This window comes from Gibbsiella dentisursi (assembly GCF_039539505.1).
Taxonomy (GTDB): Bacteria; Pseudomonadota; Gammaproteobacteria; order Enterobacterales; family Enterobacteriaceae; genus Gibbsiella; species Gibbsiella quercinecans.
This window is the reverse complement of the sequence record NZ_BAABDG010000002.1, coordinates 1,436,344-1,492,435: the sequence shown is the minus strand read 5'-3', so window position 1 is coordinate 1,492,435 and position 56,092 is coordinate 1,436,344. Positions and strand designations below refer to the sequence as shown.

Annotated in this window: 56 protein-coding genes, 2 tRNA genes, 2 other RNA genes and 3 pseudogenes (2 of these 63 running past the window's edge); 35 read left to right on the top strand and 28 right to left on the bottom strand. The window is 53.1% G+C overall.

The features are described from left to right. The 7 genes from ABFX35_RS07280 to ABFX35_RS07250 form a co-directional block, all read left to right on the top strand. A tRNA-Tyr gene (locus ABFX35_RS07280) sits at positions 1 to 19 on the top strand; it begins 66 nt to the left of the window's first position. A 43-nt stretch (positions 20 to 62) separates the two neighbouring features. Beyond that, a non-coding RNA gene (locus ABFX35_RS07275) (RtT sRNA) lies at positions 63 to 187 on the top strand. Between the two features lie 91 nt (positions 188 to 278). Continuing rightward, positions 279 to 363: transfer RNA gene (locus ABFX35_RS07270), tRNA-Tyr, on the top strand. 42 nt (positions 364 to 405) lie between these two features. Next, a non-coding RNA gene (locus tag ABFX35_RS07265) (RtT sRNA) lies at positions 406 to 530 on the top strand. A gap of 196 nt (positions 531 to 726) precedes the next feature. Beyond that, a complete protein-coding gene (locus ABFX35_RS07260) occupies positions 727 to 1,299 on the top strand; it encodes an LOG family protein (protein WP_279023141.1) in 573 nt (190 codons plus the stop codon). Between the two features lie 98 nt (positions 1,300 to 1,397). Then, entirely contained in the window at positions 1,398 to 2,204 is an 807-nt protein-coding gene (gene xthA, locus ABFX35_RS07255) for an exodeoxyribonuclease III (protein WP_279023139.1), read from the top strand. Between the two features lie 45 nt (positions 2,205 to 2,249). Further along, on the top strand, positions 2,250 to 2,645 hold the full coding sequence (locus ABFX35_RS07250) for a pyrimidine (deoxy)nucleoside triphosphate diphosphatase (protein ID WP_279023138.1): 396 nt from the start codon (positions 2,250 to 2,252) through the stop codon (positions 2,643 to 2,645). 95 nt (positions 2,646 to 2,740) lie between these two features. On the opposite strand, the gene ABFX35_RS07245 is transcribed toward ABFX35_RS07250, so the two are convergent. Then, entirely contained in the window at positions 2,741 to 4,666 is a 1,926-nt protein-coding gene (locus tag ABFX35_RS07245; RefSeq protein ID WP_279023136.1) for a DNA topoisomerase III, read from the bottom strand. A gap of 289 nt (positions 4,667 to 4,955) precedes the next feature. Continuing rightward, entirely contained in the window at positions 4,956 to 5,507 is a 552-nt protein-coding gene (locus ABFX35_RS07240) for an NAD(P)H nitroreductase (RefSeq protein WP_279023134.1), read from the bottom strand. 162 nt (positions 5,508 to 5,669) lie between these two features. Between ABFX35_RS07240 and sppA the strand changes: the two genes are divergently transcribed. The 3 genes from sppA (at position 5,670) to pncA (ending at position 9,399) form a co-directional block, all read left to right on the top strand. After that, on the top strand, positions 5,670 to 7,523 hold the full coding sequence (sppA, locus tag ABFX35_RS07235; RefSeq protein ID WP_346080070.1) for a signal peptide peptidase SppA: 1,854 nt from the start codon (positions 5,670 to 5,672) through the stop codon (positions 7,521 to 7,523). A 200-nt stretch (positions 7,524 to 7,723) separates the two neighbouring features. Further along, positions 7,724 to 8,740 carry an asparaginase gene (gene ansA, locus ABFX35_RS07230; RefSeq protein ID WP_346080068.1) on the top strand — a complete coding sequence of 339 codons (1,017 nt, stop codon included), beginning with the start codon at positions 7,724 to 7,726 and terminating at the stop codon, positions 8,738 to 8,740. A 26-nt stretch (positions 8,741 to 8,766) separates the two neighbouring features. Then, complete coding sequence (pncA, locus tag ABFX35_RS07225) at positions 8,767 to 9,399, top strand: bifunctional nicotinamidase/pyrazinamidase (protein WP_279023129.1); 633 nt, start codon at positions 8,767 to 8,769, stop codon at positions 9,397 to 9,399. 64 nt (positions 9,400 to 9,463) lie between these two features. On the opposite strand, the gene ABFX35_RS07220 is transcribed toward pncA, so the two are convergent. Both ABFX35_RS07220 and msrB read right to left on the bottom strand, forming a co-directional pair. After that, entirely contained in the window at positions 9,464 to 9,736 is a 273-nt protein-coding gene (locus ABFX35_RS07220; protein ID WP_095844478.1) for a YeaC family protein, read from the bottom strand. Between the two features lie 62 nt (positions 9,737 to 9,798). Then, complete coding sequence (msrB, locus tag ABFX35_RS07215; protein WP_279023127.1) at positions 9,799 to 10,212, bottom strand: peptide-methionine (R)-S-oxide reductase MsrB; 414 nt, start codon at positions 10,210 to 10,212, stop codon at positions 9,799 to 9,801. 347 nt (positions 10,213 to 10,559) lie between these two features. On the opposite strand from msrB, the gene gapA reads away from it, so the two are divergent. Further along, a complete protein-coding gene (gene gapA / locus ABFX35_RS07210) occupies positions 10,560 to 11,555 on the top strand; it encodes a glyceraldehyde-3-phosphate dehydrogenase (RefSeq protein ID WP_095844481.1) in 996 nt (331 codons plus the stop codon). 85 nt (positions 11,556 to 11,640) lie between these two features. Next, positions 11,641 to 12,516, top strand: coding sequence for a D-hexose-6-phosphate mutarotase (locus ABFX35_RS07205; RefSeq protein ID WP_279023125.1), 876 nt, complete (start codon positions 11,641 to 11,643; stop codon positions 12,514 to 12,516). Positions 12,517 to 12,710: 194 nt separating this feature from the next. Here the strand turns inward: ABFX35_RS07205 and ABFX35_RS07200 are convergent, their stop codons facing one another. Then, the gene (locus ABFX35_RS07200) at positions 12,711 to 13,475 is read right to left on the bottom strand and encodes a MipA/OmpV family protein (RefSeq protein WP_279023124.1); all 765 of its coding nucleotides are present in this window, start codon (positions 13,473 to 13,475) and stop codon (positions 12,711 to 12,713) included. A 434-nt stretch (positions 13,476 to 13,909) separates the two neighbouring features. On the opposite strand from ABFX35_RS07200, the gene yeaG reads away from it, so the two are divergent. Together yeaG and ABFX35_RS07190 are read left to right on the top strand one after the other, a co-directional pair. Then, positions 13,910 to 15,844: a protein kinase YeaG gene (gene yeaG / locus ABFX35_RS07195; protein WP_279023122.1), complete on the top strand. Its 1,935-nt coding sequence runs from the start codon at positions 13,910 to 13,912 to the stop codon at positions 15,842 to 15,844. Positions 15,845 to 15,910: 66 nt separating this feature from the next. Continuing rightward, positions 15,911 to 17,179 carry a YeaH/YhbH family protein gene (locus tag ABFX35_RS07190; protein ID WP_346080064.1) on the top strand — a complete coding sequence of 423 codons (1,269 nt, stop codon included), beginning with the start codon at positions 15,911 to 15,913 and terminating at the stop codon, positions 17,177 to 17,179. Positions 17,180 to 17,523: 344 nt separating this feature from the next. On the opposite strand, the gene ABFX35_RS07185 is transcribed toward ABFX35_RS07190, so the two are convergent. Both ABFX35_RS07185 and tolA read right to left on the bottom strand, forming a co-directional pair. Continuing rightward, positions 17,524 to 18,150, bottom strand: a complete 627-nt coding sequence (locus tag ABFX35_RS07185; protein WP_346080062.1) for a YagU family protein — start codon at positions 18,148 to 18,150, stop codon at positions 17,524 to 17,526. 258 nt (positions 18,151 to 18,408) lie between these two features. Then, positions 18,409 to 18,813 carry a cell envelope integrity protein TolA gene (gene tolA, locus ABFX35_RS07180; protein WP_346080060.1) on the bottom strand — a complete coding sequence of 135 codons (405 nt, stop codon included), beginning with the start codon at positions 18,811 to 18,813 and terminating at the stop codon, positions 18,409 to 18,411. Between the two features lie 170 nt (positions 18,814 to 18,983). Here tolA and ABFX35_RS07175 point away from each other — a divergent pair, with 170 nt between their 5' ends. Then, positions 18,984 to 19,712 carry a GntR family transcriptional regulator gene (locus ABFX35_RS07175; RefSeq protein WP_346080058.1) on the top strand — a complete coding sequence of 243 codons (729 nt, stop codon included), beginning with the start codon at positions 18,984 to 18,986 and terminating at the stop codon, positions 19,710 to 19,712. Positions 19,713 to 19,751: 39 nt separating this feature from the next. Here the strand turns inward: ABFX35_RS07175 and ABFX35_RS07170 are convergent, their stop codons facing one another. The 7 genes from ABFX35_RS07170 to ABFX35_RS07140 form a co-directional block, all read right to left on the bottom strand. Further along, positions 19,752 to 20,513, bottom strand: coding sequence for an SDR family NAD(P)-dependent oxidoreductase (locus ABFX35_RS07170; RefSeq protein WP_346080056.1), 762 nt, complete (start codon positions 20,511 to 20,513; stop codon positions 19,752 to 19,754). A 40-nt stretch (positions 20,514 to 20,553) separates the two neighbouring features. Then, positions 20,554 to 21,294: an amino acid ABC transporter ATP-binding protein gene (locus ABFX35_RS07165; protein ID WP_121525929.1), complete on the bottom strand. Its 741-nt coding sequence runs from the start codon at positions 21,292 to 21,294 to the stop codon at positions 20,554 to 20,556. Further along, positions 21,291 to 21,947, bottom strand: coding sequence for an amino acid ABC transporter permease (locus ABFX35_RS07160; RefSeq protein ID WP_279027093.1), 657 nt, complete (start codon positions 21,945 to 21,947; stop codon positions 21,291 to 21,293). Before ABFX35_RS07160 ends, ABFX35_RS07165 begins: the two co-directional genes overlap by 4 nt. A gap of 3 nt (positions 21,948 to 21,950) precedes the next feature. Next, positions 21,951 to 22,613: an amino acid ABC transporter permease gene (locus ABFX35_RS07155; RefSeq protein WP_346080053.1), complete on the bottom strand. Its 663-nt coding sequence runs from the start codon at positions 22,611 to 22,613 to the stop codon at positions 21,951 to 21,953. A 39-nt stretch (positions 22,614 to 22,652) separates the two neighbouring features. Continuing rightward, positions 22,653 to 23,480, bottom strand: coding sequence for a transporter substrate-binding domain-containing protein (locus ABFX35_RS07150; RefSeq protein WP_095844497.1), 828 nt, complete (start codon positions 23,478 to 23,480; stop codon positions 22,653 to 22,655). A 108-nt stretch (positions 23,481 to 23,588) separates the two neighbouring features. Next, a complete protein-coding gene (locus tag ABFX35_RS07145) occupies positions 23,589 to 24,656 on the bottom strand; it encodes an LLM class flavin-dependent oxidoreductase (protein WP_346080051.1) in 1,068 nt (355 codons plus the stop codon). Positions 24,657 to 24,698: 42 nt separating this feature from the next. After that, positions 24,699 to 25,202 carry a flavin reductase family protein gene (locus ABFX35_RS07140; protein WP_095844499.1) on the bottom strand — a complete coding sequence of 168 codons (504 nt, stop codon included), beginning with the start codon at positions 25,200 to 25,202 and terminating at the stop codon, positions 24,699 to 24,701. Positions 25,203 to 25,628: 426 nt separating this feature from the next. On the opposite strand from ABFX35_RS07140, the gene nqrE reads away from it, so the two are divergent. Next, positions 25,629 to 26,225 (top strand): NADH:ubiquinone reductase (Na(+)-transporting) subunit E, encoded by a 597-nt coding sequence (nqrE, locus tag ABFX35_RS07135; RefSeq protein ID WP_095844500.1) that lies wholly within the window; start codon positions 25,629 to 25,631, stop codon positions 26,223 to 26,225. A gap of 87 nt (positions 26,226 to 26,312) precedes the next feature. Here nqrE and ABFX35_RS07130 read toward each other — a convergent pair whose 3' ends face one another. Beyond that, on the bottom strand, positions 26,313 to 26,474 hold the full coding sequence (locus tag ABFX35_RS07130; RefSeq protein WP_095844501.1) for a YqaE/Pmp3 family membrane protein: 162 nt from the start codon (positions 26,472 to 26,474) through the stop codon (positions 26,313 to 26,315). A 282-nt stretch (positions 26,475 to 26,756) separates the two neighbouring features. Here ABFX35_RS07130 and ABFX35_RS07125 point away from each other — a divergent pair, with 282 nt between their 5' ends. Continuing rightward, entirely contained in the window at positions 26,757 to 26,933 is a 177-nt protein-coding gene (locus ABFX35_RS07125; RefSeq protein WP_279027090.1) for a GhoT/OrtT family toxin, read from the top strand. 44 nt (positions 26,934 to 26,977) lie between these two features. On the opposite strand, the gene ABFX35_RS07120 is transcribed toward ABFX35_RS07125, so the two are convergent. After that, positions 26,978 to 27,172: a hypothetical protein gene (locus ABFX35_RS07120; RefSeq protein ID WP_279027089.1), complete on the bottom strand. Its 195-nt coding sequence runs from the start codon at positions 27,170 to 27,172 to the stop codon at positions 26,978 to 26,980. 111 nt (positions 27,173 to 27,283) lie between these two features. Between ABFX35_RS07120 and ABFX35_RS07115 the strand changes: the two genes are divergently transcribed. The 6 genes from ABFX35_RS07115 to ABFX35_RS07090 all read left to right on the top strand — a co-directional run bounded on the left by ABFX35_RS07115 (position 27,284) and on the right by ABFX35_RS07090 (position 34,020). Further along, a complete protein-coding gene (locus tag ABFX35_RS07115; RefSeq protein ID WP_346080048.1) occupies positions 27,284 to 28,090 on the top strand; it encodes an ATP-binding cassette domain-containing protein in 807 nt (268 codons plus the stop codon). Positions 28,091 to 28,092: 2 nt separating this feature from the next. Beyond that, positions 28,093 to 28,863 carry an ABC transporter ATP-binding protein gene (locus ABFX35_RS07110; RefSeq protein ID WP_346080046.1) on the top strand — a complete coding sequence of 257 codons (771 nt, stop codon included), beginning with the start codon at positions 28,093 to 28,095 and terminating at the stop codon, positions 28,861 to 28,863. Between the two features lie 18 nt (positions 28,864 to 28,881). Continuing rightward, positions 28,882 to 30,378: an ABC transporter substrate-binding protein gene (locus ABFX35_RS07105; protein ID WP_346080044.1), complete on the top strand. Its 1,497-nt coding sequence runs from the start codon at positions 28,882 to 28,884 to the stop codon at positions 30,376 to 30,378. After that, positions 30,375 to 32,102 (top strand): ABC transporter permease subunit, encoded by a 1,728-nt coding sequence (locus tag ABFX35_RS07100; RefSeq protein WP_428832167.1) that lies wholly within the window; start codon positions 30,375 to 30,377, stop codon positions 32,100 to 32,102. Before ABFX35_RS07105 ends, ABFX35_RS07100 begins: the two co-directional genes overlap by 4 nt. Positions 32,103 to 32,165: 63 nt before the next feature. Continuing rightward, a complete protein-coding gene (locus ABFX35_RS07095) occupies positions 32,166 to 32,726 on the top strand; it encodes a 3'-5' exonuclease (protein WP_346080042.1) in 561 nt (186 codons plus the stop codon). 100 nt (positions 32,727 to 32,826) lie between these two features. After that, positions 32,827 to 34,020: a multidrug effflux MFS transporter gene (locus ABFX35_RS07090; protein ID WP_346080040.1), complete on the top strand. Its 1,194-nt coding sequence runs from the start codon at positions 32,827 to 32,829 to the stop codon at positions 34,018 to 34,020. A 3-nt stretch (positions 34,021 to 34,023) separates the two neighbouring features. Here ABFX35_RS07090 and dadX read toward each other — a convergent pair whose 3' ends face one another. Beyond that, positions 34,024 to 35,097, bottom strand: coding sequence for a catabolic alanine racemase DadX (gene dadX / locus ABFX35_RS07085; protein ID WP_346080039.1), 1,074 nt, complete (start codon positions 35,095 to 35,097; stop codon positions 34,024 to 34,026). Positions 35,098 to 35,160: 63 nt separating this feature from the next. Further along, a complete protein-coding gene (locus ABFX35_RS07080) occupies positions 35,161 to 36,465 on the bottom strand; it encodes a D-amino acid dehydrogenase (RefSeq protein WP_346080038.1) in 1,305 nt (434 codons plus the stop codon). A gap of 177 nt (positions 36,466 to 36,642) precedes the next feature. Between ABFX35_RS07080 and ABFX35_RS07075 the strand changes: the two genes are divergently transcribed. Both ABFX35_RS07075 and ABFX35_RS07070 read left to right on the top strand, forming a co-directional pair. Next, entirely contained in the window at positions 36,643 to 36,768 is a 126-nt protein-coding gene (locus tag ABFX35_RS07075; RefSeq protein WP_346080036.1) for a hypothetical protein, read from the top strand. Positions 36,769 to 36,993: 225 nt separating this feature from the next. Beyond that, on the top strand, positions 36,994 to 38,529 hold the full coding sequence (locus tag ABFX35_RS07070) for a SpoVR family protein (RefSeq protein WP_346080035.1): 1,536 nt from the start codon (positions 36,994 to 36,996) through the stop codon (positions 38,527 to 38,529). Between the two features lie 39 nt (positions 38,530 to 38,568). Here ABFX35_RS07070 and fadR read toward each other — a convergent pair whose 3' ends face one another. Then, positions 38,569 to 39,288: a fatty acid metabolism transcriptional regulator FadR gene (gene fadR, locus ABFX35_RS07065; RefSeq protein WP_346080033.1), complete on the bottom strand. Its 720-nt coding sequence runs from the start codon at positions 39,286 to 39,288 to the stop codon at positions 38,569 to 38,571. A gap of 312 nt (positions 39,289 to 39,600) precedes the next feature. On the opposite strand from fadR, the gene dsbB reads away from it, so the two are divergent. Continuing rightward, complete coding sequence (gene dsbB, locus ABFX35_RS07060; RefSeq protein WP_346080031.1) at positions 39,601 to 40,131, top strand: disulfide bond formation protein DsbB; 531 nt, start codon at positions 39,601 to 39,603, stop codon at positions 40,129 to 40,131. A gap of 317 nt (positions 40,132 to 40,448) precedes the next feature. Here dsbB and ABFX35_RS07055 read toward each other — a convergent pair whose 3' ends face one another. Further along, positions 40,449 to 40,937: an OsmC family protein gene (locus ABFX35_RS07055; RefSeq protein ID WP_346080030.1), complete on the bottom strand. Its 489-nt coding sequence runs from the start codon at positions 40,935 to 40,937 to the stop codon at positions 40,449 to 40,451. Positions 40,938 to 41,075: 138 nt separating this feature from the next. After that, on the bottom strand, positions 41,076 to 41,522 hold the full coding sequence (locus tag ABFX35_RS07050) for a YcgN family cysteine cluster protein (protein ID WP_279028298.1): 447 nt from the start codon (positions 41,520 to 41,522) through the stop codon (positions 41,076 to 41,078). A gap of 489 nt (positions 41,523 to 42,011) precedes the next feature. Here ABFX35_RS07050 and ABFX35_RS07045 point away from each other — a divergent pair, with 489 nt between their 5' ends. After that, a complete protein-coding gene (locus tag ABFX35_RS07045; protein WP_346080028.1) occupies positions 42,012 to 43,349 on the top strand; it encodes a caspase family protein in 1,338 nt (445 codons plus the stop codon). A 45-nt stretch (positions 43,350 to 43,394) separates the two neighbouring features. Here the strand turns inward: ABFX35_RS07045 and ABFX35_RS07040 are convergent, their stop codons facing one another. Next, the gene (locus tag ABFX35_RS07040; protein ID WP_044068564.1) at positions 43,395 to 43,901 is read right to left on the bottom strand and encodes a hypothetical protein; all 507 of its coding nucleotides are present in this window, start codon (positions 43,899 to 43,901) and stop codon (positions 43,395 to 43,397) included. Continuing rightward, the gene (locus ABFX35_RS07035; protein ID WP_044068563.1) at positions 43,898 to 44,203 is read right to left on the bottom strand and encodes a hypothetical protein; all 306 of its coding nucleotides are present in this window, start codon (positions 44,201 to 44,203) and stop codon (positions 43,898 to 43,900) included. Before ABFX35_RS07035 ends, ABFX35_RS07040 begins: the two co-directional genes overlap by 4 nt. A gap of 671 nt (positions 44,204 to 44,874) precedes the next feature. On the opposite strand from ABFX35_RS07035, the gene ABFX35_RS07030 reads away from it, so the two are divergent. The 4 genes and pseudogenes from ABFX35_RS07030 to ABFX35_RS07015 form a co-directional block, all read left to right on the top strand. Next, positions 44,875 to 45,996, top strand: coding sequence for a hypothetical protein (locus ABFX35_RS07030; protein WP_346080026.1), 1,122 nt, complete (start codon positions 44,875 to 44,877; stop codon positions 45,994 to 45,996). A 32-nt stretch (positions 45,997 to 46,028) separates the two neighbouring features. Next, positions 46,029 to 46,286 (top strand): annotated as a pseudogene (locus ABFX35_RS07025) (tyrosine-type recombinase/integrase); the annotation flags it as partial. A gap of 244 nt (positions 46,287 to 46,530) precedes the next feature. Then, positions 46,531 to 47,124 carry an SMEK domain-containing protein gene (locus tag ABFX35_RS07020; RefSeq protein WP_346080024.1) on the top strand — a complete coding sequence of 198 codons (594 nt, stop codon included), beginning with the start codon at positions 46,531 to 46,533 and terminating at the stop codon, positions 47,122 to 47,124. A 43-nt stretch (positions 47,125 to 47,167) separates the two neighbouring features. Beyond that, positions 47,168 to 47,865, top strand: a pseudogene (locus ABFX35_RS07015) (IS3 family transposase); the annotation flags it as partial. 178 nt (positions 47,866 to 48,043) lie between these two features. On the opposite strand, the gene ABFX35_RS07010 reads toward ABFX35_RS07015, so the two are convergent. Both ABFX35_RS07010 and ABFX35_RS07005 read right to left on the bottom strand, forming a co-directional pair. Next, entirely contained in the window at positions 48,044 to 48,700 is a 657-nt protein-coding gene (locus tag ABFX35_RS07010; RefSeq protein ID WP_279028295.1) for a fumarylacetoacetate hydrolase family protein, read from the bottom strand. A gap of 205 nt (positions 48,701 to 48,905) precedes the next feature. Beyond that, positions 48,906 to 49,178, bottom strand: a complete 273-nt coding sequence (locus ABFX35_RS07005; protein ID WP_346080022.1) for a YcgL domain-containing protein — start codon at positions 49,176 to 49,178, stop codon at positions 48,906 to 48,908. Positions 49,179 to 49,314: 136 nt separating this feature from the next. Here ABFX35_RS07005 and minC point away from each other — a divergent pair, with 136 nt between their 5' ends. Genes minC through minE form a run of 3 tightly spaced genes read left to right on the top strand, consistent with a single transcriptional unit; the run spans position 49,315 to position 51,117 of the window. Then, on the top strand, positions 49,315 to 50,007 hold the full coding sequence (minC, locus tag ABFX35_RS07000; RefSeq protein ID WP_279028289.1) for a septum site-determining protein MinC: 693 nt from the start codon (positions 49,315 to 49,317) through the stop codon (positions 50,005 to 50,007). A 24-nt stretch (positions 50,008 to 50,031) separates the two neighbouring features. Then, a complete protein-coding gene (minD, locus tag ABFX35_RS06995; RefSeq protein WP_095844518.1) occupies positions 50,032 to 50,844 on the top strand; it encodes a septum site-determining protein MinD in 813 nt (270 codons plus the stop codon). A gap of 3 nt (positions 50,845 to 50,847) precedes the next feature. Continuing rightward, positions 50,848 to 51,117 (top strand): cell division topological specificity factor MinE, encoded by a 270-nt coding sequence (gene minE / locus ABFX35_RS06990; protein WP_095844519.1) that lies wholly within the window; start codon positions 50,848 to 50,850, stop codon positions 51,115 to 51,117. 236 nt (positions 51,118 to 51,353) lie between these two features. Here the strand turns inward: minE and rnd are convergent, their stop codons facing one another. From rnd to ABFX35_RS24155, 3 genes and pseudogenes are all read right to left on the bottom strand, one after another. Beyond that, positions 51,354 to 52,475 (bottom strand): ribonuclease D, encoded by a 1,122-nt coding sequence (rnd, locus tag ABFX35_RS06985; protein ID WP_279028282.1) that lies wholly within the window; start codon positions 52,473 to 52,475, stop codon positions 51,354 to 51,356. Between the two features lie 123 nt (positions 52,476 to 52,598). Next, positions 52,599 to 54,290 carry a long-chain-fatty-acid--CoA ligase FadD gene (gene fadD / locus ABFX35_RS06980; protein ID WP_346080017.1) on the bottom strand — a complete coding sequence of 564 codons (1,692 nt, stop codon included), beginning with the start codon at positions 54,288 to 54,290 and terminating at the stop codon, positions 52,599 to 52,601. Between the two features lie 342 nt (positions 54,291 to 54,632). After that, positions 54,633 to 54,823 (bottom strand): annotated as a pseudogene (locus ABFX35_RS24155) (phage integrase); the annotation flags it as partial. A 921-nt stretch (positions 54,824 to 55,744) separates the two neighbouring features. Between ABFX35_RS24155 and ABFX35_RS06975 the strand changes: the two are divergent. After that, positions 55,745 to 56,092, top strand: partial view of a reverse transcriptase family protein gene (locus ABFX35_RS06975; protein ID WP_346080015.1) — the 5' portion only. The gene runs 837 nt beyond the window's last position; only the first 348 of its 1,185 coding nucleotides appear in the window; the start codon lies at positions 55,745 to 55,747; its stop codon lies beyond the right edge, outside the window.

Sequence of the window (56,092 nt, the reverse complement as noted above, 5' to 3'; positions counted from 1 at the left end):
AATCCTTCCCCCACCACCACACTCAACGTTAGCAATAACGTAACAGCAAAAGCGGGTTGCAATATTTTCCGCTTTGGGGAAGGTGAGAACCTTCGACAAGGTTCGAGTCGAGCAGTGCGAGACAACGTGCGCAGCACGGCCCGAAGGGTGAGGCGCGAAGCGACGAATAATCCTTCCCCCACCACCACTCTCCTTCTTCATGAAGGAAGAGAACTACGCACTACCGTATTTGCGTCAGCCATGACCAATACTAAAATTTAGAATCATGCATATCCCCTGGTGGGGTTCCCGAGCGGCCAAAGGGAGCAGACTGTAAATCTGCCGTCACAGACTTCGAAGGTTCGAATCCTTCCCCCACCACCAAATTCAATCCCGATGATAATACTTCAGCAATGCAGATTGCAGCATCTTCCGCTTTGGGGAAGGTGAGAACCTTCGACAAGGTTCGAGTCGAGCAGCGCGAGACAACGTGCGCAGCACGGCCCGAAGGGTGAGGCGCGAAGCGACGAATCATCCTTCCCCCACCACCAAATTCAATCCCGGTGATAATATTTCAGCAAGCTAGCTCGTCCGCCGCCATTCCCCGAAACATTCTTGCTCCCCGCACGCATTTTGAAAGCCATGCAAAACGAGCGTGAAGCCAATCTGTCACACCGAATCACTTGAACTGCGCCCCGCAATTCGCTATACCACTGGCTTCTTTACAGCAGTTAAGGGAAACAGTGCATGCGTAATAATATCTGCGTTTTTTGCGGCGCAAGCGAAGGCGTTAACGCCGCCTATGCCACTCAGGCTCGGGAACTGGGCCACACGTTGGCAACGCAGGGGCGGCGCCTGATTTATGGCGGTGGTAAGAAAGGGTTGATGGGGATCGTCGCGGATGCGGTGCTGGAAGCCGGTGGCGAAGCCATTGGCATTATCCCGGAACGCCTGGTGGAAGCAGAGACCGCCCACCGCGGCCTGACCAAGCTGGAAGTGGTGCCCGATATGCACACGCGCAAAGCCCGGATGGCCGAACTGGCCGAAGCTTTTATCGCTCTGCCTGGCGGCATCGGCACGCTGGAAGAGCTGTTCGAGATCTGGACCTGGGGCCAAATCGGCTACCACAGCAAACCCGTTGGTCTGCTGGATGTCCAGGGGTTCTATCAGCCGTTGAGCACCTTTCTGAAACACGTTGCCGATCAGGGCTTTATGCGCCATGACTATCTGGCGACTCTGGCGCTTAGCGGCTCGGCGCAAACCCTGCTGCAGCAGTTTGATGACTACCAGCCCAAGAATTACGATCGCTGGGCAAAATAGCCCGCTATGGCCGGGGTGAAAACCGCCGGCCCTCGTTACATCCCCCCTAAACTCTGCTACTATCCTCCCTACATTTTCTTGCCAAAACGATACCGCTGATGAAATTTGTTTCTTTTAATATCAATGGACTGCGCGCACGGCCACACCAGTTGGCGGCAATTATCGAACAGCACCAGCCCGACGTGATCGGCCTGCAGGAAACCAAGGTGCATGACGACATGTTCCCGCTGGAAGACGTGAGCCAGTATGGCTACCACGTGTTCTACCACGGCCAGAAAGGCCATTACGGGGTGGCCTTGCTGACCAAAGCGGAGCCGCTGGCCGTGCGCCGAGGTTTCCCCACCGATGACGAAGATGCGCAGCGCCGTATCATCATGGCCGATCTGCCCACCGCACAGGGTACGTTGACGGTGATCAACGGCTATTTCCCGCAGGGCGAAAGCCGCGATCACCCGGTCAAGTTCCCGGCCAAAACGCGCTTTTACCAAGATCTGCAGGATTACCTGGAGCAGCAACTCTCGGCGGAAAATCCGGTGCTGATCATGGGGGATATGAATATCAGCCCAACGGATTACGACATCGGCATTGGCGAAGAAAACCGCAAACGCTGGCTGCGCACCGGTAAATGCTCTTTCCTGCCGGAAGAGCGCGAGTGGATGGCGCGCCTGCTGCAATGGGGCCTGGTTGACACCTACCGCCACGCCAACCCTGAGCGTAACGATCAGTTCTCGTGGTTTGATTACCGCTCGAAAGGCTTTGATGATAACCGCGGTCTGCGTATCGATCTGCTGCTGGCCAGCACCCCGCTGGCGGCATGCTGCACGGCGACCGGCATCGATTATCAGATCCGCGGCATGGAAAAACCCTCCGACCATGCGCCCGTCTGGGCCGAATTCGCGTTGTAACCCCTAAACCCGGCCTTAACGGCCGGGTTCACTACGGCAAACACCATGAAAAATATTGACGTCGTTGCCGGCATTCTTGAGCAGGGCGACACCATTTTACTGGCCCAGCGCGCCGGCGATTGCGATCAGGCCGGGCTATGGGAGTTTCCCGGCGGCAAGGTTGAACCGGGCGAAACCCAGCCGCAGGCGCTGATGCGCGAACTGCATGAGGAATTGGGCATCACGGCCAGCGTCGGGGCTTACGTCGCCAGTCACGCCTGGGCGCAAGCAACGCGGGTTATTCATCTGTATGCCTGGCGGATTGACCAGTTTGAGGGTGAAATCCAGCGCCGTTGCCATTCAGCGTTTGCCTGGGTTACCCCAGAACAAGCACGTGAATATCCGTTGGCCCCCGCCGACGTGCCGCTGTTAGAAGCCTACATTGCCGCATCCAGGGCTTAACAAAGCTGGAAAACGTGACAATGTCACCATAATAACTGGGCAACATGCCCATATGGGCATGTTGTGTGCAACTGCACAGTCACCCGCGTGGCGGGCTATTCGCTTTTTTCCGGTTGCCGGGCGGCCCGTTTTTTCCGCTTCTTGCCCCCGCTGCTTGGCGGCGGCTGGATGCCACGGAATGCCATGCTTGCCCGGCTCTGCTTGGCCTGAAAAATCAGCGCTTGTAATGTCTCAACCAACGGTTGCATGAAATCCTGATAGCGGCAGGCCTTTTCGCTGATTTGCGTCAGCGTGGCTTCCCAGTGCGCCGTCATATCCGGCCGCGCCGCCTGCTCCGGCAGGGAGTGAATCAGGGCACGCCCCGCTTCGCTGGCGTGGATATAGCGCCCTTTCTTATACAAAAACGCCCGTTTGAACAGCAGTTCAATGATCCCAGCGCGCGTGGCCTCAGTGCCTAAGCCGTCGGTGGCACGTAGAATTTTCTTTAACGCCTTATCCTGCACAAAGCGCGCAATCCCGGTCATAGCGGACAGCAAACTGGCATCGGTAAACGGCCGCGGCGGCTGGGTTTGGCGCTCAACGACTTCACCGCGCTCACACAATAGTTCGTCGTCTTTTGCCACCACCGGCAGCGGCGAGCCTTCATTTTCTTCATCTCGCTCTTTACTGCCCAGCAGCGTGCGCCAGCCGGCTTCCGCCAGAAAGCGCGCCTTGGCGATAAACTTGCCGCCGGCGATGTCCAACTCAATCACGCACTTGCGGAACACGGCTTCAGGGCAGAACTGCATCAGGTACTGGCGGGCTACCAGGCCATAAACGTTCAGTTCATCGTGGCTGAGATTCGCCTTGCTGGCCCGCGCTGTGGGGATAATCGCATGGTGAGCATCCACCTTGCCGTCATCCCAGCAGCGGTTGCGGCGATCGCTGTCGATCACCGGCTGCGGGTAGAGTTCCGGCTGGTGCACGCCGATCGCATTCAATACCGCATGCCGGCCGGCGAAGTGTTCTTCGGGCAGATAGCGGCAATCGGAGCGCGGATAGGTAATCAGTTTGTGGGTTTCATACAACCGCTGGCAAATATCCAGCACCTGCTGCGCGCTGAGGTTATAGCGCTTGGCCGCTTCAATCTGCAGCGTGGAAAGGGAAAACGGCAACGGCGCGATGTCGGTTTCGCGCTTATCGTTATACGCCGTCACAATCGCCGGCTGGCCTTCAATGCGCTTGACCACGTGTTCGGCCAGCGGCCGATGCAGCAAGCGCCCTTCTTCATCCTGGTAAGGCTCGCAGGATTCGCTCGGCTGCCACATCGCCACGAAACGCTCATCAGCCGGGGTGACGATATGGGCTTTCACCTCGAAGAAGTCCTTCGGGATGAAATTTTCGATTTCTTCGTCGCGCCGCACCACCAGCCCTAAAACCGGCGTCTGTACCCGGCCAACGGACAGCACCCCGTCGTAGCCGGCATTGCGCCCCAGCAGCGTATAGGCGCGGGTCATATTGATGCCGTACAGCCAATCAGCGCGCGCACGCGCCAGCGCGGAAACACACAGCGGGATGAAATCGCGGTTGTCGCGCAAGCGCTCAATGGCCCGCTCCACCGCCTGCGGGTTAAGATCGTTGACCAGGCAGCGGCGCACCGCCTGGCGTTTTTCCGGCGGCAGGCTCAGGTAATCCAGCACCTCGTCCACCAGCAGTTGCCCTTCTCTGTCGGGATCGCCTGCGTGTACGACTTCGTCCGCTTCCTGCAGCAGCTTTTTGATCGCATTCAGCTGTTTGCTGACCGAAGGGCGCGGCTGCAGGCGCCACTTATCCGGAATAATCGGTAAATCAGCCAACGACCAGCGCGCATAGCGACTGTCGTAAGCATCCGGCTGCGCCTGCTCCAGCAGGTGGCCAACACACCAGGTCACCACATCGTTATTCCCGCAGGCAATAAAGCCCTCACCGCGGCGATGCGGTTTGGGTAATACATCGGCAATGGCGCGCGCCAAACTCGGTTTCTCGGCAATAAACAGTCGCATTATTCACCGTTACTCTGGCTGTACGTCATCATCATTCTCTTGTTCAACATCGTTATCACGGCCATCAATCCGTTGCGGCGCCCCCGATTATTTGCGCAGCCTGAGTATCATTCGGCCATATCGTTGCCCCGGCGGTTCGCCAGCCGGTGGCATACGGGCAGAATATCACAGGGTAACGCGCGCTGGCGGGATGGATGCGCGCAGGCCGACAATAACTGAACGGCCTGCGCAAAAACAATGCACATTTGCACGGTGCGGAGTATTTTACCGTGCGCCTGCGCAGTAGCTATCAGAAATAACTGACAAACGGCGTGCTGTCCGGCGCGACAACTTTTGCCTCCATTTTCAACTGCGGCGTGCCCAGATAGAGAAAACCGACGATCTCATCCTGTTCACGGCAGCCGAAGGCTTCACGCACCAGCGCATGTTTCGTCCATGCGCCAGTGCGCCAGATACCATTGAACCCCTGCGCCAACGCCGCCATCTGCATCGCCTGAACGGCACAACCGGCGGAAACGACCTGCTCCCAATGCGGCACCTTATGGCTTTCGGTACAATGTGCGATAACGGTGATAATCAGCGGTGCGCGAAACGGCGCCTGTTTCGCCTTTTCTTGCGCCGCTTGGTCCAGGTTATCCTGCTTTGCAGCAGTTTGTAACAATTGACTGAACCGCGCCAGACCGGCATCTTCAATCATGACAAAACGCCACGGCCGCAGCGCGCCGTGATCCGGCGCGCGCAGCCCGGCGTTGATGATATTCTGGCGCACGTCGCCGCTGGGCGCAGGCGCAGTAAGGCGTGAGGCCGAGCGGCGGTTCAGTAACAGATCCAGCGCATCCATCGTAAACTCCTGATAATCACTTTGATTTGGCACACGTTAGCATAGCTAAACGGCGAGTTACAGCCTGGCCCGGCACCGTGATGCAATCCATGATTTAAAGCTGACATTTGCTCAACCGCTCATTAGGATAGCGGAACAACCTCAACTTACGTTGGAGAACTCATGCGCACATTGTGGCGAATTTTGGCCAATATTTTCAGGTGGACATGGCGTCTGCTGAACTTTATTAGGGAGCTGGTGCTCAATCTGTTTTTAGTTTTGTTGATCCTGGTCGGGGTCGGCATCTATCTTGCTTTCCAAAGTGGCCCGCCGGTCACCCCCACGCGCGGCGCCCTGCTGGTCAATCTGAGCGGCGTAGTGGTTGATGAGCCAACGGTAAATAATAAAGTGCGCCAATGGGGCCGCGAATTGCTAGGGGCCTCCAGCAACCGGCTGCAGGAGAACTCGCTGTTTGACGTCGTCAATGCCATCCGCGCGGCCAAGGAGGATAAGAACATTACCGGGATGGTGCTGCAGTTAAACGATTTTGTCGGCACCGACCAGCCTTCGCTGCAGTATATCGGCAAAGCGCTACGCGAATTCCGTGATAGCGGCAAACCGATTTACGCCATCGGCGATAGCTACAACCAAACCCAATACTATCTGGCCAGCTACGCCAACAAAGTTTATCTGTCGCCACAGGGCGCAGTCGACCTGCACGGCTTCGCCAGCAACAATCTGTATTACAAGTCGCTGCTGGACAAGCTGAAGGTCACCACCAACATCTTCCGCGTCGGCACCTACAAATCCGCCGTTGAACCGCTGATTCGTGATGATATGTCCCCTGCCGCGCGTGACGCCGACAGCCGCTGGGTTGGCGGGCTGTGGCAGAACTACCTGAACACGGTATCGGCCAATCGCCAGATAACCCCGGAACAGCTGTTCCCTGGCGCAAGCGGCATTTTGAGCGGCATGCAGGCTGCCGGTGGTGATACGGCAAAATATGCGCTGGACAACAAACTGGTGGACGAATTAGCGACGCGTACGGTGATTGAAGATCACCTGATCAAAGCCTTTGGCTGGGACAAACAGGCCAACGACTTCAATGCCGTCAGCATTTATGACTACCAGCCGAAGCCAACGCCGGACCAGGGCGGCAAGATTGCCGTGATCTTCGCCAACGGCGCCATCATGGATGGCGAGCAGGCACCAGGCCAGGTGGGCGGCGATACCACCGCGGCGGAACTGCGCCAGGCACGCCTGGATCCAGCCATCAAGGCGGTGGTGTTCCGTGTTAACAGCCCAGGCGGCAGCGTTAGCGCCTCGGAGGTGATCCGTGCCGAACTGGCGGCAGTGCGCGCGGCAGGCAAGCCGGTGGTGGTTTCCATGGGCGGCATGGCGGCCTCTGGCGGTTACTGGATTTCCACACCGGCAGACTACATCGTTGCCAGCCCCAGCACCCTCACCGGTTCCATCGGTATTTTCGGGGTGATCAACACCTATGAGAACACGCTTGACAGCGTTGGCGTGCATACCGATGGCGTGGCGACCTCGCCGCTGGCCGATCTGGCCGTGACCAAAGCGTTACCGCCTGAATTCTCACAGATGATGCAGATGAATATTGAAAGCGGTTACCGTCACTTCCTGGAATTGGTTGCCAACTCGCGCAAAATGACGCCGGAACAGGTAGATAAAATCGCACAGGGCCACGTTTGGATCGGCAGCGATGCCAAATCCAACGGCCTGGTGGATCAATTAGGTGATTTTGATGATGCCGTGAACAAAGCCGCACAGTTGGCAAAACTGCCGCAATGGCAGCTCAACTGGTTTGTTGATACGCCAAGCCTGACCGATATGGTGCTGGGCCAGTTTGGCGCGTCAATCCATGCGATGCTGCCAACGGCGTTGCAAGCGCTGTTGCCTGCACCGTTGGCCTCTGTGGCCATGAGTGTGAACGAACAGGCGGGCTTGTTCAATAATCTGAACGATCCTCAAAACCGCTATGCCTTCTGCCTGACATGCGGCGACATCCGTTAAGCCATAAACCGGCTGTCTTTCGTCTGATGCAACCCCCGCATGAAAATGCGGGGGTTTTTTTGCGGTATTAGCAGCCGCGACAATGACCATTCCCGCGCTGTGGCGATACAAGATAATGGCCTGCCGGCCGACGATTCGCTTTTTTTCTGCCGTTATCCCCCTATAATTCACCGCATCTTATGTTTATCAGAATTCCAGCTATGCAAAAAAAATCCATTTACGTTGCGTATACCGGCGGCACCATCGGCATGCAGCGCTCCGAGCAGGGTTATATCCCTGTTTCTGGCCACCTGCAGCGCCAGCTGGCGCTGATGCCCGAGTTCCATCGCCCGGAAATGCCGGACTTTACCATCCACGAATACGCACCGCTGATCGATTCTTCCGATATGACGCCGGAAGACTGGCAGCACATCGCCGACGACATCAAACAGAACTACGACAGCTACGACGGCTTCGTTATTTTGCACGGTACCGATACCATGGCGTTCACGGCTTCGGCCCTCTCATTCATGCTGGAGAATCTGGATAAGCCGGTGATAGTGACAGGGTCACAGATACCACTGGCGGAACTGCGCTCCGATGGGCAAACCAACCTGCTCAACGCGCTGTACCTGGCGGCTAACCACCCGGTGAATGAAGTCAGCCTGTTTTTCAACAACAAGCTGTTTCGCGGCAACCGCACCACCAAGGCTCATGCCGATGGCTTCGACGCCTTTGCTTCGCCCAACCTGCCGCCATTGCTGGAAGCCGGCATCCATATCCGCCGTCATAACGGCATCAGCGCGCCCGCCTGCCATGGCGCGCTCAAGGTGCATGCCATTACGCCGCAGCCCATCGGCGTGGTCACCATTTATCCGGGGATTTCCGGTGCGGTAGTGCGTAACTTCTTGCTGCAACCGGTCAAGGCGTTAATCCTGCGCTCTTATGGCGTCGGCAATGCCCCGCAAAAACCCGAACTGCTTGATGAATTGCGTGCGGCCGCCGAGCGTGGCATCGTGGTGGTTAACCTCACCCAGTGCATCTCCGGCCGAGTTAACATGGGGGGCTACGCCACCGGTAACGCGCTCGCCCATGCCGGCGTGGTGAGCGGTTTTGATATGACGGTTGAAGCGGCGCTCACCAAACTGCATTACCTGTTAAGCCAGCCGCTTTCGCCTGAGGAGATCCGTGCCCAGATGCAAATGGATCTGCGCGGGGAAGTGAGCATTGCCGGTTAAACCGGCCGAGGACGAGGACGATAACGATGAACACAGCGCTGTTGCTGATTGACCTGCAAAATGACTTTTGCCACGGCGGTGCGCTGGCGGTAAAGGATGGCGACGCCACGATTGCCGTGGCTAATCAGGCAATGGCCGCCAGCGAGGCGCGCGGGGAGCCGGTTGTCGCCAGCCAGGATTGGCACCCTGCCGACCACCGTAGCTTTGCCGTTAATTCACATAGCGAAGTGGGCACCCTGGGCGAACTGGAAGGGTTGCCACAGATCTGGTGGCCGGTGCATTGCGTGCAGGACAGCCACGGCGCGGCTTTTCACCCGCAGCTACATCAGCAGGCCATAACGCAGGTGGTTAAAAAGGGATTGGATCCGGCCATCGACAGTTACAGCGCCTTCTTTGACAATGGCCACCGGGCGGCCACAGCGCTTGACGGCTGGTTAAAGGCGCATAACATCCGCCAGTTGGCGGTGATGGGGCTGGCGACCGACTACTGCGTGAAATTCACCGTGCTCGACGCACTGCTGTTGGGCTATTCCGTCAAGGTGATCGTTGATGGCTGCCGCGGCGTCAATCTGCAACCCGATGACAGTGAACTGGCCTTGCAGACGATGCATCAGGCCGGGGCCGAGTTGATTACCCTGGCCGCCTTTGTGCAGCAGTAAGCAATACAGGGTGCGGCCGGCGCCCTGCTCTGCGGTCTACCAACGCAAGCCCGAACCGCGGGGCTCACTGTGGTTTTAGCTTGGCCAGCGGCTGTTCAGCAAACTGCAGCTTCAATTCCTGCTTGCTCTTCATAACGATTTGGCCGTCGGTGCCAATGCTCATGTGCTGCGGCTCGACGTTGTTCAACGCCTGCCACAGCATCACAGCCTGCAGGCTGTTTTCCTTTTGCTCCGGCGTCAAGGCAACGCCATCCGGCCATTTACCCAATTCAACAGCGCGTGCAAGCCGCTGATAAACTTCCGGCGTCATCGCCGCGATCAGATCTTTCACATCCATCAATACTGTCTCGCTTCCAGATGAATAATTTGCTGAATCGATTTTGTTTGTAGGGTTACTGCTTAACCGGCGATCTTTTCGCCGCTCTCGCCGTCGGTAAAGCGTAATGATGCCGAATTCACACAATAACGTTCCCCTGTCGGCTGTGGGCCATCGGGGAAAACATGCCCCAAATGGGCGTCGCACTGGCCGCAGCGAATCTCAACCCGGTGCATATTGTGTGAATAATCATCAATATAGCGGATGGCGTTATCAGTAACTGGCTGATAAAAGCTGGGCCAACCACAGCCGGAATCATACTTGCTGTCGGAATAGAACAGTGGCGCATTGCAACACAGGCAGTGGTAGATGCCAGAGCGGGTGTTATGCAGCAACTTGCCGCTGTACGGCGCTTCCGTACCGCGATCTTGGGTCACATAACGCTGAATTTCATTCAGTTCCGTAACGCTTTGATGTTTTGGGGTCTCTTTAGCCATCGGTGGTTTTCTCGACAAATAGATTATCTCAACGAAAACAATGAGTAATAATAACAAAAAATTAACAACATTGCAGACGATTTTGGCCTAAACTGTAGGGCATAAAGGTTACGCAGGCATTATATGTGACCTGGATCACATATAATGCCATGTTGTTCTTTAAACTTAGCGGCTTGACCTCGTGGAAAAATGAGGCCGTGCATAAATGGAATGTGCAATAAGCGTGCAAATAGGGCTTCCAGCTTTGATTTGCCGCAATTATTGACACGATTCCGCTTGACGCTTGGTGAGGTTTTTGTAATTTTACAACCAACCTTTTATTCACTAACAAATAGCTGGTGGAATATATGACTATCAAAGTAGGTATCAACGGTTTTGGCCGTATCGGTCGCATTGTTTTCCGTGCTGCTCAGGAACGTTCTGACATCGAGATCGTAGCAATCAACGATCTGTTGGACGCTGACTACATGGCATACATGCTGAAGTATGACTCTACTCACGGCCGTTTTAAAGGCACTGTAGAAGTTAAAGACGGCCACCTGGTTGTTAACGGCAAAACCATCCGTGTTACCTCAGAACGTGATCCGGCAAACCTGAAGTGGAACGAAGTTGGCGTTGACGTTGTTGCTGAAGCTACCGGTCTGTTCCTGACTGACGAAACTGCACGCAAACACATCACTGCTGGCGCCAAGAAAGTGGTTATGACTGGCCCATCCAAAGATGCTACCCCGATGTTCGTTCGCGGTGCAAACTTCGAAAAATACGCTGGCCAGGACATCGTTTCCAACGCTTCCTGCACCACCAACTGCCTGGCGCCGCTGGCAAAAGTTATCAACGACAACTTCGGCATCATCGAAGCGCTGATGACCACTGTTCACGCAACTACCGCTACTCAGAAAACCGTTGATGGCCCGTCTCACAAAGACTGGCGTGGCGGTCGTGGCGCTAGCCAGAACATCATCCCTTCATCTACCGGTGCTGCTAAAGCAGTAGGTAAAGTTCTGCCAGAACTGAACGGTAAACTGACCGGTATGGCGTTCCGCGTTCCTACTCCAAACGTATCTGTCGTTGACCTGACCGTACGTCTGGAAAAAGCAGCGACTTACGAACAGATCAAAGCTGCGGTTAAAGCTGCATCCGAAGGCCCAATGAAAGGCGTTCTGGGCTACACTGACGAAGATCTGGTTTCTACCGACTTCAACGGTGAAGTTTGCACTTCCGTGTTTGACGCTAAAGCAGGTATCGCGCTGAGCGACAACTTCGTGAAACTGGTTTCTTGGTACGATAACGAAACCGGCTACTCTCACAAAGTTCTGGACCTGATTGCTCACATCTCCAAATAATGGAATGATGTGCTGTTGATGACGAGGGCGACATTTATGTCGCCCTTTTTATTGTTTGCAGTTGCGAATAAATAAGGGCATCACGATGAACGAAAAAATCTTTACCCTACCCGTTACTGAACAAATCTCTCCGTACATCAGCCAGCGTCAGTTGGACGAACTTCCTCTGATTGTTATCTCTCACCCTAAAGTCCGTGCAGCGGTTGCATTACAAGGTGCGCACCTGCTGGCCTGGCAGCCGAGCGGTGACGCGCCAGTGATCTGGCTAAGCAAAAATACCCCGTTCAAACAGGGCAATGCGATCCGTGGCGGTGTGCCGATTTGCTGGCCGTGGTTTGGCCCGGCGGGGAAACCCTCGCACGGTTTTGCCCGCAACCAACCGTGGAACCTGACGGCGCATGATGAAAACGATGACGGCGTTATCCTGACCTTCACGCTGAAAGACAACGAACAAACCCGCAAGCTGTGGCCACATGCCTTCACCCTACTCGCCCGCTTCAAGCTGGGGGAAGAGTGTGAAATTGAGCTGGAAGCTCATGGCGATTTCCAAACCACGGCGGCGCTGCACAGCTATTTCCAGATTGGGGATATTGATACGGTCACCGTTGCCGGCTTAGGTGAACACTACATTGATAAAGTACTTAACGGTGCCGAAGCGCAACACGCTGGGGAGTTGGCCTTCAGCGGCCAAACCGATCGTATTTACACCCAGCCGGCATCTTACAGCCTGATCAAAGATCCCACTTTACAACGCACGCTGGAAGTTCATCACCACCACATGAGTGATGTGATAGCCTGGAACCCAGGCGTGGAACTTTCCTGTAGCATGGCCGATATGGCGAATGACGGTTACAAAACCATGGTATGCGTAGAAACCGGGCGCATCAGCAAGCCAATGATAGCCACTGCGGCACAGCCTGCACGCCTGGCCGTTACGCTGCACAGCCGCAAACGGGTGTAAATCACACCTAATCGCCAACGGTGAAACACTCGCCGTTAAAACAGGGGGGCCTGGCAAAGCAGCCCCCCTGTTGATGGCGTAGGCAAATAACACTGCAAATGTACCTGCCACCGGAGATCGCCCCACACTGGTGCAATAACCCACCAAAGCACCAAAACAATGCAAGTGGCGCACAATATTGGCGCAACCTACCTTTAGAAGGTATAGCGTACGCCGGTCCAAAGCAGCCCGGTGTACGATTTATCTACCATCGGGCTATCTTTCACTTCATCAGACAACTGGATATAGCGGCCCATAAAGAAAGCATTCCAGTCCTTATTGATCTGGTAGTTGGCAACCAGCTCTACGTAGGGTGCCCAGCTATCGCTCGGCTTATACTGCGCCAGCCCGCTGCGCGCGGCTTCCGCGCCGCTGACGCCATAATAATACTGGTTTTGCTTTTTACTGTTCCAGCCCACGCCCACGGCTGGCGATAGGCTCCAGGCCCCCAATTTGACCGGGTAGATATAAGCCAAATCCCCAACCAGACCATTGCTGTTATCCAGCGTATCGCCGGAAAACGCGGTGCGCAGCGTGCCCCATTGCGCCTGATGCGAGTATAAAACGCCGGCCATCAGCGTGCCGTGGCGTGCATCCAGACGCTTCATCTGACCATCGTCGGTATCGCGAGTGCGGAAACTCAACGGGGAGTAATAGGCGGTCAGGCTCAGCTGATTTTGCGGGTCTTTCCACAGGTAGTAGCCGGCGCTGAGCGTGCGAAAGAAAAAGTCGTCGCCTTCATAATTGATGATAGGAACAGGATAAACGCGCTCCTGATAGCCACGATACGGGTTCGGGCTGACCAACGCGGAAGCGCCAATTGACCAGGTTCCCGCCTGTGCACCCTGTGCGCCAAGCAGCGCGGAAACGATAACCGCCAACGTATTTAACCGAGATATCTTCACAAATTTGTCGTCCATTTCATTAATGACAGGGTTAATAGCCCCGCTATTCTATGTGAACACCCGGTTAATGGTTCAATCTTTACATTAAAAAACAAATAAAAACGGATAAATTAATTTTGCAATGTGTCCAACTCATGTCATGAATGTGAAATTTTGCTACCCAGCCCGCACCTGCCAAGGCCGTTAGCACCCTTAAAATAACTGAGTCATTGATATGTCTTAAAAAAAGCTTTTTAGTCAGCAGGAAAAATTTTGCTATGCCAACTACGCTTAAATAAGGAGGGGTAATCATCCTGAGCCCAGTGGCAAAACAGCGCGACTCGCGATAATAAGACGCACAAGTTGGCATACGGGTTGCTGTACTCAGGTATAACCTCTTCTTTCGGGGGCAAGAACACCATCACACGCTCCCTTTAACCTGTGCTAATAACGAAAGGACGGGCATCGCCATGAACATATTTGACCACTACCGCCAGCGCTACGAAGCTGCCAAGGACGAAGAGTTCACACTGCAGGAGTTTCTTGCCATCTGCCGGCAAGATCGCAGTGCATATGCCAATGCGGCGGAACGCCTGCTCATGGCTATCGGTGAACCAGTCATGGTAGACACCGCGCTTGACTCGCGCATGTCGCGCTTGTTCTCCAACCGCGTGATTGCACGCTATCCAGCATTTGAAGAATTCTACGGCATGGAAGAGGCCATCGAACAGATTGTCTCCTACCTGAAACATGCCGCTCAAGGGCTGGAAGAGAAGAAACAAATCCTTTACCTGCTGGGCCCGGTGGGCGGCGGTAAATCATCCCTGGCGGAACGCCTGAAGGCGCTAATGCAGCGCGTTCCCATCTATACCCTGAGCGCCAACGGTGAGCGCAGCCCGGTCAACGATCACCCGCTGTGCCTGTTTAACCCACAGGAAGATGCCAATATTCTGGAAAAAGAATACAACATCCCCAAACGCTATCTCGGCACGATCATGTCCCCATGGGCGGCCAAACGCCTGCATGAGTTTGGCGGCGATATCACCAAGTTCAAGGTGGTGAAGGTGCGCCCTTCCATCCTGGAACAAATCGCCATCGCCAAGACCGAGCCGGGCGACGAAAACAACCAGGATATCTCTGCGTTGGTGGGTAAAGTGGATATCCGCAAGCTGGAAAACCACGCCCAGAACGATCCGGATGCCTATGGCTACTCCGGCGCCCTGTGCCGCGCCAACCAGGGGATCATGGAATTCGTGGAGATGTTTAAAGCCCCGATCAAAGTGCTGCACCCCCTGCTGACCGCTACGCAGGAGGGCAACTACAACGGGACTGAAGGCATCTCCGCCCTGCCGTTCAACGGTATTATCCTGGCGCACTCCAATGAATCGGAGTGGGTGACCTTCCGTAACAACAAAAACAACGAGGCGTTCCTCGACCGCGTTTACATCGTCAAAGTGCCTTACTGCCTGCGGGTGTCGGAAGAAATCAAAATCTACGACAAGTTGCTGGATCACAGTGAGTTGTCTCATGCCCCGTGCGCCCCTGGCACATTGGAAACGCTGGCGCGCTTTACCGTGCTTTCACGGCTGAAAGAACCGGAAAACTCGAGCATCTACTCGAAGATGCGCGTCTATGACGGCGAAAGCCTGAAGGACACCGATCCTAAAGCCAAGTCTTACCAGGAATACAGGGACTACGCTGGGGTTGATGAAGGGATGAACGGCCTTTCCACCCGTTTTGCCTTCAAAATCCTTTCCCGGGTGTTTAACTTCGATCACACCGAAGTGGCGGCCAACCCGGTACACCTGTTCTACGTACTGGAACAGCAGATCGAACGTGAACAGTTCCCACAGGATGTGGCGGAGAAATACCTGGAGTTCCTGAAAGGCTACCTGATCCCGAAATACGCCGAGTTTATCGGCAAAGAGATCCAGACCGCCTACCTGGAATCCTACTCCGAGTATGGCCAGAACATATTTGATCGCTATGTGACTTACGCTGACTTCTGGATCCAGGATCAGGAGTACCGTGATCCGGATACCGGGCAACTGTTCGATCGCGAATCCCTTAACGCTGAATTGGAGAAAATTGAAAAGCCGGCGGGGATCAGTAATCCAAAAGATTTCCGCAACGAAATCGTCAACTTTGTACTGCGCGCTCGCGCGAATAACAATGGCCGCAACCCGAACTGGACCAGCTACGAGAAGCTGCGCACGGTCATCGAGAAGAAAATGTTCTCGAACACCGAGGAGTTGCTGCCGGTCATTTCCTTTAATGCTAAAACCTCAACGGATGAGCAGAAGAAACACGACGATTTCGTCGATCGTATGATGGAAAAAGGCTATACCCGCAAACAGGTCCGCTTGCTGTGCGAATGGTACCTGCGGGTGAGAAAATCTTCATAATGCTAGCTACACAGCAGCAGACTGAAGTGGCCTGGGAGGAAGTTGGCAACGTTGTTTGGGGGAAGTATGGCGTATTTTATTGATCGTCGGCTTAACGGTAAAAATAAGAGCATGGTGAACCGCCAGCGCTTCTTACGCCGTTACAAGTCGCAAATCAAACAGTCGATTGCCGAAGCCATCAACAAGCGTTCGGTCACCGACGTAGACAGTGGGGAGTCCGTCTCAATCCCAACTGGCGATATCAACGAACCGATGTTCCATCAGGGCCGCGGTGGCACACGCCACCGCGTTCATCCCGGCAACGATCACTTTGTGCAAAACGATCGCGTGGAGCGCCCGCAAGGGGGAGCGGGCGGCGGCAGCGGCCAGGGCAACGCGGGGCAAGACGGCGAAGGCCAGGACGAGTTCGTGTTCCAAATCTCCAAGGACGAGTATCTTGATCTGCTATTCGAAGATCTGGCGCTACCCAACCTGAAAAAGAACCAGTACAAGCAGTTGACGGAGTTTAAAACCCACCGTGCCGGCTACACCGCCAACGGGGTGCCGGCCAATATCAGCGTGGTGCGCTCGCTACAGAACTCTCTGGCGCGGCGCACGGCCATGACCGCCGGCAAACGGCGCGCACTGCATGAGCTTGAAGATAGCCTTGCGCAGTTGGAAAGCACCGAACCGGTGCAACTGCTGGAGGAGGAACGCCTGCGCAAGGAAATTGCCGAACTGCGCAAAAAAATCGAAAGAGTGCCGTTTATCGATACCTTCGATTTGCGCTACAAAAACTTCGAGCGGCGCCCGGAGCCTTCCAGTCAGGCGGTCATGTTTTGCCTGATGGACGTTTCAGGTTCGATGGATCAGGCCACCAAGGATATGGCCAAACGTTTTTATATCCTGCTCTATTTGTTCCTGAGCCGGACCTACAAGAACGTTGACGTAGTGTATATCCGCCACCATACCCAGGCAAAAGAGGTTGATGAACAAGAGTTTTTCTACTCGCAGGAAACCGGCGGCACGATCGTCTCCAGCGCGCTGAAGCTCATGAGCGAGGTGGTTGAAGAGCGTTACGATCCTGCCCAATGGAATATTTATGCGGCACAGGCTTCAGATGGCGATAACTGGGCCGATGACTCACCGCTGTGTCACGAACTGCTGGCGAAGAAGATCCTGCCAATGGTGCGCTACTACAGCTATATAGAAATTACCCGCCGGGCACATCAAACCCTGTGGCGGGAGTATGAAGATCTGCAAAACAACTTTGAAAACTTCGCCATGCAGCATATTCGCGAACCTGACGATATTTACCCGGTCTTTCGCGAGCTTTTTCGCAAGCAGACTGTGTGAAATGTATATTTCACCAATAAAAACAGTCAGTTAACCTCGGTTTTCTGGCTGTTTTTTTATGCTTTCGAGTGATGTTGAAGATCGTTATTGATCAATAAGTTGCGTTGAATTTTGGGGAACAAATTTTGTTTCCATTGGTTAAAACACCGTCATAGGGGGCGGCGGTTAGAATCCTCTCATGCCGACACAGAAACTCCAGAAAAACCAACCGTAACAGGTTAATGCCGTTCACTTAAGCCTCAACTGACTTGAAACTGAACGGATATTTTCCCCTTACCGCTACCGCTGCCATATAAAAGGAAAAACCCGCACTGTTGGCGGGTTCGTGATGTGTATTTCTCAGTTTATCTGAACGCGGAATTTAGAGGAATCTCTGCGTCAGGTTCACGCGTAATCCTGTTTCGGAGATCACGGCGAATTATCTCAATAGACCAGAACCATATTAAGTGACCAAAGATCTCAGAAACGTTTTCATACCATGGAAGGTCGAAAAGTGGTGGGGTTAAGCCCATAAGTGGGAATGAAATCATATGGACAAATAGCTGTGCAAGTGCGCCAGCTAGCAGCCCCTGCCATAACTTAATTTTAGGGAACACTTCTGCAACGACACAATACCCAACGGCGAACACGATGGAGAATATGATGTGTGTTACGCCAACCCAGTTAAAAACATGCCCAGCGAAGGTATAGACAGCTGCATTAGGATCTGCCAATCCTAGCCAATCGCGTAGAAAAATATATGGAGGGTTGAGGAAGTTCCTTGAGCAATCGATCTGCCCAGCTGCTCTAATTAATGATTCTGGCCCACACGCACTGGTAAACATGTCCACAGGACTACGCGGAGGAAGGGGTACTTCAGCGCCCCATTTTACAAATGCCGAAACCACACCTGAAATAACCCCAATAAGCAATGCAACACCATAATGCCGTCTACGAGGTTCTGTCTGTACAAAAAAGTCTCTTAATGCCATAAAACCGCCACTTGAAAGTAATATTTACATACTTAATATCCCTTAAGTTGGATGTATATCATTTTGATTCAGATCACAGTTTCCATTCCATTCTCATAAATTTTTTTTCACAAACAAAAACCCCGCCGAAGCGAGGATGTCAGGGCTGGTTTAATCCACCGGGTTGTTTCCGGTTCAGCCCGTCCGTCACCCCAGTTTTCGGATTCAGAAAGGCGGCACTGGCTTGACGCTGACGTTTTTTCAACATAATCAAACCAATTACAAAGGCCTAAGCTCGATAATAAATGTCTTGAAAGCCTGGTAAACTTCTTCATCTGGCGGGGCTGGAATATCCGCGGCCTTAATACCGTTTATTCCTGCTTCACATAGTAGAGGGTCACCTTTGAGCGCGGTTATGTTCGTCACTTTACCACTGCTATCCAAGTTAACTTTAAGATTACATGTCTTACCCGAGAATCGCTCAATATCTACCATATGCAATTGACTCGCTTGCATAATGACATACATATAGTTTCTTGCCTTACTATCTGGACTTGTGGCCTTGCTACCAGTATCGGTGAGACCTTTAAATAGGTCATCAACCGGATCGTTCCCAGGCTTGGTATTGCAAGCAGAAAGTAGAGATATGCACAGGCAAACAACAATAATGACACATCCTTTCATCAGTAAGATCCCTTTAGAAAACCTCATTCAATTATACGGAACACACACAAACCGTCGAGCCATGAGTGCTGCCTCCCGGGAAATTGTAGACAATCTACCAATTTCTACCTTGCCTGCCCAAGACATGCTATGCTGATTTTGTTCGTTTAACGGGGGCGCCAGGGTCCATTATGGCAATAAAAAAAGAAGTCGTGAGCAGGAAAATACTCGTACCAGTCAACAATATCGCCAGCTCGGAACACGCCGCCGATCAGATCCGCAACGCCATCATCAAGGGGTTGTTTAAGCCCGGCGATCGCTTGATTGAAAAAAATCTTACTGACGAGCTTAACGTATCGCGCCATCCGATACGCGAAGCGCTGCGCCGGTTGAGCCAGGAAGGCTTGGTGGAAGTGCGCCCCAATCGCGGGGCCGTAGTGGCAAAACTGGAGCCGGCCAATATCCTGGAAGTGTATGCGATCCGTTCTGCATTAGGCGAACTGGCGCTGAAAGCTTTTCATGCCAATCCGAAACTGCCCGCGCCAGATGTGATAAAGGCGCTGGAAAAAATGGCGAATGCAGCAGTAAAACTGGCGCGCCAGGAAAACCAGCAACCCACCATACAAAACGATCTTGTGTTCCAGGAAACCATTGTTGCCGCCAGCGGTCTGGCGCGCTGCGCGCGCTATTTTGCAGAAACCACGGTGGAGGTGCAGCGTTTCAATAACCTCACCGGTATTGTCTACACGGAACGTGAGTCCGACGCCATCAATTATGTTGTGGGGCTACTTGATGCGATTAAAGCGCGGGATATTGATAAAGCACTGTTCATTTGGAAAGACAAATTTGCCAAGGCAGTAGCGCGATATATGGCGCTCTTGGAGAAAGAACAAACGGCCGCAAATAACATTGCCCGCTAATAAACTTGTTAGCGGGCAATAAAACGGCTGCCATAGAGGCTACAGCGAGACACCGCCGTCAATAATTACCGTTTGGCCAGTGATCATACTGCCGGCAAAGCCAAGATAAACAATTAACTCGGCAACATCCTGCGGCACGCACCAGCGTTTTAGCGGCGTAGCGGCGATGGTGCTGGCCCGCCGTTCATCAGACCATTCGATCGCCCACGAACTTTCCACCGAACCGGGCGCCACCGCATTCACCCGCACCTCCGGCGCCAACGCATGGGCCAGGTTTTTGGTCAGGTTGATCACGGCGGCCTTGGATGCACTGTAGGCAATGGTGCTGGCAATCGAGCCGAACCCGGCAATTGACGCGGTGTTGACAATCGCCCCACCGCTGGCTTTCAGGCCAGCCGCTGCCGCTTTGGAACAGCGGAACACGCTCATTAGGTTAATGTTCATTATCGTCTGCCATAACTCTTCGCTCACCGCACCCAGCTCCTGTACCGGGATCGGTTTGCTTACCCCCGGCGTACCGGCGTTGTTCACCAACAAGTCCAGGTGCCCCAAATCAGCGATGGCCTGTTGCACCATCGCAGCAACCTGTTCAGGATCGGCAAGATCGCCCGGCGCGCCGATCACCGCTAGCCCTTCTTCTTTCAACGCTGCCAGTGCCTGGGCCGCACGCGGATCGTCTGGCAGGTAGTTAATCGCCACCAATGCGCCGCTGCGCGCCATCAACCTTGCGGTTTCAAAACCAATACCGCTGGCACCACCGGTAACCAATGCTGTCTTGCCCGTCAGATCGAATGTCATCATGTTCGCAATATCCTCGAAAAACGCTATGCGTTGCTGCCGCTCACGCGGCCTGCTCACCGCGGCTTTCACGCCGCAAAAATTTGCGTGTCTGTTCCTGCGCGGGTTGGTCGATCACCTGCGCGGCGCTGCCGATTTCACACACATTACCCTGATGCAGGAATGCCACACGATCGGCGGATTCGCGCACGAAGTTGATGTCATGCGTCACCACTACCATGGTCATACCTTCCGATTTCAGCAGCCGCATGGTCGCCAGCACTTCCCCCACCAGTTCGGGATCCAGCGCTGAAGTCACCTCGTCAAACAGCATGTATGACGGCTCCATCGCCAGCGCCCGTGCAATCGCCAAACGCTGTAGCTGGCCGCCGGAAAGCTGGGACGGCATCATCCTGGCTTTCGCGCCCAGGCCAACGTGCTCCAGGTGTTTGTGCGCCAGCGCCGTGGCCTGTTTTTTCCCCATCTTTGCCACCACCTGCGGCGCCAGCGCGACATTCTCCAGCGCATTGAGGTGGGGAAAGGCGTTGTACTGCTGGAAAACGATGCCCAGTTTGCGGCGCAGTTGGTTGATATTGGTCGCGCCGGCATGCACGCTGACGCCATCAACAACAATCTCGCCGCCCTGGATATTTTCCAAGCCATTAATGCACTGCAGCAACGTGGATTTTCCCGATCCGCTGGCGCCAATCAGGCAAACCAGCTCCCCTTTATCAATGGTGAGATCGATGCCTTTCAGCACGCTGACCGCCCCATAGGTTTTCTGTACATTTTTGATTTCAATCATATGGCCACCTTCTCCTCTAGATAACGGCTGTAACGGGAAATGGGATAACAGATCAGGAAATAAAACAGCCCGGTGCCCAACAACAGCAACCACGTTTCATGGGTGCGGGTAATCAGCGTCTGCGTGGCGCGCATGAACTCGACATAGCCGATCACCCCAGCCAGCGCACTGTCTTTGATTAGGCTCAGCAGCAGCCCCACCCAGGCACTCAGGCCATTGCGCAGCGCCAATGGCAACGAGATATGCCATAACTCCTGCCAGGCGCTCATACCCAGCGAACGCGCGCTGTGCCGGAAGGAACGAGGCACGGACTGGAAACAGGCGCGCGCCACTTCAGATGTGACCACCGCCATCCAGATCCCCAACGCCAGACTGCCCAACATATAAGGCGAAAGCGGCATATTGAGCATAGAAAACAAGCTATTGAAGATGATCAGCGTGATAATCATCGGCACGCTGCGGAAAATATCCACCAACGGCGCGCTTAATAATTGAAAGCTAAATGACGCGGCGCGAGCCCAGCCGAGTGGGATACCCAGTAAAGTGCCAATCACCCCGGCAGTGCCGGCCATCGCCAGGGTATTCAACGCGCCCTGCAGCAGAAACCAACTGTCGGCCCACTGTAGCGGCTGATATCCAAGCACAAATTGCATCTTTTACCTCCGATACATCAGTCTGAAGGCGCCCATCGCAGCAAACTGAATGATTTTAGCGATGGCGTAGTAAATGCCGGCGGTGACAATGAAGAACTCAAAGGTACGGAAGCTAACCGACTGCGCATACTGGGCTGCGCCAGAGAGTTCCCGCAGGCCCACCAGCATCCCCAGCGACGTGTTCAACATTGCCCACACGGCTTGGGTTACAAAAGGCAAAAACACCACCTTAAATACCTGCGGGAAAATCACATGCTGAAAAGCCTGGCGCTGATTCATGCCCAATGAGCGTGCCGTCGCCATTTGCTGGCGCGGAATGGCTTTCAGCCCGCCACGGAATATTTCCGCCAGATACCCCGCATTATTAAAGGTGATGGCAATTAACACCGAAATGTAACTTGAGATATTTATTCCCAATGCGCCAAGGCCGAAATACATCAGATAAACCTGGAACAAAACCGGCGTATTGCGGGATAATTCAACCCACCCGCTGGAAATATAATAGCCCCAGCCTTTCTTGGATTGCCGCGCTACAGACATCGGTATGGCAAACACCATACCGAAGACGACGGACAATAGCGTTATCTGCAATGTAACCCAGGCGCCGGACAATAATTGCGGCAAGGCGGCAAAAACAATCGACCAGTAAAATTGATAATCCTGCATGGGCACACCCTGATTAATCATACGGATACAGCGTGCGGTCTAGAAGTCCACGCCTGGCATATTCAGAGCAGGCAGTGGGCCGTCCCCCATATATTTTTTATACAGCTCAGCATAGCGGCCAGAAACCACCTGATGCCAGACAAACACTTTGGCCCAATTGAGGAATTCCTGATCGCCCCTGCGAACCACCAGCCCATCCATATCCGCCAGCGGTGCCAGGCCGCCGGTAGCAAACGTCGGGAACTGGCCGCTGGCCGCCAGTGTGTTATAAACGGCGGAGGCCTGCAAAATTGCATCTACTTTGCCCTGCTGCAGCGCCATAAAGGTTTCAGTATCGCTGGCAAACCCGATGTAACTGGTGCCGCTATCCTTCCAACGCCCCTGCAACTCTTTGTTAAATAACTGTTCGAAGGTGGAACCCACGACCGCCCCCAATTTTTTGCCGCGCAGCTGTTCGTAATTGGTGATACCGGTGTCTTTGCGCGTTACTACGGTAACGGTGTAATTCACATAGGGCTGGGTGAATGCTACCGTCATTGCCCGCTCCGGTGTGATGGTGGTCGAGCCAACGACAATATCCACCCGTTTGGAGACCAGCGCAGGGATACGATCTGAAGCCGGAGTCTGAACAATAACCGGCTCCACCCCCAGGGATTTCGCCATATCCTGGCAATAAGCCACGTCATACCCATCAGGTTTATTGTCAGGCGTCATAAACCCTGAAGGCGGGGAATCAAGCACCACGGCACAGCGTAATTTCTTGGCTTTAATAACAGCATCCAGCGTCGATTCGGCCTGGGCCGCATGGGTAAGAAACAAGGCTGTTAACACAATAAAAACGGCTGACTTTTTCGTATGATTAAACATAATAAATTCCCCGCGATGGTTTAATTAATAATAGCTATAGCGCCATTAACATTCGTTCGAGTCACTCCTCATGCAAGGCAATAATCGGTAACAAACAGGCAGGTCTAATTATTTACGGCCGATATCAGCAATCGGGCCTAATTCTTTCTCAATTAATGGTATGACTTCTTTACTGAAGCGATAGAGCGATTTCTGCGCCCGCGCTAACGGCATACAACCAAACTGGAAATTACAGGTGTAATTTAACGGGCTTAGCTTTTTAATATCAGCAATCATCTTTTCGGCCACCTGATAGGCATCGCCGACCACCATATTGTCGGCATATTGCTCCAGGGTATATTCCCCTTCAAAGGCTTCGTTGCGGATGTAGCCATCGGCGTCGATCGGCAATTGCGCCTTGCGTAAATGATTTGCCATACGGCCAACATAGCGCGCGCGTTCGGCCGCCTCCAACGCTTCAGAGCGGCTGTCGGTCACGTGGACATATTGCATAATGGCCAACGGTTTGGTCGCCGGATTCTCACCCAGGCTCTCCCAGCTTTGGTTCAGCCCCTCGACCATTTTATACAATACCGGTGAGCCCAGCGTGCTGGCAGCATGGAACGGCACCGCCTGCCATTTATTCAGCCGCGCCAATAACCGTGGATGCGATGTGGTAACAAATAAAGGCGGCAACGGCGACTGATAGGATTTGATGGCAAACGTGGTATGAGGAATCGAAATATGCTCGCCGTTGTATTCCACTTCCCCGGTGACCAGGGCCTGTTCAATCACATCCCAGTATTCAAGGAAAATGTCGACCTTCTTATCCAACGCCACATGGTAACGATCAAACTCATACTGCTGATAGCCGGTGCCCATGCCCAAAACCAGCCGGCCATCGGTCATGGCGTCAACCGTGGCAATTTCCTGCGCCAGGCGCAACGGGTGGTAAAGCGGCAAAACCAATACGCCGGGCGCCAGCTTAATTTTTGTCGTCCAGCCAGCGGCGTTGGCCGCCATCAGCAGCGGCGATGGGCTGCTGGAGTAGTTGGCGAAATGGTGTTCGGCAAACCATGCAATATCAAACCCCACTTCTTCCGCCGTCTTCACCATGGTTTGGGTATCGCGCATAACGCCCTTCACCCCTGCCGGATGATCACGCAAGGTCATCAGGCTGAATAATCCAAGTTGCATCTTTTTCTCCTGCTCTGGTAATGGTTGGCCCGGCAAAAATGGCTAATCCGAGCCGGCGTTGGATAACGGGACAGAAGTGACGTAAGCGCCATTCTGGTAGATAAGCGGTGCAATCTCATGGCGGTATTGGCAGTCGCTCACCCGGCCGATCACAATGTGGTGTGTGGCATAAGGCACGCTTTGGTCCAGTTCGCAAAACAGCATCGCCTGGGCGTCGGCCAGGTAAGGCACGCCCGCCGGGTTGCTGCGCCATTCGCCGGTGGCAAAGCGCTCATGCGGCGGCTGCGGTGTACTGAAACGTTGCGAAATAGCGGCATGCTCTTTATTCAGCAGGTTGATGCAGTATTTTTTCTGCGCCAGCAATGGCGTTAACAGGCTGGACGAACTGTTGATGCACACCAGAACGGCCACGGGATCAAAACATAAGGAAGTCACCGCGGTGGCGGTAATGCCATAAGGGACGCCTTCATGCCGACAGGTGATAACACAGACCGTGGTGGCCAGCCGCCGCATACAATGGAGAAAGTTATCTTTGACGTGATTCATCAACCTAACCCCGCAAAACACCGTTCAATAACGTTGATTGTTGATAATCCAGCTCAGCAATATGGTAGATTGTCAACAATGTTAAATTTATGTATTCATCATTCGTCAGGCAGGGTTTGGTTGTCAATAAATTGTTTAATTTTACGCCATATGAAATTCATATGCATAAACATATAATTTATATTCAATAGGTTAGTTTAATTTTACCGTGGCATCGCTACTGCCGGTATACGGAGGGGCCAGGCGAATCCCGGATGATTTTACCGGTGCTCTGGATTAAGCCAGATGCTTTAAAACCACGCTTTTTACACCGGTTTTCGTACGGGGTAACTCGCCGCCGGATCGGGGGCGCCAAACCGGCGCTTGGTCAAAGACGGCTGGGTTTGCCACGTGTTATTATGCCCGCTCATAGCAATAGGAGGTGATATGGAAAACTACTTGGGGATTTTTTTGCGCGCCGTTTTTGTTGAAAACATGGCTCTTAATTTCTTCCTGGGTATGTGCACCTTCCTGGCGATATCAAAAAAGGTGGATACGGCATTTAAGCTGGGCGTAACCGTTACGCTGCTATTAGCGATCGCCACGCCGCTGAATAATCTGATTTATCATTACCTGCTGCGGGAAAACGCCATCATTGAAGGCGTCGATCTCAGCTTTCTGGATTTCATCACCTTTATCGGCGTGCTGGCTGCGCTGGTGCAAATCCTCGAAATGCTGTTGGATCGCTATGTTCCGTCGTTGCACCAATCGCTGGGTGCCTTTTTACCGTTACTGACTATCCACTGCGCGATTTTCGGCGCGACCATCTTTATGGTGCAACGCGAATATAATTTCGCTGAATCTTTTGTCTACGGCACCGGCTGCGGTATCGGCTGGCTGCTGGCGATTGTGTCGCTGGCTGGCCTGCGTGAGAAGATGAAATACGCCAATATGCCAAAGGGGCTGCAGGGGTTGGGCAGTGTCTTTATGACCGCCGGGCTGATGTCGCTCGGGTTCATGTCTTTTGCCGGGATCAAACTTTAAACCAGGCGGTTTGAAAATAACAACGGGGAGCGTATCGCTACACTCCCCGCTGAAGGTTCTGGAGGCGCTTTCCGCCTCATACTGCGCTTACGATTGCTTGGTCTGCACCCAGAAAGCGTGGATCAGCCCCGGAATATAGCCCAGCAGCGTCAAAATGATGTTAAGGATGAATGCCCAGCCGAAGCCCTTCCCGAGCAGTACGCCCAATGGTGGCAAAATAATGGTAAATACAATCCGCCAAAAACCCATAATATCTCCTTGCGTGATTTCCGTATGCTCAACTTATTACAACCGCTTAATATTATCAAACCGTTATCAGAATATTCTCAGCATTAGCCATACCCGTAACGCCATTATTTTAAGCGGGATAGCAAAACCTATTACGCCACCGAGGAAATAGCACACAAAACTAAAGGTTTTTTCCGACCCACCCGACACTTTTGCGGCTATGACAGAGATAAAATGAAGCATTGATTATCTGGGCGGCTGCTCCTAGAATCGCCGCCACAATAATAAGAGGAGCCTGTTTTCATGTCGCAACTGTGGGTAGCAACACAATACTTTTACTTATTTGGCCTTATATTTTCCATGGTTTTCACCTACCTGGTTAGCCGGGATACGCTTAAAATCCGCTGCATCAGCGCGTTAATCATCGGCCTGACCTGGCCACTGAGTCTGCCCGTGGTTTTACTTTTTTCATTATTCTGAGCGGGGTATCACCCAGCCAGGGTCAACCATCCGCACCAACCTGATTAGCCTTTGGGTATATGGGGTTCTGAAATATCCACCAGCCGGCAGAGTTTACTGAAATTGTCGGCGCTCTCGCAGATCTTGTCGGTGACAAACAAGCCCAGATAGCCGATCACCAGCACATAGCCGATCATGCACAAAATGAAAATAAACGTCTTCACCCCAATCCCAACCCAACCGTCGCTTTTATCTATCATACCGTGAATAACGCCGATTCGCCCATGCAAAACAAAAGGCGCGGTGACTATGGTCATTCAAGGGATGAGATGTTATGTTATCACATAACTTAACACCCTGTAGATATCATCATGGACCGACACGCTCCACCGCTGCTGGCCGTCAACAACCTTACGCTGGTGCTGGATGGCAAAACCAAAATCAACAAATTGAGTTTTGAACTGCAACACGGTGAGAGCCTGTGTTTACTGGGGGCCTCTGGTTCGGGCAAATCACTCACGGCAAGCGCCATTCTGGGTACGCTACCGCCCAATGCCGTCCTGAGCGGTTCCATCCGCGTCTGCGGGCGGGAAGTCGGCGGCCAGCGCCTGCAGCAACGCGGCCCGGCGCCAGTAGCCGCTATTTTTCAAGATCCTTTCACTACCTTGAATCCACTGGTTAGCGTTGGCAAACAGTTGGGGATGGCGTTGCGCTATCAACAGGGAATAAGCCGCCAGGCAGCCGATGCCTGCGCCAGCGAACTGCTGGCTGCGCTCGGTCTGGAGCCCAATGCCATTCTGCCGCGCTACCCCAGCCAGCTGTCAGGCGGGCAATGCCAACGGATTTGCGCCGCCCTGGCGTTGAGCGGGCAACAGCGCCTGCTGATCGCCGATGAGCCCACTACCGCGTTGGATATGGTCAGCCAGCACCAGGTGATTGACCTTTTACGCCAGTACACCAATCACACCACCGGCAGAGGGCTGCTGTTTATCACGCATGATGTCACCGTTGCGGCTGCACTGTGCCAACGCGCCGTTATCCTGGCCGGCGGCCAACAGATTGAGCAAGGCCCAATCGGCCACATCATGCAGCGGCCCGCCCATCCCTATACCCATAGCCTGGTTATGGCGGCCCGCCAGCTGTATCAGGCCCATAACGGTTTTCGCCAGGCGGTATAACCATGCGCGCCGAAATGCCGTTTATCAGTATGCAAAATGTCAGCCGCCGTTATTCACCGAAGGCTATCGGGGTGGCGGGAATAAACCTGAATATCTACGCCGATGAGTGCATCGGGCTGGTCGGCTGCTCCGGGGCCGGCAAATCCACCCTGTTAAAACTCCTGTTGGCGCTTGAAACGGCGGACGGCGGGCACATTCATTGCCAGGGACAATTGCTAGAAGCCGCCAGGCCGCGCCGGTTACGCGAATACCGCCGGCTGGTGCAATACGTGCCTCAGGATGCCCATGCCTCGCTAAACCCCCGCCATACCGTGGCGCAGCTTATTGCCGCCCCGTTGCGCCAACTCGCGCCGCAGGAAAATGCCCAGGCAATCACCGAACGGGTACTGGAACAGGTTGAACTGGCCCCTCGGTTGGCGCATGCGCGCCCAAATGAACTTTCCGGCGGCCAGGCGCAACGCGTGGCATTAGCACGCGCTATCGCCTTGCAGCCCCGTTTTCTGTTGGCGGATGAACCGGTGAGCGGGCTGGATCTGCCGTTACGCCAGCAAATGATTGCTCTGCTGCGCCGCCTGACGCAACAGCAAAAGATGGGCATGTTGATCGTCTCACACGACATTTCGCTGGTCGCAGCCCTGTGCCAGCGGACTCTGGTGATGGATCGCGGTGCGATCGTCGAGGATCGCCCCACCCACGCGTTGCTGCAACATCCCCAGCATGCGGCCACCCATGCGTTGATCGCCGCGATACCGCAACTGCCTACCCATATTTAACCCCGGAAGGAGCTATTGATGTTACCCCTACGTTTTATTGGCCCCGCCTGCCTGATGGCCAGCAGCGTCTTACTTAGCGGCTGCTTTGATCCCGCCGCCCCCGAAGAAACCAGCGCGAATGAAAAACGCATTCGCCTGGCGATGCTACAACCGCCGCGCTCGGGCTTAACGCCGCTGAGTGATGATGCGTTCAAACTTTCGCGTTGGAGCAATAGCGAAACGTTGGTGATATTAGACGACAATGGCGATATACAGCCGGCGCTGGCGACAGAATGGCAACCGCTGGACGCACAGAGCTGGCGTTTTCGTTTGCGCCAAGGCGTTCAGTTCCATGACGGCAGCACATTCGATGCCCATAGCGTGGTGCGCTCACTCCAGGCCGCCATGCAGGCAGCACCAAAACCGCGGATTCTGGACGGCGTGGAACTGACCGTCAGCGCTGACGGCGATAACGCCGTGATTATCCGCAGCGCCACACCCGATCCGCTGCTTCCCCAGCGCCTGTCCAGCCCGCAGCTCGCCATCCTGGCCGCCAGGGCATATGGCGCCAACGGCACGGTTAACCCACTGCGTGCCGGCACCGGCGCTTACGTGTTAACCGAGATCAACGGCACCAGCAGCGCCCGCCTGCAACGGTTCGATAACTATTGGGGGGAGAAAGCCGCGGCGCCGGGGATCGACGTCAGCTTTGTGCCCGACAGCACCGCCCGTGCCGCCGCCTTGCGGACCGGCAGCGCCGATTTAGTGGAAGCGCTACCCATTTCGCAACTGCCGCTGATTGACCAAGCGCTGATCTATGAAGTCCCCATGCCGCGCACCAACACCCTGTATCTGAATACCCGCCGCGGCGCCTTCAGCGATCCTGCCATGCGGGCGGCAGCCGCGGCCGCCATCCAACGCCAACCGCTGATCGATAACGTCTACGAAGGACGCGCCGATGTAGCCGCCGGGCTGCTTGGCCCAGCTTTGCCCTGGGCCGCCGCGCTACGCCAGGCACCGCCCGCCGCAGCACCTGCCGCGATCGGCGGCAAGACCATCACGCTGGCTACCTTCAGCGATCGTGCAGAGCTGCCGGAAGTCGCTGTGTTTCTGGCGCAACAGCTCACCGCCGCTGGTTTTACGGTGAAACAAGAAGTGCGTGAATACGCGCATATTGAAGCCGATGCCCTGGCCGGCAAGTTTGACGCCTTTATTCTTTCCCGCGCAACGGTGCTGGATTCGGGCGATCCGGTGGCTTATATGTACAGTGATTTTGCCTGCCAAGGCTCCTTTAACATTTCACAACTGTGCGATCACCAAGTAGATGCCGCGCTGGAACAGGCCGCATCGCTCCCGGCAGGCCAACAGCGCCGCCAGGCGATTATGGCGGCGGAGAATAAAATTCTCGCCACCCACGCGGCCATTCCGCTATTGCATGAACGGGTGATCCAGGGGGAAGCCGCCAACATGCGGCATGCCGCGCGCGATCCGCGTGAGCGCGTATTGGTCACGCCAGCCAGCATGATTGCACCATGATGGCGATGAACACCGTCAGGCGTGCCTTGCTGCCACAGTTATCCCGCCTGGCGTCTCTGCTGGCGATGGGGCTATTTGTTGGCCTGATGCCCTGGTTATCCGGGCGCGATCCGGCGCTCAGCCTATTGCGCGCCCGCTCCGGCGATCAAGAAGCCACCCAGGAAGCGTTGGCCGCCATACGCCAGCGTTACGATCTGGATGACGGCCCATGGGCGCTGTTTGGCCGCTGGGTCTATCATCTGCTGCATGGGGATGCCGGCAACTCGTGGATCTCGGGGCAACCGGTACTGCCGGGAATGATACAGGCTGCCGGGGTATCCCTGGCATTAATGGGTTATGCGTTAGCGCTGGCTTTGGTTGTGGCGCTGTTGCTGGCATTACCGGCGCTGTGGCGTGGGCTACACGGCAATAGCCGACGTGCGACGGGTACGCTGGCTGTCACATTAACGGCGCTGCCTGAGTTCTTGCTGGCGTCGCTGCTATTGATTGTGGGGGCGGTCTGGCTGCGCTGGTTCCCGCCATACGGCTGGCAAAGCCTGAATAACGTTGTGCTGCCCGCGCTGGCGCTTGGCCTGCCTGCCGGGGGGTTGCTCGGCCTGCTGTTCAGCGATGGGCTCAGCGCCACCTTCAATGAGCGCTGGCTGCAAACCTGGCACCTGGCGGGGATCCCTTGGTATCGCAGCCTACAGGCCGTATTGCAACGCACCCTGCCCGCGCTGCTGCCGCAGATCGGCCTGGTGATTATCGGCCTGACCGGCGGCGCCGTGGCGGCGGAAAAGGTGTTTGCCATCCCCGGCCTGGGGCGGGCAACACTGGGCGCCGCCATCGCCCAGGACTTGCCGGCCTTGCAGTGCGGCCTCTTGCTGCTACTGGCGATCGCCTTCTGTGCCGGCCTGGCCGGGCAAGCGCTGCATTACCTCTTGCTGGCGCGGATTGCCACAGTGCTGCCGAATACGCCACCGCCGCGGCAGGACGGCAAAGCGCTACCGATCGCCATCATCGCCGCACTGCTGCTGTGCCTGATGGTGGCTACCGGCCTGCTGCGCGATCCCTTTTCTTCCCTGCACCTGCGCCTGCAGCCACCCAGCCTGGCGTTGCCGTTCGGCGCGGACGCCACCGGCCGCGATATGCTGGCGCGGGTGGCCCACGGCGCGCTCAATACCTGCCTGCTGGCGCTGGCCGTGAGCTTTGCTGCGCTGCTGTTGGGGCTGGTGTTCGGCATGCTGCCGCGCCTGGCCTGCGGGCTGATTGAGCTGGCGAACGCCACGCCGCCGATCATTGCCGGGCTGTTGGTGATCGCCATCACCGGCCCCAGCGCCTATGGCGCTGCGGTGGCGGCGCTGTTGGTCAGTTGGGCGCCGTTGGCTGCACATTGCGCTTCGTTGCTGGAGGAAACGCGCCGGCAGGGCTATATCCGAATGCTGCCGGTCTTGGGCATCGGCCCGCTCCGCACGCACACCCACTACCTGCTGCCCGCGATCATGCCGGCCCTGCTGCGCCATGCCATGCTGCGCCTGCCGGGGATCGCACTGGCGTTGGCGGCGCTGGGGTTCCTCGGCCTGGGCCCCCAGCCGCCGAGCGCGGATTGGGGGTTGCTTCTGGCTGAAGGCATGCCCTATATCGAACGCGCGCCCTGGGTGGTTCTGCCGCCGATCGCCGCGCTGATCCTATTGTCGATCCTGGCGATATCCCTGGCCAATCTCGCGGGCCATCGGCGTGGCTGAGCGCGCATCCTGGTTCGCTTTGCGGTAATATAGTGCCCATGCTTACGCCAGCCAGGATCCCCCATGCAGCACCTGATGTTAGATATTGAAACCCTGGACACCGTGCCCAGCGCGGTGATCCTGGTTGTCGCCGCCGTATTTTTCGATCCGAAAACCGGCCAACTGGGCGCCGAATTTGAAGCCGCCGTCAGTTGCGAGAAAGCGCAACCCGGGCGCACTATCAGCCTCGATAGCGTGGCCTGGTGGGCCAGGCAATCCAACGAGGCGCGCAAGCTGGCCTTTGGCGGCAGCGAAACCCTCAAACGCGTGTTATCCAGCTTCAGCCGTTTTATTCATATGAACACCACAGACAACGTCAAGGTATGGGGTAACGGCAAGGAGTTTGACTGCACGATCCTGGAACATGCGTTTCAACAGCTTGAGCTGCCCTGCCCCTGGCGCTTTTGGGATACGCAGGATGTGCGCACCATCATTACCCTGGCGGAACTGCACGGTTTCAACCCGAAAAAAGAGCGGCCGTTTGAAGGTACTCCCCACCGGGCGCTGGACGATGCCAAGCATCAGGCTCGCTATGTGGCGGACGCCATTTCAGCCCTGTATTATCGGAAAGCGCCCGTGTCATAAACCTTGCCCTTACCGCACAGGGTTTGTGCTTTACTTCTTTCTTTTTCTGGCGAGGGTCACTACTCTACTCACCTTTGTCACTCGGATGTGCTGACTTGTTATGCAAAGATACCTTTTTCTTCTTCTGAGCCTGGTATTGTTCGGGCCGTTGGGGATCGACCTTTACCTGCCCACAATCCCGGCTATTGCGCGCGGCCTGAACAGTAGCGAAACGCTGATTCAGTCCAGCATCCCGCTTTTTATCCTGGTGCTGGGCATTGGGCAAACCATTTCCGGCCCGCTGGCGGATAACTATGGCCGCAAACCGATCGCCATCACGGGGATTGCGCTCTATATGGTCGGCTCGGCCATGGCGGCGTTGGCCACCTCGCCGGGGGTATTTATCGCTTCCCGCCTGTTGCAGGGGGTGGCGGTCTGCTGCACCTCCGTCGTCTGTTACAGCGGCGTGCGCGATCGAATGAGCGGCGATGATGCCGCGCGCGCGTTTGGCTTCCTTAACGGCACGTTGAATATCGTTCCGGCGCTGGCGCCGCTGCTAGGCGGCCTGCTGGCGGAAAACTTCGGTTGGCGCGCACCTTTCTGGTTCCTGATGAGCTACGCTCTGGCGGTGATGATCTTGATTGCCCTGCGCTTCCCGGAAACACGCCCCGAGGGCACCCGGCCGGTGCGTGGGTTGCCGTTGCGGCAATATGCCCATATCCTCAGCGATCACCATTTTCTGGGGTTCACCCTGGTTAACGCAGGAGCGATGGGGATGGCGCTGACCTATGTTTCGCTGGCGCCCAACGTGCTGATGGGCACAGCTGGCCTGACGCCGCTGCAATTCTCCATCGCTTTTGGCGCCAATGGGTTCTGGATTATGTTCGTGACTTTCTTTGCTAACCGCATCATCCGTAAAATCGGCCGCCCGGTTTGCCTGTTCACCGGCGGCATGTTGATGCTGCTGGGCGCCATTGGCCTGTTTCTGGGCGTAGGCTTGCTGCCGGCCGGCGTGCAAACCCACTGGCTGGCCTATATGTTGCCGGTAGCTGCGTCCTGCGCCGGGCTGGCGTTTGTCATGGGCCCAGCCACCAGCTATGCGCTGGAGCCCTACTCGACGGAGGCCGGCGTCGCTTCTGCGCTGGTGGGCTTTGTGCAAATGGCGGGCGGTGCCGCTCTCGGGCTCATCGCGATGACGTTGCCATTGCCGCCTAAGCTGGCGCTGGCGTTGGTGATGCTGACCAGTTGCCTGCTGGCGCTGCACGCGCGCAAGCTTAGCCGCCAGAGCACCAGCCATATTGAGAAGATTGCCTGAAGTTTACTGGCCGGCCACCACCGGCACCCGCGCCGTTAATGCCGTCAGCAGCTCGTAACCCAACGTTCCGGCTGCGGCGGCCACATCATCAACCGGCAACCGCCGCCCCCACAGCTCCACCTCTGCGCCGAGATTCGCCTGCGGGCACGGCGTTAAATCCACCGCCAGCATGTCCATCGATACGGTGCCCAGCGTGCGGGTCAGCACGCCATCCACCCATACCGGTGTGCCGGTGGGCGCATGGCGCGGATAGCCATCGGCATACCCACAGGCAACCACGCCCACGCGCTGTACACCGCTGGCGGTATAACGGCCGCCATAGCCCACGCGCGCGCCAGGCTGCACCAGTTGCACGCCGATGATCTCACTGCTTAGCGTCATCGCCGGCTGCAGGCCAAAACCAGCGATATCGCGCCAGTTGCCGGTCGGCGATGCGCCATACAGAATAATACCAGGCCGGATCCAAGCGCCGTGAGTTTCAGGGTGCCAGAGCGTCGCCGCCGAGTTCGCCAGGCAGCGCGGCAGCGCCATACCACTGGCCGCCTGCTCAATAGTCGCGATCTGTTGTGCAACCCCTTCCGGGCCATCCGCGGTGGCAAAGTGGCTCATCAGCGTAATGGAACGGATATTGCCGATGCCGCACGCCCGCTGCCAGCTTGCCTGTAACTCCGCAGGGGGGAAGCCCAGGCGGTTCATACCACTGTTAACTTTCAGATAGATATCCAGCGGGGCCGTAAGGTTGGCATCGGCAATCGCCTGCAGTTGCCAGGCGCTGTGCACGGCGGTCGTTAACCGGTATTGGTCGATCAGCGCCAGATCCTCCACCCGGAAGAACCCCTCCAGCAGCAGGATCGGCCCTTGCCAGCCCGCCTCGCGCAGCAATATCGCCTCGGCGAAATCCAGCAAGGCAAAACCATCGGCTTGCGCCAGATGGTGCCACACCCGTTGGAGGCCGTGACCGTAAGCATTAGCCTTCACCACCGCCCAAATATTGGCCTGTGGCGCATGGCGGCGAATAACCTGCAAATTGTGTTCAAATGCAGAAAGGTGCAGTGTTGCTGTAATTGGGCGGGGCATGGCCTCTCCTTAGAGCCTGTTGATGCCGCCATGGAGCACCCACGGCGGCAGCGATAATTAAGGTTAGCGCACAGGATGCGCGCTTTTGTGCGACACCGCCCCCTGCTTGCCATAACCCGTACGATAACGCTCCACCGACAAATCCTCAAACGGGATAGCCGGCGCCGCGCCGGAAATCAAATCGGCCAGCAGTTGCCCCGAGCCGCAGGCCATGGTCCAACCCAGCGTGCCGTGGCCAGTATTCAGGAACAGATTTTTCACCGGGGTGCGCCCTACCACCGGCGTGCCGTCTGGGGTCATCGGCCGCAGGCCAGTCCAGAAGGTGGCTTGTTCAACGTGGCCGCCTTGGGGGTACAGATCGCGCACAACCATTTCCAGCGTAGCGCGCCGCTTTTGCTCCAGCGCGGTGTTATAGCCGACAATTTCGGCCATGCCGCCCACGCGGATCCGTTGATCAAAGCGAGTAATGGCGATTTTGTAGGTTTCATCCAGCACGGTGGAAACCGGCGCATCGGCCTCACTGGCGATGGGGATGGTCAGTGAAAAGCCCTTCAGCGGATAGACGGGGATCGCGACCAGATCGCGCAGCAGCCCGGTGGAATAAGAACCCAGCGCCACCACATAGCTATCACCGGTAAATACCTCATCCCCGGACTGCACCCCAACGATGCTATCGCCTTCCACCAACAACCGGTCAATGCTGCGGTTATAGCAAAAGGTGACGCCCGCCTGCTGCGCCATCAGCGCCAACCGTTGGGTAAACAGTTGGCAATCGCCGGTTTCATCGTTCGGCAGTTGCAGGCCGCCGGTCAGCTTATGCGCCACCTGCGCCAGAGCGGGCTCAACGCTTGCCAACTGCGCGGCTTCCAGCAGTTTATACGGCACGCCGGCGTCTTTTAGCACCGCGATATCTTTGGCCGCATTTTCAAACTGCTGGGCCGTGCGAAACAGCTGCAAAGTGCCCCCCTGCCGCCCTTCGTACTGAATGCCGGTTTCCTGGCGCAACGCTTTTAAACAATCACGGCTGTACTCCGCCAGGCGCACCATACGCCCTTTGTTCGCCATGTAATGTGCAGTGTCGCAGTTCTTCAGCATCTGCCACATCCAGCGCAGTTGGAAGCTGCTGCCGTCTGGGCGGATCGCCAGCGGCGCATGGCGCTGGAACATCCATTTGACGGCCTTTAATGGAACCCCCGGCGCAGCCCAGGGAGCGGCATAGCCCGGCGAGATCTGCCCGGCATTGCCAGCGCTGGTTTCAAGCGCCGGCCCGGGTTGGCGCTCAATCACTGTCACTTCATGACCGGCTTTCGCCAAATACCAAGCGCTCGCCACGCCCACAACGCCACTACCTAAAATCACCACTCGCATAGCAGACTCCACGCTCAGGCCACCCTAAGCATAATCCTCTGTTCACCAGGGATTAGCCCAGAGGAAATCGCCAAACAGAAAATTAACCATTAGACACGATACTGTCACATTTCATTTATCCTTCATGCACTATGCTTTTGCAATAGCCGGGAAAAAATAGCGATAAGATATCGCCCAATGGCCGGTATCGAAGAAAAATACGGCCAACACGCTAGCAATGATAGCAAAGACATCAATCAAAAAGCGCTACTGAATAACAAGCCGCTAACAGACGGCATCAAACGCTCACTGGCACTTTATTAGACCAATATGCTAACAAAATGGCGACTTAAGAGATTTTTGTGTTGGTGGGGATCGGTATGCCGGTAGCAGAAAAAACTCAGCGCATCTGCCCGCCCTTTACGCCGTCAACGCCATTCCGTTGAATTTTTAAACTTTATATGATTATTCGCTACGGCCAGATTGAGCTACGCTTGTAATTAGGGCTCGCCGTAATGAGCAAAGCCCGTTAATAACGAGGGTGCGCTGATGACTACTTCAACATATGAAAAGGTTAAGGATGACAAACGTCTGAGCGACGGACCAGACTGGTCGTTCGATCTGCTGCAGGTTTATCTGGAGCAAATTGACCGCGTAGCCAAGCACTACCGGCTTGACACCTATCCACACCAGATTGAGATCATCACCTCCGAGCAGATGATGGATGCTTACTCGAGCGTTGGGATGCCGATCAACTATACCCACTGGTCCTTCGGCAAAAAATTCATCGAGACAGAACAGCGTTATAAGCACGGGCAGCAGGGGCTTGCCTATGAAATTGTGATTAACTCCAATCCCTGTATCGCCTATCTGATGGAAGAAAACACCATCACAATGCAAGCGCTGGTCATGGCGCATGCCTGCTATGGGCACAACTCGTTTTTCAAAAATAACTACCTGTTCCGCAGTTGGACGGATGCCAGCTCCATTGTGGATTACCTGCTGTTTGCACGTAACTACATCAGCCAGTGCGAAGTGCGCTATGGCATGGAGGAAGTGGAAAAGCTGCTGGATTCCTGCCATGCATTGATGAACTACGGTGTCGATCGCTATAAGCGCCCGCAGAAAATTTCACTGCTGGAAGAGAAAGCGCGCCAGAAAAGCCGCGAAGAATATCTGCAAAGCCAGGTGAACTCCCTGTGGAAAACCTTACCGCGCGTTGATCGTGAGGCAGTGCCGGAACAGGTGCGCCGCTACCCAAGCGAGCCGCAGGAAAATATTCTCTACTTTATGGAGAAGAACGCCCCGCTGCTGGAACCGTGGCAACGCGAAGTGCTGCGCATTGTGCGCAAGGTGAGCCAGTATTTTTACCCGCAAAAGCAAACCCAGGTGATGAACGAAGGCTGGGCCACCTTCTGGCACTACACCATTCTTAACCACCTGTATGACGAAGGGCGGGTTACCGATCGCTTTATGCTGGAGTTCCTGCACAGCCATACCAACGTGGTGTACCAACCGCCCTACAACAGCCCCTATTACAGCGGTATTAACCCGTATGCGCTGGGCTTCGCCATGTTCCAGGACATTAAGCGCATCTGCCAGGCGCCAACCGAAGAAGACCGCTACTGGTTCCCGGATATCGCCGGCAAAGACTGGCTGGATACGCTGCACTTCGCCATGCGTGATTTCAAGGACGAAAGCTTCATCAGCCAATTCCTGTCACCGAAGATCATGCGCGACTTCCGGCTGTTCACCGTACTGGATGACGATCGCAACAATTTCCTGGAGATATCGGCAATTCACAACGAATCGGGCTACCGCGCAATCCGCCAAGAGCTTTCTGCGCAGTATAACCTCAGCAACCTTGAGCCGAATATCCAGATCTGGAATGTGGATCTGCGTGGTGACCGTTCGCTGACGTTGCGTTATATCCCGCAGGATCGCGCTCCGTTGGATAAAAGCCGCCGCGAGGTGATGAAGCATGTGCACCGGCTGTGGGGGTTTGATGTGATTCTGGAGCAGCAAAACGAAGATAACAGCGTTGAACTGCTGGAACGCTGCCCGGCGCGGCCTGCGCCGCTTTAAATACTACCTACCCATCGCCAAGCGGCCCGAAAGGGCCGCTTAACGGCGGGCTTCCGTCAGATCGCTCGGCATCGTGCCCTGCATGCTGTGCCAGATGGCGCCGCTTTCTTTGCCGTAGCTGCGCACCGTGTCCATCACCTGTTCATACAGTTGCTCATGGCACAAGGTGGAAAGCTTGTTATAAAAGCTTAACGCCAGCTTGCGCGCTTCCGGGTTCGAGAAATAATAGCGCCCCACGCGCGTATACAGCCCCTTCAATCCGTTCAAAATCAGGCCGTAAATCGGGTTGCCGGAGGCGAACGCCAGGCCGCGAAAAATCTCGTAATCCAGATGGTTGAACGCATCGGCCTGATCTTCAACTTCGGCGGCTTTCGCCAGCACTTCCTGCGCCTGCTCCGGATGGTTGCGCACCGCCGCGCGGATAAAGATGGAGGCGATGTTGGTGCGAACGGAAAGCAGGTTGTCGATAAGCTGCGGCACACTGTTGTGATCAAGGCGCGCCAGCGTCTCAAGAATATTCAGGCCGGACGTTTCCCAGAAGTTGTTGACCTTGGTGGGTTTGCCGTGCTGAATGGTCAGCCAGCCATCACGCGCTAAACGTTGTAAAACTTCACGCAAGGTGGTGCGCGTTACGCCGATCAACTCTGAAAGCTCACGTTCCGCAGGCAAAATAGAGCCAGGGGGGAAGCGATTATTCCAGATACTCTCGATAATATACTCTTCCGCGAAACCGGCAGGACTTTGCGCCTTGATGACCATGTATTTGATATTCCGTAACGACGATAATCAGAAAGTAGAATCAGCTGATCATACCAGATCGCCTCCGGCATGACATAGCCTGAGCAAAAAACATTAAACGAAAGTGTGCATAAACCGGCAAAAAACGAGCGAAAATGCCAAACGGCCCGTTTCCCTGCCCGGCTGCACCAAGGGCGCCGCCGGCATATCGGCGCCAATAAACCCTGCTTTGGAACGCTTTTTTACACAGAATCCGCTACGGATAGCTGGCAGCAGGGTTGAATTGGTTTACACTGCCCGTTCAATTGCTTACTACATGGAAGAGCGATCATTATGTTGCAATTTTTTAACCGCTGCTCGCGCGGGCGCGGTGCCTGGCTGCTGATGGCATTGATTGCGCTGCTGCTGGAGCTGGCTGCGCTTTATTTTCAGCACGTCATGCTGCTACAGCCTTGCGTGATGTGTATTTATGAACGCTGCGCCCTGTTTGGTATTTTGGGGGCGGGCCTGCTTGGCGCCGTCGCACCGAAAACCCCGCTGCGCTATGCCGCTATCCTGCTGTGGATCTACAGCGCATGGGAAGGGGTGCAGTTGGCCTGGAAACACACCATGATCCAGTTGCACCCTTCGCCGTTCAATACCTGTGACTTTTTCGTCAGCTTCCCATCTTGGCTGCCGCTGAATAAATGGCTGCCGGCGGTATTCGAAGCATCAGGCGATTGCTCCATACGCCAATGGCAATTCCTGACGTTAGAGATGCCACAATGGCTGGTCGGTATTTTTGCCGCCTTCCTGGTGGTTGGCGTGATTGTGCTGCTGAGCCAGTTTGTCCGCCCGCGCAAACGCGATCTGTTCGGCCGTTGATACGCCGATAATTAAAAACGGTGCCCTGGCGGCACCGTTTTTAATGGGCTCTGCCATCGCCATAAATATCAGCTTGGCGGCGGCTTAAAGATGAGTGAAGTAATAGACGAGCACAATCAGTGCTCCAGCTATCACAAACAGGCGCACCATTTTCATTGTTGGCTTTCTCGCAAGCGGGAATATGGCCACAGCCTACTGAACCTGCGGTTGGAAATGAAGCCTTCCCCCTGCCAATAGCCCATAATTTACATAACATTGAACTCGGGCCGCCAGCATGGCCGGCCCGCTATCGTATCAGCAGAAAATCGTTGTGCCGATTAAGACACCGCGCCGCTGCGTACGGATATTTCCGGCTCGTTGTTCACCGGGAAATTCACCGACCGCGCAATAAAGCACATATCATGAGCCTTGTGATGCAAATCCAGGGCGGTTTGGCGATCCGAATCAGCCGTTATCTCAACCCGGGGCCGCAGCGTAACCGATGAAAATTGGCCGGCGCCGCCGCTTTCTTCCAACATAACGCCCTCGGCCTCATCGCGATACGCCACCACCGTGACGCCAGCGGCGGCACAAAGGCCAAGATACCAGAGCTTATGGCAGGCGCTGAGTGAAGCCAGCAACAGTTCTTCTGGGTTCCAGCGCGCCGGATCCCCACGGAAGCTCGGATCCGCCGAACCCAAAACGGGCGGTTTGCCTGCCGCATTGATTTTATGGTTGCGGCTGTAGGCGCGGTAATTGGCGGTGCCGCTGCCCTCATTCCCCGTCCAGACCACGTTGACGCGGTAAGTATGCTGCTTCTCTGCCATCACTTTCTCCTATGCCAATACGGCGCGATTGCCACGCGCACAGAAAACAGGATCTGTTGAATCAACAGACTGGGCGCTTTAATGAAAATTTAATTGGGGGTATATCCATGGCCAAAAATCAACACCAATCGGGCGCCGTTATCTGGCCCAGTCAGGCTTGTTCAAAATATGATCCTGCCAATCGACGACCTCACTTTCACGCACGGCAATATGGCGCACGGTAATACGCTCGCCATGCATTGCGGCTTTGGAGCCGCTGATTAGCGGGTGCCACGCATACAGCGGCTTGCCTTCACCGATAAGCCGGTAGGCGCAGGTAGGCGGCAGCCAGTTGAAGGTCACCAAATTCTCCCGCGTCAGCTTGATGCAGTCCTCTTCCAGCTCAAAACGGCGATCGTAGTGACGGCACTGGCAAGATTTGATGTTCAGTTGATTGCAGGCCACGTTGGTGAAATAAATCTCATCGGTATCTTCATCGATCAGTTTATTCAGGCAACACTGCCCGCAGCCGTCGCACAGCGACTCCCACTCTTGTTCTGACATCTCCGCCAGGGTTTTGGTTTGCCAAAAAGGGCGTTGTGACATGGTAAAATCCGGTAATCAATCTTTACTCGTCATACTTCAAGTTGCAGGTGTGTTGGCTTTCCTCGCTCACCCCAGTCACTTACTTGAGTAAGCTCCTGGGGATTCGCTGTGTCGCCGCCTTCCTGCAACTCGAATTATTTAGAGTATAAGCCAATAAAAAGCCCGCAAGCAGGCGCAAGGGCGGGACTATAGCGAAACCCGCCGCAGAATGGAAATAAAAGCCTAAGAGAATCAAAGCAGTAAAGCGTAATTCAGTTAAAAAACACACTGATAGCTATTATAGCGGAAAATCAGCCCTGCCGCCGCCACGCGGCGGCAGAACCGATGCTAGGCTGTGTCCCGCAATAGGTCGTGGTGCCGTCGTTGCGTCCAAAGCCCGTCATCAAGGCTTNCCTCGGCTTGCTTCAGGATGGACATGATCTGGCTGTCAGTGAAACGTGATTTTTTCATAGAGATCTCCCCGGTTCAGGTTACGAGAAAATTCTACTTATGAACACACCGGTTTTTCGGGGGGATTACCGGTTGGCATTAACACGAGGAATAGGTCCAGGAAGTACTCGCTTCTTAAATGATATGATGTTGCGGTATTCCAGACAAGTGCTGACAGCCGGTAAAGCCGATGAGACTGTCGCAGATTCTGGTGGTCCTTTGCCAAATCATTCTGTATTCACTGGCCATCTAATAGAAGGCCTTAAAGGAAAAGCATTAACCGAAAACGGCGTATTAACCGCCAATGGTTTGATGACTTATGTTTACAACAAAGTATCAAATGATAAATCTTCCAACCAAAGTCCGCATTACGGATATATTGATGGTGATGGGGATTTTATTTTCAAATCTCCTTCTTGGTCCAATGACAATTCAGAGGAAACAACGGATAATGATAGATTAATTTCGATTCCCTATTTTCAGACAGAATTCTCTCCTTTAAGGGCTGAAGATAAAATAAGAAAAACAAAACAATTACTGGCGAATGATTCATCCTCTATCGAGTTACATGACTTTGTGATTGATGAAGTTAAAAATTTTCTTTCTGAAACAAGTGAAGATTTTTTCTCAGTAAACGGGCAGTTTACTAAAGAAGAGCTCCTTGAGAGGATTTCTAAATATGAAAACATATCTAAAAATATAATACTAATAGTTTCTTGTGTTTCATATTGGGCTCGAACAATTCATATTCCATTATTAAGTAAAGCATTAGCTCGTGCAACCGACAGACTGGAAAGAGGAAGTGGTTTAACTATATGGTTAAATCTACGGTGGTATCCTTTAATAATGCAGTTTTATGCTTTGGGGATAGCTGCATTTGAAAATAAAAAATATGACACATTATTTAATATTTTCTTTATAAAATTAGACTCATCACTTTCGAGCAATGGTAAGCCGTTATATTTCTCTGAAGCCATTTCCAATGCCATTCTTGAGCTGACTAGGCAAGATGTGTTTAAGCAGCTCCCCGGTTTTGAAAGGCATTTCGTACCAATGAGTGAGCATCTCCATACCATCTTGCAACCATTAATTGATGATACCCTGTTTATTGGGAAGAATTACGAAAATGCTTTTGATGATTTTGAATGTTTCTTTGCACTTGTCATTGCAGATCTGCATCATCAGCAAGAGCGAACAGTATGGGGACCTATCGGTCGTTTTGGTTGGAAAGAAAAAAGATCGTACAATTCTCCATTATCTAATATGATCAAGGAAGCCAAAGAACAAGGCGTTAACTGGGCGCCATTAAAATGTGGGTTCTTTGGGGGGGATATTTCTAGGTTCTCTTTAGTTGCCGATGAATATTTAAAAGGAATATCAAACTTGCATTGGTATTAATTATTGGTTTAAGTGCCTTTATATAAACGATAAAGGCACTTAATATCATTCAGTTATCCACTCATCGCGCACCCTTAAGGTGGATGTGTACTTTGTTGCCTCTATATTATAATAGGAAGAAAGGTCTTGGCTTGATGTTATGTTTTTTATTTCATGAAAATATGTCTCTTTGAACATTGCTCTGTCAACTTTGCCATCAATATATTTTTTGCATGCTTCATCATATTGATTGAGAAGATCTTCAATACAAGAATCATAAGTTTTATATAATAAATCAAGAGAATAAGATTCCTCGACGCTCAATGAACCTGCTTGTTTTTTTGCTAAGTATGGTGTTAATATAGGTGTTAAGTTGTTTATTGTATTTCTTGCGTTAGTTATACCAGTTCGAATTTGAAGTTCAATTGTACCATGTTGCAATTTCAATGCTTCACTTGCATTCTCTTGTGCAAATTTAATATCTTTTCTTGATTTGAAGAACGTATACACTGACAGTAGCAATGCAAGACTAGACACGGCTAATGAATACATATTATAAGCACTATCACTCATTGACTTCTCCCTCTATTAAGCATTGCTATCAAATCCACTAAGTCATCATTACTAGCGCTAGCATTCCCTCGACTAATATTATCAGATGGGGAGTTTTTCTCATCGAAATAAATTTCCCTTTCATCCGCAATGGCTCTCTTTATTTCATTAATGATCTCATATTTTTGGAGCTGCGTTATTTTCCTTAGTCTGATGCCTATATCTAATTCAGATAGAATATTCTTTAGCTCATCTAGCCTATCGTTTTCTCCCTTACTTAATAAACGTGAAACATATTGAGTTGATGATGTATTATTTGCCATGTATTCTCTCCCGTTGATAATGCTGAATTATACAACATTTGTTTTATAAAATGAATTAATTATATTTTAGTTAAAAAGCCTACAGCATTTAGCCTCAAAATTTGTTGTTCTTAACCGCACAATAATCCCTCCAGAGGGATTTAAAGAACAACATTACATCATCTCGTTGTTTACAGTGTTTCAAAATTCTGTCTTTCCATTCCGGCTCCCACATTTTCAGCCTTGTGCTTTTATCTGAATAGCAATTCTGCGTAAAGAATGATCATTACAACATAAAACTTGTTCGCAAGGATACCTATGGGTTTGGCAATGCTGCCCTCGTCGGAGAGCAAACTGATTGGTTAGCAAAGCGCTGGAAATGGTATACGTAAGTCGTGGTAAGCCTGTCAGAGTAATGTTCCACGGCGATTAGGCTAGTTTTTAAACGAGTAGACAGTTCCGACACCTAATGAATCGCTGCAACTTTTACTGGCATCTTATTGATAGATATAAGTGTCAACGTCTGCTCCTTGCGGACCTTGGGGGGGACTTCAGGAGGTCCGCTCCGTGTTAGTAGCGGACGTCTAGGTCGCTGAACCACAAAGAATAATTTCTAGCTATATTACTGGCTCATCAGTATCTTTATGCGATAATATTTCATACAAACTAAATTTATGGCGAAGGGAGTGCAAATGGCAATTACGGTCTATTCTCGTACATTCAAAAAGGAATTGGACATAGTTCAATTGCTAAACCTTTACTCATCAAATAACGTACTTAATTTTAGTGATTTCAAGGAATTTGTTGCGTTTGATGCAGAGTGCCCAATTTGCAATGTAAGCGGTGCAATTGTTGTTTCAGAAGGTTATTCGAAAACAACTAATAAAATAGTTAGCCAATCTCATTTTTCGTTTAGAACAAAAGACGGAACAGACGCGCACAAAATATTTTGCGATCATTACAATGGCGATGATAAGCAAATAGATTCTTCAAAGGATGGCTTTATAAAATTAGGCACTTCCGGCTCTGAGATTACAAGTATAATTCGAGAGATTGTATGTAGAGGTATTGAACATGAAGAGTTCAATCAGGAAGATATTAGAAACATGCGACGGTGGTTTACTGAATTACGCCAATCGGGCACTTTTTCTGTTAACTACAGCCCTCACATGATCAACCTAGTAAGAGCCAGCATGTATTCCCGCAAAGGAGAAGATACATATATTGTCGATGAAGAGAGAAAAAATAAATCTTGGTTTGATATAAACGATGAAGTTTATCGTTCTTTAAGATTCAAATACCCATCATTGATGATCGATATGACCAATAAGAATAATGCTATTTTCTATAATCTTGTGAATAGCACCACATTTACTAAACAAGCATATCGGTTAGTAGCACGAGATCGAGGTTATCAGGTTTATGATAGAAGGTTGCTTAAAGATAAATATGAAGCAACGATAAGGATAGCACAAAAAATAACCAGACATCACGAGTTTCTTTTCAGAAAGATCAGGAGTTTATCCGCTGTTAAAAAAAACAATCCCCTTTTGGCTGTATCTGCCTTGCTTCTTTTTGTTTCTGACTGGGATGAAACAACTGCAATCAACAAATTCATCAAATTATGTGGTGTAGGAAAATCTAAAAATAATGATGAGGGAAACGTAATTGGCTTAAACCCCTTTATTCATTACGATGCCTGGAATGTTATTCATCAACTTAAGGATTTAATGGTTACACTTCCAGACTTCTCGAACCTTGATGAAGAATTTGCCAAAGAAAAAGCTAGATTAACTGAGCTTTATAAGCTCTAGCATAAATTAACAGGCTGTTTATACAGCCTGTTAATTTTCATAGTAAAGACTTCTTGTTTCGGTCTAGGGTCTGAACTAACCTGCACACATCAATCCGGCAATGCAGCCGAATTCTTCATGGGTGGGTAGAAAAGCTTGGCCTCGAAGATTCTCTTTAAAGCACACATTCCTTGAGAAGAACAACACCTAACCTGATCTATAAAAAAACCAAGAACCTCCAGGTGATCCAAACCCTGTTGGGCCATCAGAAACTGGAAAGTACAGTCCGTTATCTGGGCATTGAAGTCTGAGGTTAACAGGGCTGCAACAGCAGCTCTGTGCCAAGAGCGGACGTTACAATCATCAGCCTATCCATTAACTAATGGGAATAGGTCACGATAGTTGTTTAATGAGCCCTTGTATAGTTTCAAAAATTGCTTTGATTTAATACATTGATACTGTTAGATTCTGAAGGATCCTATCAGTTTTAACACAATAGGTTTGTATAAAAACATCTTGCAGCGTTTCAAATATTTTTCATGAGGTATTTATAAAATGATTACTAGTGGGTATTTAATAGGACAGATAATTGACGACCTATCAAATATAGCACAGCAAGCAAAAGTCAGAAACAAACTTGGACATACTGATTTATCTGTGTTTGCTGAGAATTTTTTCAAGGATATACTAAACGAGACACTGGAACTATCCTTAATAAACACTAACATAACAAGAGCTAACGAGCCTGGTATAGATCTTGCTGATATGGCAAAAAAAACAGCATTCCAGGTCACAACTGACAAAACAAGTAAAAAAGTAATAAACACTCTTGAAAAAATAACATCTGAACAAAGAAATAATTACCGCCACTTCAATATTTTGATAATAGGTGATAAACAAGATAAGTATGAGGCTGTAACGAAAGCTTTAGCTAATAAAAGTGATACCGAAGAATCTTATGATGAAAGTGAAGAAGAACAAAAAAGTAAAATTCATAAAGATATAGTATTTGATCCAAACGAAAACATTATGGATTTGACTGACTTATTCCGTAAAATAATTGGGTTAGATTTGGTTAATATCCAAAAAACCCATAGCATCATCCAAAAAGAAGGCGCGAAAGTCAAAATTGATCCTACCCACGAATAGTGGACACGCTGTTAAGCGAGTAAAATCGTTAACAAGGTGAACCATGACGCAAGCAAAATCTGTGAAGAAGACATCCCGTAATCAATATACCCCGGAATTTCGCCAGCAGGCGCTGGCGCTGGCTGAGCGCATCGGTGTGGCCAAAGCTGCCCGGGAGCTCGGCCTGCACGACTCTCAACTCTACGTCTGGCGCAGTAAACAACGTCAGCAGGGTTCCACCTCTGAGCGTGAGCAGCAACAGGCAACAGAAATCGCCCGCCTCAAGCGCCAACTGGCCGAGCGGGATGAGGAACTGGCCATCCTCCAAAAGGCGGCCACCTACTTCGCCAGACGCCTGAAGTGAAGTACGGTTTTATACACCAACATCAGGCGGCGTTCTCAGTGAAAAGCCTGGCCCGGGTACTGTGCGTCTCGCGCAGTGGCTGGTACGCGTGGTTGAAGCGCCGACAATCCCCCTCGCTGCGGCAGATGCGTCGTCAGCAGTGTGATGAGCGGGTGGCACAAGCTTTTATACAGGCAAAACAGCGCTATGGCGCGCCCCGACTGACGCAGGAGTTGCGTGAGGCCGGCCATGGCTGGAACCGTAAAACGGTAGCGGCCAGTCTGCGACGTCAGGGATTACGGGCCAGAGCGGCGCGCAAGTTCAAAGCCACGACAAACAGCCGGCATAACCTGCCGGTGGTGCCGAACCTGTTGCAACAGGACTTCAGTGCTACGGGGCCGGACCAGAAGTACGTTGGTNTCAAGCCCGATAACGCAGAGGACGGGCTTTGGGGGCACGACCCTCCGGGCTGGGGCCATTGGGCCGCGCTCCTGCGTTGCTCGCCGTTTATTTGGGCCCGCCAAACCTCACGGCTTGCGCCTTGACGCGCAGCCCAATGACCGCCAGCGGCACTCACGCACTATTACGGGACACAGCCTAGATAACGCGGGTGGTCAGCGTTTTGCCATTAACGGAAACTTTCAGCATATCGCCGGAGTTCATCGGGCCAACGCCCTGCGGCGTGCCGGTCAGGATGATATCCCCCGCACGCAGGGTAAAGAAGCGGCTCATATAGCTGATCAACGGCAGAATCGGCGTGATCATGTCGCGCGTGTTGCCCTGCTGGCGCACTTCATCATTCACCGTCAGAGACAAATCCACATTTTGCGGATCGCCAAACTCCGCTACCGGAATAAAGCCCGAGATCGGACACGAGCCGTCAAAGCCTTTGGCTTTTTCCCACGGCTGCCCCGCTTTCTTGAACGTAGCCTGTAACTCGCGCAGCGTTAAATCCAACGCAACGCCATAGCCGGCAATCGCCCGCGCAACGCGATCTTCATTGGCCTGTTTCAACGGCGTGCCAATCAGCACCGCCAGTTCCACCTCGTGATGCACCGGGCCAAAGCCTTTAGGGATGGCCACCGGCTGGCGGATATCGCACAGCGCGGTTTCCGGTTTGATAAACACCACCGGTTCAGCGGCTACGGCACTGCCCATCTCCTTAATGTGATCGGCATAGTTGCTGCCCACGCACACCACTTTGTTTACCGGAAAATCAAGCAACGTGCCCTGCCAGTCTCGATGTTGATACATACCGCTTCTCCTGACGAAAATAGGGCCGGATCAACCGCGCCCCTGAATAAGCCGATGCATGCCTCTGCGCCGGTGCATAAGGTGCACGCGCAGTGCATGAAACAGAAACGTTACCATAAATCAATCACGCTTTACCTGCATATCATTCGGTGCTGAAGCCTGTGGTGCTATGGCCGGCAGCATCCAGCGGCCGGTGCGCCGCTGACTATACTTCCTTCGTGCCCAAGTGCTGGTTTAACAGACTTTCCACCGGCGGTGGGAACTGCAGATAAAACCCTTCTTCTTGCAGGGCCGTTTTTACTTTATCAATATCCGCATTGGCTAATTTTTCACGCCCGGCCAGATTCAGCATCATGGAAAACTGGGGTGTGCCAAAACTTTTCAGCAGATCTTCCGGCACCCGAGAGAAATCGTCTTTTTTTTCGACATAAAGATAAGTTTGATCGCGTTTTGGGCTTCTATAGATCACACAAAGCATTTTTTTAACTCTAATTAATTGGAACGGTATCTTGCCTGGATATAACTCTGACTATAACATGCATATAGTACATCGGAATATCGTACCCCGAGAGGTATTCCGGGGATTTAAAGTTGCTGAAACTGAGTCAGGATAGATGTCACAATCGCCAATTGAGCTAAAAGGCAGCAGTTTTACCCTATCGGTTGTTCATTTGCATAATTCAGAACCCGAGGTAATACGTCTGGCGTTGCAGGAAAAAGTGGATCAAGCTCCAGCTTTCCTGAAAAACGCGCCTGTTGTTATCAACGTCGCAGCGCTAAACGGCAATGCGGACTGGAAAGAACTTCAACAGGCTGTCGCTGCGGCAGGTCTGCGCGTTGTCGGCATCAGCGGATGCAAAGATGAGCAGCAAAAACGCGCCATAGCCCGCGCCGGCCTGCCGCTGCTGAGTGAGGGCAAAGGCCAGAAAATGGCCGCGCCTGAGCCCGCACCCGCGCCGGTTGAAGAGCCGGCCATTGTCAAAACGCGCATCATCAGCACCCCTGTCCGTTCCGGCCAACAAATTTATGCCCGCAACAGCGATTTAATCGTCACCAGTAGCGTCAGCGCAGGTGCTGAACTGATTGCCGACGGCAACATTCACATCTATGGCATGATGCGCGGCCGTGCACTGGCAGGCGCCTCCGGCGATAGCCACTGCCAGATTTTTTGCACGCACCTGGGGGCTGAGCTAGTCTCTATCGCAGGGCAGTATTGGTTAAGCGATCAGATCCCGTCCGATTACTTCGGTCAGGCTGCGCGGCTTAGCCTGTTGGATAACGTTTTAACCATACAACCGTTAAATTAAGCCCTTTTGACAAGGAATCCATTCATGGCACGCATTATTGTTGTTACATCGGGTAAAGGGGGCGTTGGCAAGACCACTTCGAGCGCGGCCATCGCTACCGGCCTTGCCCAGAAAGGTAAGAAAACCGTGGTGATCGATTTCGATATCGGCCTGCGTAACCTTGACCTGATCATGGGCTGTGAGCGCCGTGTGGTTTATGATTTCGTCAACGTGATTCAGGGTGATGCCACGCTGAATCAGGCGTTAATCAAAGACAAACGCACCGAAAACCTCTACATCCTGCCCGCCTCTCAAACGCGTGATAAAGACGCATTGACCCGCGAAGGCGTTGAAAAAGTGCTGAACGGCCTTAACGAAATGGATTTTGATTTCGTCGTTTGCGATTCACCAGCCGGCATCGAAACCGGTGCTCTGATGGCGCTGTATTTTGCCGACGAAGCGGTGATCACCACCAACCCTGAAGTCTCTTCAGTGCGTGACTCGGATCGTATTCTCGGCATTCTGTCTTCCAAATCGCGCCGCGCTGAAAAAGGCGAAGCGCCGATCAAGGAGCACCTGCTGCTCACCCGCTACAACCCTGGCCGCGTCAACCGGGGCGATATGCTGAGCATGGAAGACGTGCTGGAAATCCTGCGTATCCCGCTGGTCGGCGTCATTCCCGAAGACCAATCCGTGCTGCGTGCGTCCAACCAGGGCGAACCAGTGATCCTGGACAACGACTCTGACGCCGGTAAGGCGTACGAGGATACCGTTCACCGTTTATTAGGAGAAGAACGCCCTTTCCGCTTCATCGAAGAAGAGAAGAAGGGTTTCCTGAAACGCCTTTTTGGGGGATAAACCATGGCTTTGTTAGATTTTTTTCTGTCCCGCAAAAAAACGACAGCCAGTGTAGCCAAGGAACGGTTGCAGATTATCGTTGCAGAACGTCGCCGTGGGGACAGTGAGCCCCCTTATCTGCCTGATTTGAAACGTGACATCTTAGCCGTCATTTGTAAATACATTCAAATTGACCCAGAGATGCTGCACGTGCAATTTGAGCAGAAAGGGGATGATATTTCGGTTCTTGAACTTAACGTAACGTTACCGGAATCGGAAGAAACGGCTAAATGATAGCAGCACATTCAATCCCCTCCCGGCTTATTTGCAGGAGGGGACTGTATGTGCATCCAGTTATATTCTCTGCGCCCGCTAAATCACCGCCTATTTCTCTTTGAGACTAATCTCAGTTAAGTTCGCCTATTTTTCCCTTAGAGTTAATCATGGCGGTAAAATTACCTGAAAGAATCTATTTCATTAAAATAATAATGAAGCAGAGTTGCCGCTGCTCCATTATCAATGCGGTTTGCTTAATAATTTTTCAAAATATTCTGCAGCGCTTCGGCCAATAACTCACCGCGCCAGCCGCTGATTAATTCTGGTTGGTTATCACCGCATTTCAATTGCCAATGCCAGTTCAGCAATTGGTTAATCTGGCGGCGGGATGCCAGCAGTTCGCTGCTTAAACCGCTTTGCTCGCTGACGGTAACAATCGCCGCTTTAATATCCTTAAACACCTTTTTATAGCCAGGGTGATCGACCAGATTCGCCACGGGAGCAGGCAACGCAGCGTCATCCAGCGCGTTAGCTTCGGCCACCAGTGCCAGCAGCGTTTTGCCGTGGTAGCGGATCTCCGGGCCGCTCAGCCCCAGGGAATCCAGCTCCCCCAGCGAAGATGGCATACAGCGCGCCACCTGCAGCAGGTTTTCCTCACGCACGACGAAATTCACCGCCAGATCGCGCTCGCGCGCCTGGTTTAGGCGCCACGCCGCCAGTTTTTGCAGGCAGGCCAGTTGCCGCGGGCGCAGTTGCCAGGCATTGGAGATTTCACGGTAAGCCAATTCCGGCGCCAGCACCTCGCTGCGGCGTTGGCACAGCAGCAGGCACTCATTGGCCGCCGCCGCCGTCCACCCTGCTTCTTCGGTTTCCTGCACCAGGCGCTTCGCCATAGGCAACAGGTAGAACACATCAGCGGCGGCGTAAACACACTGCTTTTCGGTCAACGGGCGGGCCAGCCAATCGGTCCGCGACTCGCTCTTATCCAGCTCAACCCCCATGTATTCCGCCACCAGGCTGGCAAAACCGCAGGATAATGAACGGCCAGAGAACGCCGCCAGGATCTGGGTATCCACCAACGGCGCCGGCAGGGTTTTGAACGCATTGAGAAACACTTCCAAATCTTCGCTGCCGGCATGCAGGAACTTGACTACGCGGCTGTCCGCCAACAGGTCGATGAACGGTTGCCATTCTACGATCGGCAACGGATCAATCAGCGAGAGTTGTTCACCATCGTATAATTGGATCAAACCCAACTGCGGGTAGTAGGTGCGCGTTCTGACAAACTCGGTGTCCAGTGCGATCTGGCCATGGTTTCTTGCCTGCTCGCAGACCTGCTGCAACCCGGCGTCTGTAGTGATCAACTGATAATTCAAAACATCATTCTCTTTGCTATTTGTATGATTCACAACATAACAACGCCGGCAATACACCGGCGCTGTTGATAAGAACTCTCTGGTAAAAACCCCGGGCGGTGCCCGCAGCGGCGCATGAGCCCGCTAAGCGGCGGCATCAGCCGCCAACGGTTTTTTTTGCTCATCCCGCAGTTCACGCCGCAAGATCTTACCCACGTTCGATTTGGGCAACTCACTACGGAACTCAACGAGTTTAGGCACTTTATACCCTGTCAGGTGCCGGCGGCAATGCGCCTGTAGCTCTTCGGCCGTCAACGAGGCGTCTTTCTTCACCACGCAGATCTTCACCGCCTCGCCGGAGGCATCGCTCGGCACACCGATGGCCGCGCATTCCAATACTTTGGGATGTTGGCTGACCACCTCTTCGATCTCGTTGGGATAAACGTTAAACCCGGAAACCAGGATCATGTCTTTTTTACGATCGACTATGCGGATAAACCCTTCATCGTCCACGGTAACGATATCACCGGTGGCAAGCCAGCCGTCTTGCAATACTTCGGCCGTCGCTTCAGGACGTTGCCAATAGCCTAACATAACTTGCGGCCCTTTTACCCACAGTTCACCCGGCGATCCGGCAGGCACATCGTGCCCGGCGTCGTCCAGCAGGCGAACTTCGGTTGAAGGCACCGGCAAACCGATACTGCCGCTGTAGCGCTGCAGATCATAAGGGTTGCCGGTGACCAACGGCGCACATTCCGTCAGGCCGTAGCCTTCCAGCAGGTGCCTGCCGGTAATGCTTTGCCATTTATCCGCCACGGTCTTCTGCACCGACATACCGCCGCCCACCGACAACCGCAGGGTGGAAAAATCGAGCCGGCAAAAATCCGTATTATTCAGCAACGCGTTAAACAACGTGTTTACGCCGGTCATCACTGTAAAGGGATATTTAGCCAGTTCCTTGACCAAGCCTGGAATATCGCGCGGGTTGGTAATCAGCAGGTTGTTAGCCCCCAGATCGATAAACAACAGGCAGTTCACCGTCAGCGCAAAAATGTGATACAGCGGCAACGCCGTCACCACCAGCGTCTGGTTACCCTGCAATAACGGGGCGTAGGCGGCTTTCGCCTGCTCCAGGTTAGCCTGCATATTCCGGTGGGTGAGCATCGCCCCCTTGGCCACGCCGGTGGTGCCGCCGGTGTACTGCAAAAAGGCCAGATCGTCGTTGGTAATCGCCGGCTTCACATACTGGAGCCGCCGCCCCTGCTGCAAGGCTGCGCGATACGAGATGGCGTCCGGCAGGTTGTATTTTGGCACCAGGCGCTTGATATACTTCACCACAAAGTTCACCAGCGTCCCCTTGGCCGTGGACAGCTGATCGCCCATGCGCGTCAGGATCACATGCTTCACCTGGGTTTTATAAACCACTTTTTCCAGGGTGTGGGCAAAATTGGAGACGATGACAATCGCCGCGGCGCCGCTGTCGTTAAGCTGGTGCTCCAGCTCCCTGGGCGTATAAAGGGGGTTGACGTTGACGACCACCATCCCGGCGCGCAGGATGCCGAATAATGCGATCGGGTATTGCAATAGGTTGGGCATCATCACCGCAACGCGATCGCCGGGCTTCAGCCCCAGCGAATTTTGCAGATAAGCGGCGAAGGCCCGGCTGCGCTCTTCCAGCTTGCGGAAGGTCATTACTGCGCCCATGTTGATGAACGCCGGTTGATCCGCATAACGCACTGCGGCACGTTCAAACATATCCACTAAAGACGCGTATCGATCGGCATTTATTTCCGCCGGAACATCTGCCGGGTAGCGTTTTAACCAGACCTTATCCAAGGTATTACTCCTGAAATCATTACTCATCATCATCGCAGCCTCTAACGCGCAACCGCAAATTAACAATATTTTAACTCATCATACCAGCTTCTGTTTTAAACAATATTCAGGTTGCGATGCATATCACTAATTGCTAACGGTTTATGCCGCTAAAAGAATAAGGCGGCCTGAGCCGCCTAAGATTACATTTTTAAAATCAATAACATACTATTTTATTGAGAAAAAGCATGCGTATAACTACCTGCGAAAACTTGCGATAGCGTGGGTGTTTGGGACAATCTATGGATCATCCATGGTTATGCGTTCATTATCAAGTGGATTGAATTTTACGGCATCTTGCAGCTAGTCCAGCGCCAGGTACGCATAGCTCTTTGCCTGCAGAATGCTGGCGTAGCCAAGGATTTTTTGCAGCGAAAGAATGTTGCCTCCGTTTATCATGAAATGGTCGGCAACGAATGCCGCAGCACATGTAGCGACTGCCCCGCCGGCAGATTTGAGGCAATAGCTTTAAGAATACGGCGTACGCGTTGATAGACACGGCCATCATTCAGAGTTCACAGCTCCGCCCTGCTGTTTGTTTACCGCAATATTGCGATTGAAGTTCGCGCTCTGCGCATTATGCCCCCAGGATGGAAAAACTGGGCCTGTGCAGCCAAGCCTACCGAACAAAAAAAGAGCCTCACTCGATCGCAATCTGTTTGTTTCCTCCATAGCGCCACTCACCCGCCCCGTGTGGTGGGAGTATCAGTTATGGCGCTTGCGTTTCGACTGGCGGAAAAACCAGTTGCATGCAATGAGTTCAGTACACAAGCGGGCAATGCCATACACCACAAGGACACGCTCGCCGACTGATTAGAACAGCGTGCGATTGAAACCGCGCATCGTAAAGCAGCGTACCGCGATCAGCAGCAGCAACGCCTAACGGCGCGCACGGCACTAATCGCTGATTTTTCGCAGAGCATCGGCATTGATTTGCCGCAGGAAGCGGCGCTATCTGTATTAGCTCAGACTTGAACTGACAGTTTCCTCGGATAGAAAACAATCTTATCTGACAGTCGGCTATGAGCGAGGAGCGGACATTAAAGAGTAAGCACCATATAAAGAGATAAGGTCTGGCTGTGAAAGTATTGCGCGACCATGCAAATCTCAATTGCAATAAAATTTGGTTGAACTTTAATAAGTTTCATTGCAACATACGCGTAGCACTAGCGTTCCGCTTAGTATGTGACAATCAACTTTCTAAATCGTTAGATTTTGCTTTTTAATTAAAGCGTCCTTTATGGACCTATCGGTAAGGCCCCACCATCGCCACCTACGATGGTGCCGTAGCCGACGACATTACGTACGGTCGAAAAGATAACACTGGCTGCTACTGACGATTGTTGATGTAAACATCTTTGTTGTCTCCACCCTTGAGCATGGGTAGACCGTACGTAACTTTGTTTGGTGAAATTATGGACAAATTAAAACCATACAGTAAATCAAAAGCCCCTATTTCAACGCTTCAGAAACTAGCTCAAACTTTATCCATCTCAATTGATGAGTTGAATGAAATTGCAGCACTATCGGAAGATGAAAAATACGTAAGAAAAGAACTTCCAAAAGCAGATGGAAGTAAAAGAGTAGTCTACTCCCTTCATCCAAAGATGAGATTGTTACAATCTCGAATTAACAAGAGAATTTTCAAGGAATTAGTGATTTTTTCTCCGTTTCTCTTTGGTTCTGTACCTAGTAAAAATGATGGTGCAAATTCCAATATCAAACGCGATTATGTATCCTGTGCAAAGGCTCATTGTGGAGCA

Coding starts and splice junctions, on each gene's coding strand:
- ABFX35_RS07150 (WP_095844497.1), bottom strand. CDS start 23,480: ATGTTTAATCATACGAAAAAGTCAGCCGTTTTTATTGTGTTAACAGCC.
- ABFX35_RS07240 (WP_279023134.1), bottom strand. CDS start 5,507: ATGGATGCGCTGGATCTGTTACTGAACCGCCGCTCGGCCTCACGCCTT.
- ABFX35_RS07100 (WP_428832167.1), top strand. CDS start 30,375: ATGATGGCGATGAACACCGTCAGGCGTGCCTTGCTGCCACAGTTATCC.
- ABFX35_RS07110 (WP_346080046.1), top strand. CDS start 28,093: ATGCGCGCCGAAATGCCGTTTATCAGTATGCAAAATGTCAGCCGCCGT.
- ABFX35_RS07115 (WP_346080048.1), top strand. CDS start 27,284: ATGGACCGACACGCTCCACCGCTGCTGGCCGTCAACAACCTTACGCTG.
- minD (WP_095844518.1), top strand. CDS start 50,032: ATGGCACGCATTATTGTTGTTACATCGGGTAAAGGGGGCGTTGGCAAG.
- ABFX35_RS07175 (WP_346080058.1), top strand. CDS start 18,984: ATGGCAATAAAAAAAGAAGTCGTGAGCAGGAAAATACTCGTACCAGTC.
- xthA (WP_279023139.1), top strand. CDS start 1,398: ATGAAATTTGTTTCTTTTAATATCAATGGACTGCGCGCACGGCCACAC.
- dadX (WP_346080039.1), bottom strand. CDS start 35,097: ATGCCCCGCCCAATTACAGCAACACTGCACCTTTCTGCATTTGAACAC.
- ABFX35_RS07045 (WP_346080028.1), top strand. CDS start 42,012: ATGAACACACCGGTTTTTCGGGGGGATTACCGGTTGGCATTAACACGA.
- ABFX35_RS07095 (WP_346080042.1), top strand. CDS start 32,166: ATGCAGCACCTGATGTTAGATATTGAAACCCTGGACACCGTGCCCAGC.
- ABFX35_RS07165 (WP_121525929.1), bottom strand. CDS start 21,294: ATGATTGAAATCAAAAATGTACAGAAAACCTATGGGGCGGTCAGCGTG.
- minE (WP_095844519.1), top strand. CDS start 50,848: ATGGCTTTGTTAGATTTTTTTCTGTCCCGCAAAAAAACGACAGCCAGT.
- ABFX35_RS07035 (WP_044068563.1), bottom strand. CDS start 44,203: ATGGCAAATAATACATCATCAACTCAATATGTTTCACGTTTATTAAGT.
- ABFX35_RS07055 (WP_346080030.1), bottom strand. CDS start 40,937: ATGGCAGAGAAGCAGCATACTTACCGCGTCAACGTGGTCTGGACGGGG.
- ABFX35_RS07005 (WP_346080022.1), bottom strand. CDS start 49,178: ATGCTTTGTGTGATCTATAGAAGCCCAAAACGCGATCAAACTTATCTT.
- ABFX35_RS07155 (WP_346080053.1), bottom strand. CDS start 22,613: ATGCAGGATTATCAATTTTACTGGTCGATTGTTTTTGCCGCCTTGCCG.
- nqrE (WP_095844500.1), top strand. CDS start 25,629: ATGGAAAACTACTTGGGGATTTTTTTGCGCGCCGTTTTTGTTGAAAAC.
- sppA (WP_346080070.1), top strand. CDS start 5,670: ATGCGCACATTGTGGCGAATTTTGGCCAATATTTTCAGGTGGACATGG.
- ABFX35_RS07190 (WP_346080064.1), top strand. CDS start 15,911: ATGGCGTATTTTATTGATCGTCGGCTTAACGGTAAAAATAAGAGCATG.
- ABFX35_RS07120 (WP_279027089.1), bottom strand. CDS start 27,172: ATGATAGATAAAAGCGACGGTTGGGTTGGGATTGGGGTGAAGACGTTT.
- ABFX35_RS07260 (WP_279023141.1), top strand. CDS start 727: ATGCGTAATAATATCTGCGTTTTTTGCGGCGCAAGCGAAGGCGTTAAC.
- ABFX35_RS07200 (WP_279023124.1), bottom strand. CDS start 13,475: ATGGACGACAAATTTGTGAAGATATCTCGGTTAAATACGTTGGCGGTT.
- ABFX35_RS07220 (WP_095844478.1), bottom strand. CDS start 9,736: ATGGATGTGAAAGATCTGATCGCGGCGATGACGCCGGAAGTTTATCAG.
- msrB (WP_279023127.1), bottom strand. CDS start 10,212: ATGGCTAAAGAGACCCCAAAACATCAAAGCGTTACGGAACTGAATGAA.
- ABFX35_RS07205 (WP_279023125.1), top strand. CDS start 11,641: ATGAACGAAAAAATCTTTACCCTACCCGTTACTGAACAAATCTCTCCG.
- ABFX35_RS07160 (WP_279027093.1), bottom strand. CDS start 21,947: ATGCAATTTGTGCTTGGATATCAGCCGCTACAGTGGGCCGACAGTTGG.
- ABFX35_RS07250 (WP_279023138.1), top strand. CDS start 2,250: ATGAAAAATATTGACGTCGTTGCCGGCATTCTTGAGCAGGGCGACACC.
- ABFX35_RS07170 (WP_346080056.1), bottom strand. CDS start 20,513: ATGATGACATTCGATCTGACGGGCAAGACAGCATTGGTTACCGGTGGT.
- fadR (WP_346080033.1), bottom strand. CDS start 39,288: ATGGTCATCAAGGCGCAAAGTCCTGCCGGTTTCGCGGAAGAGTATATT.
- minC (WP_279028289.1), top strand. CDS start 49,315: ATGTCACAATCGCCAATTGAGCTAAAAGGCAGCAGTTTTACCCTATCG.
- ABFX35_RS07080 (WP_346080038.1), bottom strand. CDS start 36,465: ATGCGAGTGGTGATTTTAGGTAGTGGCGTTGTGGGCGTGGCGAGCGCT.
- ABFX35_RS07020 (WP_346080024.1), top strand. CDS start 46,531: ATGATTACTAGTGGGTATTTAATAGGACAGATAATTGACGACCTATCA.
- gapA (WP_095844481.1), top strand. CDS start 10,560: ATGACTATCAAAGTAGGTATCAACGGTTTTGGCCGTATCGGTCGCATT.
- ansA (WP_346080068.1), top strand. CDS start 7,724: ATGCAAAAAAAATCCATTTACGTTGCGTATACCGGCGGCACCATCGGC.
- dsbB (WP_346080031.1), top strand. CDS start 39,601: ATGTTGCAATTTTTTAACCGCTGCTCGCGCGGGCGCGGTGCCTGGCTG.
- ABFX35_RS07105 (WP_346080044.1), top strand. CDS start 28,882: ATGTTACCCCTACGTTTTATTGGCCCCGCCTGCCTGATGGCCAGCAGC.
- ABFX35_RS07090 (WP_346080040.1), top strand. CDS start 32,827: ATGCAAAGATACCTTTTTCTTCTTCTGAGCCTGGTATTGTTCGGGCCG.
- ABFX35_RS07050 (WP_279028298.1), bottom strand. CDS start 41,522: ATGTCACAACGCCCTTTTTGGCAAACCAAAACCCTGGCGGAGATGTCA.
- ABFX35_RS07030 (WP_346080026.1), top strand. CDS start 44,875: ATGGCAATTACGGTCTATTCTCGTACATTCAAAAAGGAATTGGACATA.
- ABFX35_RS07070 (WP_346080035.1), top strand. CDS start 36,994: ATGACTACTTCAACATATGAAAAGGTTAAGGATGACAAACGTCTGAGC.
- ABFX35_RS07245 (WP_279023136.1), bottom strand. CDS start 4,666: ATGCGACTGTTTATTGCCGAGAAACCGAGTTTGGCGCGCGCCATTGCC.
- ABFX35_RS07125 (WP_279027090.1), top strand. CDS start 26,757: ATGTCGCAACTGTGGGTAGCAACACAATACTTTTACTTATTTGGCCTT.
- ABFX35_RS07140 (WP_095844499.1), bottom strand. CDS start 25,202: ATGAATCACGTCAAAGATAACTTTCTCCATTGTATGCGGCGGCTGGCC.
- ABFX35_RS07145 (WP_346080051.1), bottom strand. CDS start 24,656: ATGCAACTTGGATTATTCAGCCTGATGACCTTGCGTGATCATCCGGCA.
- yeaG (WP_279023122.1), top strand. CDS start 13,910: ATGAACATATTTGACCACTACCGCCAGCGCTACGAAGCTGCCAAGGAC.
- pncA (WP_279023129.1), top strand. CDS start 8,767: ATGAACACAGCGCTGTTGCTGATTGACCTGCAAAATGACTTTTGCCAC.
- tolA (WP_346080060.1), bottom strand. CDS start 18,813: ATGAAAGGATGTGTCATTATTGTTGTTTGCCTGTGCATATCTCTACTT.
- ABFX35_RS07010 (WP_279028295.1), bottom strand. CDS start 48,700: ATGTATCAACATCGAGACTGGCAGGGCACGTTGCTTGATTTTCCGGTA.
- ABFX35_RS07130 (WP_095844501.1), bottom strand. CDS start 26,474: ATGGGTTTTTGGCGGATTGTATTTACCATTATTTTGCCACCATTGGGC.
- ABFX35_RS07185 (WP_346080062.1), bottom strand. CDS start 18,150: ATGGCATTAAGAGACTTTTTTGTACAGACAGAACCTCGTAGACGGCAT.
- ABFX35_RS07075 (WP_346080036.1), top strand. CDS start 36,643: ATGGCCGGTATCGAAGAAAAATACGGCCAACACGCTAGCAATGATAGC.
- ABFX35_RS07040 (WP_044068564.1), bottom strand. CDS start 43,901: ATGAGTGATAGTGCTTATAATATGTATTCATTAGCCGTGTCTAGTCTT.